Annotated in this window: 39 protein-coding genes and 1 pseudogene; 13 read left to right on the top strand and 27 right to left on the bottom strand. The window is 67.4% G+C overall.

Annotation, left to right across the window (positions count from 1 at the left end; all coding sequences use genetic code 11):
• Positions 1 to 1,414, bottom strand: a 1,414-nt coding sequence (locus ABWP84_RS02700) for a sigma-70 family RNA polymerase sigma factor (protein WP_353210454.1), incomplete at its 3' end; no start/stop codon positions are given.
• A 233-nt stretch (positions 1,415 to 1,647) separates the two neighbouring features.
• A complete protein-coding gene (gene dnaG / locus ABWP84_RS02695; RefSeq protein WP_353210453.1) occupies positions 1,648 to 3,441 on the bottom strand; it encodes a DNA primase in 1,794 nt (597 codons plus the stop codon).
• Positions 3,442 to 3,555: 114 nt separating this feature from the next.
• Here dnaG and ABWP84_RS02690 point away from each other — a divergent pair, with 114 nt between their 5' ends.
• The gene (locus ABWP84_RS02690) at positions 3,556 to 3,765 is read left to right on the top strand and encodes a DUF3126 family protein (RefSeq protein WP_353210452.1); all 210 of its coding nucleotides are present in this window, start codon (positions 3,556 to 3,558) and stop codon (positions 3,763 to 3,765) included.
• Positions 3,766 to 3,802: 37 nt separating this feature from the next.
• Here ABWP84_RS02690 and ABWP84_RS02685 read toward each other — a convergent pair whose 3' ends face one another.
• From ABWP84_RS02685 to ABWP84_RS02660, 6 genes are read right to left on the bottom strand one after another with little or no spacing between them, the layout of a single operon-like run.
• A complete protein-coding gene (locus ABWP84_RS02685) occupies positions 3,803 to 4,213 on the bottom strand; it encodes a hypothetical protein (protein WP_353210451.1) in 411 nt (136 codons plus the stop codon).
• Positions 4,206 to 5,156 (bottom strand): tripartite tricarboxylate transporter substrate-binding protein, encoded by a 951-nt coding sequence (locus ABWP84_RS02680; RefSeq protein WP_353210450.1) that lies wholly within the window; start codon positions 5,154 to 5,156, stop codon positions 4,206 to 4,208. The genes ABWP84_RS02685 and ABWP84_RS02680 overlap by 8 nt, the downstream gene beginning before the upstream one ends.
• A gap of 11 nt (positions 5,157 to 5,167) precedes the next feature.
• Entirely contained in the window at positions 5,168 to 7,075 is a 1,908-nt protein-coding gene (locus tag ABWP84_RS02675; protein WP_353210449.1) for a lysylphosphatidylglycerol synthase domain-containing protein, read from the bottom strand.
• 25 nt (positions 7,076 to 7,100) lie between these two features.
• Entirely contained in the window at positions 7,101 to 8,711 is a 1,611-nt protein-coding gene (locus tag ABWP84_RS02670) for a lysine--tRNA ligase (protein ID WP_353210448.1), read from the bottom strand.
• A gap of 52 nt (positions 8,712 to 8,763) precedes the next feature.
• Positions 8,764 to 9,066 (bottom strand): hypothetical protein, encoded by a 303-nt coding sequence (locus ABWP84_RS02665; protein WP_353210447.1) that lies wholly within the window; start codon positions 9,064 to 9,066, stop codon positions 8,764 to 8,766.
• A 53-nt stretch (positions 9,067 to 9,119) separates the two neighbouring features.
• Positions 9,120 to 10,292: a M20 aminoacylase family protein gene (locus tag ABWP84_RS02660; RefSeq protein WP_353210446.1), complete on the bottom strand. Its 1,173-nt coding sequence runs from the start codon at positions 10,290 to 10,292 to the stop codon at positions 9,120 to 9,122.
• Between the two features lie 67 nt (positions 10,293 to 10,359).
• Between ABWP84_RS02660 and glpK the strand changes: the two genes are divergently transcribed.
• Positions 10,360 to 11,799: a glycerol kinase GlpK gene (glpK, locus tag ABWP84_RS02655; RefSeq protein ID WP_353210445.1), complete on the top strand. Its 1,440-nt coding sequence runs from the start codon at positions 10,360 to 10,362 to the stop codon at positions 11,797 to 11,799.
• Positions 11,800 to 12,184: 385 nt separating this feature from the next.
• On the opposite strand, the gene hpnH is transcribed toward glpK, so the two are convergent.
• Positions 12,185 to 13,354 (bottom strand): adenosyl-hopene transferase HpnH, encoded by a 1,170-nt coding sequence (gene hpnH / locus ABWP84_RS02650; protein WP_353210444.1) that lies wholly within the window; start codon positions 13,352 to 13,354, stop codon positions 12,185 to 12,187.
• Between the two features lie 157 nt (positions 13,355 to 13,511).
• Here hpnH and ABWP84_RS02645 point away from each other — a divergent pair, with 157 nt between their 5' ends.
• From ABWP84_RS02645 to ABWP84_RS02635, 3 genes are read left to right on the top strand one after another with little or no spacing between them, the layout of a single operon-like run.
• Positions 13,512 to 13,901, top strand: coding sequence for a copper resistance CopC family protein (locus ABWP84_RS02645; RefSeq protein WP_353210443.1), 390 nt, complete (start codon positions 13,512 to 13,514; stop codon positions 13,899 to 13,901).
• Positions 13,902 to 13,904: 3 nt separating this feature from the next.
• Entirely contained in the window at positions 13,905 to 15,551 is a 1,647-nt protein-coding gene (locus ABWP84_RS02640) for a CopD family protein (protein WP_353210442.1), read from the top strand.
• Positions 15,541 to 18,132 (top strand): MMPL family transporter, encoded by a 2,592-nt coding sequence (locus ABWP84_RS02635; RefSeq protein ID WP_353210441.1) that lies wholly within the window; start codon positions 15,541 to 15,543, stop codon positions 18,130 to 18,132. Before ABWP84_RS02640 ends, ABWP84_RS02635 begins: the two co-directional genes overlap by 11 nt.
• Before the next feature lie 34 nt (positions 18,133 to 18,166).
• Here ABWP84_RS02635 and metC read toward each other — a convergent pair whose 3' ends face one another.
• The 4 genes from metC to ABWP84_RS02615 are packed head-to-tail and all read right to left on the bottom strand — an operon-like array spanning position 18,167 to position 21,536.
• The gene (gene metC, locus ABWP84_RS02630) at positions 18,167 to 19,345 is read right to left on the bottom strand and encodes a cystathionine beta-lyase (protein ID WP_353210440.1); all 1,179 of its coding nucleotides are present in this window, start codon (positions 19,343 to 19,345) and stop codon (positions 18,167 to 18,169) included.
• A 1-nt stretch (position 19,346) separates the two neighbouring features.
• The gene (locus ABWP84_RS02625; RefSeq protein WP_353210439.1) at positions 19,347 to 20,186 is read right to left on the bottom strand and encodes a sulfurtransferase; all 840 of its coding nucleotides are present in this window, start codon (positions 20,184 to 20,186) and stop codon (positions 19,347 to 19,349) included.
• Positions 20,152 to 20,904 carry an alanyl-tRNA editing protein gene (locus ABWP84_RS02620; RefSeq protein ID WP_353210438.1) on the bottom strand — a complete coding sequence of 251 codons (753 nt, stop codon included), beginning with the start codon at positions 20,902 to 20,904 and terminating at the stop codon, positions 20,152 to 20,154. Before ABWP84_RS02620 ends, ABWP84_RS02625 begins: the two co-directional genes overlap by 35 nt.
• Positions 20,901 to 21,536 (bottom strand): NUDIX domain-containing protein, encoded by a 636-nt coding sequence (locus tag ABWP84_RS02615; protein ID WP_353210437.1) that lies wholly within the window; start codon positions 21,534 to 21,536, stop codon positions 20,901 to 20,903. Before ABWP84_RS02615 ends, ABWP84_RS02620 begins: the two co-directional genes overlap by 4 nt.
• 37 nt (positions 21,537 to 21,573) lie before the next feature.
• Between ABWP84_RS02615 and ABWP84_RS02610 the strand changes: the two genes are divergently transcribed.
• Positions 21,574 to 22,437 (top strand): DMT family transporter, encoded by an 864-nt coding sequence (locus tag ABWP84_RS02610; protein ID WP_353210436.1) that lies wholly within the window; start codon positions 21,574 to 21,576, stop codon positions 22,435 to 22,437.
• Here ABWP84_RS02610 and ABWP84_RS02605 read toward each other — a convergent pair.
• Both ABWP84_RS02605 and ABWP84_RS02600 read right to left on the bottom strand, forming a co-directional pair.
• Complete coding sequence (locus ABWP84_RS02605) at positions 22,427 to 23,428, bottom strand: dipeptidase (protein ID WP_353210435.1); 1,002 nt, start codon at positions 23,426 to 23,428, stop codon at positions 22,427 to 22,429. The genes ABWP84_RS02610 and ABWP84_RS02605 overlap by 11 nt on opposite strands.
• Positions 23,425 to 24,444, bottom strand: coding sequence for a histone deacetylase family protein (locus ABWP84_RS02600; protein ID WP_353210434.1), 1,020 nt, complete (start codon positions 24,442 to 24,444; stop codon positions 23,425 to 23,427). Before ABWP84_RS02600 ends, ABWP84_RS02605 begins: the two co-directional genes overlap by 4 nt.
• Before the next feature lie 45 nt (positions 24,445 to 24,489).
• Here ABWP84_RS02600 and ABWP84_RS02595 point away from each other — a divergent pair, with 45 nt between their 5' ends.
• The 3 genes from ABWP84_RS02595 to ABWP84_RS02585 are packed head-to-tail and all read left to right on the top strand — an operon-like array spanning position 24,490 to position 28,527.
• Positions 24,490 to 25,785, top strand: a complete 1,296-nt coding sequence (locus ABWP84_RS02595; RefSeq protein WP_353210433.1) for an ArgE/DapE family deacylase — start codon at positions 24,490 to 24,492, stop codon at positions 25,783 to 25,785.
• On the top strand, positions 25,785 to 27,035 hold the full coding sequence (locus tag ABWP84_RS02590; RefSeq protein WP_353210432.1) for a Zn-dependent hydrolase: 1,251 nt from the start codon (positions 25,785 to 25,787) through the stop codon (positions 27,033 to 27,035). The genes ABWP84_RS02595 and ABWP84_RS02590 overlap by 1 nt, the downstream gene beginning before the upstream one ends.
• 1 nt (position 27,036) lies before the next feature.
• Positions 27,037 to 28,527 carry a M81 family metallopeptidase gene (locus tag ABWP84_RS02585; protein WP_353210431.1) on the top strand — a complete coding sequence of 497 codons (1,491 nt, stop codon included), beginning with the start codon at positions 27,037 to 27,039 and terminating at the stop codon, positions 28,525 to 28,527.
• A gap of 18 nt (positions 28,528 to 28,545) precedes the next feature.
• On the opposite strand, the gene ABWP84_RS02580 is transcribed toward ABWP84_RS02585, so the two are convergent.
• Complete coding sequence (locus tag ABWP84_RS02580) at positions 28,546 to 29,100, bottom strand: hypothetical protein (RefSeq protein WP_353210430.1); 555 nt, start codon at positions 29,098 to 29,100, stop codon at positions 28,546 to 28,548.
• Positions 29,101 to 29,175: 75 nt separating this feature from the next.
• Here ABWP84_RS02580 and ABWP84_RS02575 point away from each other — a divergent pair, with 75 nt between their 5' ends.
• From ABWP84_RS02575 to ABWP84_RS02560, 4 genes are all read left to right on the top strand, one after another.
• Complete coding sequence (locus ABWP84_RS02575; protein WP_353210429.1) at positions 29,176 to 30,324, top strand: ATP phosphoribosyltransferase regulatory subunit; 1,149 nt, start codon at positions 29,176 to 29,178, stop codon at positions 30,322 to 30,324.
• Positions 30,324 to 31,613: an adenylosuccinate synthase gene (locus ABWP84_RS02570; RefSeq protein WP_353210428.1), complete on the top strand. Its 1,290-nt coding sequence runs from the start codon at positions 30,324 to 30,326 to the stop codon at positions 31,611 to 31,613. Before ABWP84_RS02575 ends, ABWP84_RS02570 begins: the two co-directional genes overlap by 1 nt.
• Before the next feature lie 101 nt (positions 31,614 to 31,714).
• Positions 31,715 to 32,017, top strand: coding sequence for a hypothetical protein (locus ABWP84_RS02565; protein ID WP_353210427.1), 303 nt, complete (start codon positions 31,715 to 31,717; stop codon positions 32,015 to 32,017).
• A complete protein-coding gene (locus ABWP84_RS02560) occupies positions 32,014 to 33,366 on the top strand; it encodes an LLM class flavin-dependent oxidoreductase (protein WP_353210426.1) in 1,353 nt (450 codons plus the stop codon). Before ABWP84_RS02565 ends, ABWP84_RS02560 begins: the two co-directional genes overlap by 4 nt.
• Here the strand turns inward: ABWP84_RS02560 and ABWP84_RS02555 are convergent.
• The 11 genes and pseudogenes from ABWP84_RS02555 to ABWP84_RS02505 all read right to left on the bottom strand — a co-directional run bounded on the left by ABWP84_RS02555 (position 33,318) and on the right by ABWP84_RS02505 (position 41,456).
• Positions 33,318 to 33,485 carry a DNA gyrase inhibitor YacG gene (locus tag ABWP84_RS02555; RefSeq protein ID WP_353210425.1) on the bottom strand — a complete coding sequence of 56 codons (168 nt, stop codon included), beginning with the start codon at positions 33,483 to 33,485 and terminating at the stop codon, positions 33,318 to 33,320. The two genes, ABWP84_RS02560 and ABWP84_RS02555, sit on opposite strands and share 49 nt — an antisense overlap.
• Complete coding sequence (locus ABWP84_RS02550; protein ID WP_353210424.1) at positions 33,475 to 34,590, bottom strand: ribonuclease E/G; 1,116 nt, start codon at positions 34,588 to 34,590, stop codon at positions 33,475 to 33,477. Before ABWP84_RS02550 ends, ABWP84_RS02555 begins: the two co-directional genes overlap by 11 nt.
• Positions 34,587 to 35,174, bottom strand: coding sequence for a Maf family protein (locus ABWP84_RS02545; RefSeq protein ID WP_353210457.1), 588 nt, complete (start codon positions 35,172 to 35,174; stop codon positions 34,587 to 34,589). The genes ABWP84_RS02550 and ABWP84_RS02545 overlap by 4 nt, the downstream gene beginning before the upstream one ends.
• A complete protein-coding gene (gene infA, locus ABWP84_RS02540; protein WP_353210423.1) occupies positions 35,159 to 35,377 on the bottom strand; it encodes a translation initiation factor IF-1 in 219 nt (72 codons plus the stop codon). Before infA ends, ABWP84_RS02545 begins: the two co-directional genes overlap by 16 nt.
• Positions 35,378 to 35,500: 123 nt before the next feature.
• Entirely contained in the window at positions 35,501 to 36,781 is a 1,281-nt protein-coding gene (gene hisD, locus ABWP84_RS02535) for a histidinol dehydrogenase (RefSeq protein WP_353210422.1), read from the bottom strand.
• A complete protein-coding gene (hisG, locus tag ABWP84_RS02530; RefSeq protein WP_353210421.1) occupies positions 36,778 to 37,461 on the bottom strand; it encodes an ATP phosphoribosyltransferase in 684 nt (227 codons plus the stop codon). Before hisG ends, hisD begins: the two co-directional genes overlap by 4 nt.
• A 39-nt stretch (positions 37,462 to 37,500) precedes the next feature.
• Positions 37,501 to 38,760 carry a UDP-N-acetylglucosamine 1-carboxyvinyltransferase gene (murA, locus tag ABWP84_RS02525; RefSeq protein ID WP_353210420.1) on the bottom strand — a complete coding sequence of 420 codons (1,260 nt, stop codon included), beginning with the start codon at positions 38,758 to 38,760 and terminating at the stop codon, positions 37,501 to 37,503.
• A gap of 69 nt (positions 38,761 to 38,829) precedes the next feature.
• Positions 38,830 to 39,384: a dCTP deaminase gene (dcd, locus tag ABWP84_RS02520; protein WP_353210419.1), complete on the bottom strand. Its 555-nt coding sequence runs from the start codon at positions 39,382 to 39,384 to the stop codon at positions 38,830 to 38,832.
• A 99-nt stretch (positions 39,385 to 39,483) separates the two neighbouring features.
• Positions 39,484 to 39,645: a hypothetical protein gene (locus ABWP84_RS02515; protein WP_353210418.1), complete on the bottom strand. Its 162-nt coding sequence runs from the start codon at positions 39,643 to 39,645 to the stop codon at positions 39,484 to 39,486.
• Positions 39,646 to 39,661: 16 nt separating this feature from the next.
• Positions 39,662 to 40,471, bottom strand: coding sequence for an undecaprenyl-diphosphate phosphatase (locus ABWP84_RS02510; protein WP_353210417.1), 810 nt, complete (start codon positions 40,469 to 40,471; stop codon positions 39,662 to 39,664).
• A gap of 43 nt (positions 40,472 to 40,514) precedes the next feature.
• A pseudogene (locus ABWP84_RS02505) lies at positions 40,515 to 41,456 on the bottom strand (TRAP transporter substrate-binding protein).
• Positions 41,457 to 41,575 lie beyond the last annotated feature (119 nt).

Genomic DNA, 41,575 nt, shown 5'->3' with positions numbered 1-41,575 from the left:
CCTGGTCGGCGATGGAGCGGGTGATGGCCTGGCGGATCCACCAGGTGGCGTAGGTGCTGAATTTGTAGCCGCGGCGGTATTCGAACTTATCCACCGCCTTCATCAGGCCGATATTGCCCTCCTGGATCAGGTCGAGGAATTGCAGGCCGCGATTGGTGTATTTCTTGGCGATGGAGATCACGAGGCGAAGGTTGGCCTCGATCATCTCTTTCTTGGCGACCGTCATGTCGCGCTCGCCGCGGCTGACGGTGGCATAGACGCGGCGGAATTCGGCCACCGGCAGGCCGGTTTCGGCGGCGACGGCGCCGATATGGGCGCGCACCTTTTCCACATCATCCTGTGATTTGGCGGCGAAGGCCTGCCAGTATTTCGACTTCAGCTTGGAGACGCGCTCGAACCATGTCGGGTCAAGCTCATGCCCGCGCCACTCGGCGAGGAAATCCTCGCGCTTGACCTTGTGGGATTCGGCCAGCCGCAGCACCTGGCCATCCATCGCCACCAGGCGCTTGTTGAGCAGCTTGAGCTGTTCGACCAGTTCCTCGATGCGGTTGTTGTGGAGGTGGACCTTCTGCACCAGGGCCACCAGCTCGGTGCGGCTCTTCTCATAGCTCTTCTCCGAGCGGCCGGCCAATTCGCCGCCGCCGGTATAGACATCCATGCGCTTGGCCGAGAGCTTGCCGAGCTTGCTGTAGATGGCCTCAATGCCCTCGAAGGCGGCCAGCGCCTCGGGCTTGAGTTTTTCTTCCAAGGCGGAGAGGGAAAGGCCGATCGAGCCTTCCTCGTCGCCCTCCTCGAATTCCTCGGGCTCGGCGCTGGCACCCTCGGGCATATCGGCCTGATTGGTGGCTTCGAGGTCGATCACGTCGCGCAGCAGCATGCGGCCATCGCGCACCGCCTCATGCCAGGCGATGATGGCCTTGAAGGTGAGCGGGCTTTCGCACAAGCCGCCGATCATCATGTCGCGCCCGGCCTCGATCCGCTTGGCGATGGCGATTTCGCCCTCGCGGCTGAGCAGTTCGACGGAGCCCATCTCGCGCAGATACATCCGCACCGGGTCATCGGTGCGCCCGATCGTGTCCTCATCGACGTTGCCGCCGCTCTCCTCCTCTTCCTTGTCCTCGCCATCCTCGGATTTGGCGGTGGCGGGCTTGGGGCTGTCGCCATCCTCGCCCTCTTCGGCCTCGACGACGGTGATGCCGGATTCGCTGAGCATGGCCAGCGTGTCCTCGATCATCTCGGAGGAGACCTGCTCGGAGGGCAGGACGGCATTGACCTCGTCCACGGTGACGAAGCCGCGCTCCTTGCCGCGCGCGATCAGCTTTTTTACCGCGGCAGACTGGATGTCGAGCATCACGCCCTCGACCGCTTCATCGCGTGCATCCGTGGTTTCAGTGCTGCCGGGCTTGGTGGCCATTCATATCGCTCCATTGATTCGCAGCACGTAAACCGGGCGCTTCGCCCATGCGGTCTCTCCATATGGAATGCCGTGGGGCAGGTTCACCACCCCAGCCGCAGAAACCGAGCATTTTTCGCCACGGCATGTGGCTTTTGCAATTCTAGAGCATGATGCGTTGAGGCGGAATCGCCGAAAGCGCTGCATCATTCTCTCAACAAGGACGAGACCAAGCAGCGTGAATGCTGCGTCGTCTAGACTGCTTCAACCCCAGTCGGGTCGCCACGTCCATAGGCATCGAGCGCCTCTTTGAGCAGCGTCACCCGGCGCAGGGCTTCGGCGGTGGGGGCTTGCTCGGCCTCGCGCCTTGCGGCCGAGAGATCCGCCTGCAAGGCCTCACTGCCCTTGAGGCGGGAGAAGAAATGCCAAAAACATTCCGAAATTTCCGCAGGTTGAGCGCCATTTCTGGCGCCGGCCGGCAACGCTGGGGCGGCCAAGGCCCAGGCCAGTTCACGCCCCAGCCCGGCGCTGCCCAGCTGCGCATGCAGCGCTTCCGCCGCCAGCGCGCTATCATGGCCGGGCATATGCAAAATATGATCGCGCAGGGCGGAAGCGGGGCCGGGGGGCAATTCGAGCAGGCCCAGCGCCTCCTCCACCTCCTGAATGAACCAGGGGTGGCGCAGCAGGCAGGCCAGCATGGCGCGGGCCTGATCGCTGCGGGCATTGGCACCGGGCACTGGCCGGGCGATGGGGCCAGCCCGAGGGGAGGTGCCAGGCGTGGCGCGGCCATTGCGGGGCCTGCCCTCGGCGAAGAAGCGGTCGAGCAAGGCACGGCGATATTCCGCGCCCAGCGCCTTGTCCTCGATTCTGGCCGCGGCCTCGGAGAGGCGTTTGCGAAAACCGGCCCGCTCCTCGGGCGAGGTGAGCCGGCGGCCTTCGGCGAGCAGGGTGTAGAGCGCCTCGGCGAGGGGTTTGGCGGCGCCCAGCACCGCCTCGAAGGCGCCCTGGCCCTGCTTGCCGATGAGGGTGTCGGGGTCCTCGCCTGCTGGTAGGGTGGCCAGGCGCAGGGTGCGCTCGGGGGTGAGCATGGGCAGCGCCACCTCGGCCGCGCGGGCGGCGGCGCGGGCGCCGGCGGCGTCGCCATCGAAGCACAGCACGGGCTCGGGGCTGACCGCCCAGAGGGCTTCCAATTGCTCGGTGGTCAGCGCCGTGCCGAGCGGCGCCACCGCGCCGGTGAAGCCGGCCTGATGCAGGGCGATGACATCCATGTAACCTTCCACTGCCACCAGCCTGGCACCACGGAACACGCCCTCGCGCGCCAGATGCAGGCCATAAAGCTGGCGCCGCTTGGAAAACAGCGCCGTTTCCGGGCCATTGACGTATTTCGGCTGGCCATCGCCCAGGATGCGGCCGCCAAAGCTGATCCCGCGCCCGCGGCGGTCATGGATGGGGAACATCACCCGGTTGAAGAAGAGATCGACCAGCCCCTTCTCGCGCTCCTGCATCAGCCCGGCTTCGAGCAACTGGGCGGGCTCGATGCCCAATTCGCGCAGATCGGCCGCCAGTGCGCCGCGGCCGGCGCCGGACCAGCCCAGGCCGAAACCGGCGATGGTGTCGGGGGTGAGGCCGCGCCTGAGCAGATAATCCAGCGCTTGCCGGCCCTCGGGCAGATGCAGGCGGCGGGTGAAGGCGGCCTGGGCGGCATCGAGCACGCCATGCAGGTCGCGCGCTCGGGCTTCTCGCGCGGCCACCTCCGGGGTGGGTTTGGGCACGCTGAGCCCGGCCTCGCCGGCCAGGCGCTCCACCGCCTCGATGAAGCTTGCGCCATCGGCGCGCATCACAAAGCTGATGGCATCGCCATGCGCGCCGCAGCCGAAGCAGTGGAAGCCGTCATCATAGACATAGAAGCTGGGCGTCTTCTCGCCATGGAATGGGCAGCAGCCCTTCCATTGCCGGCCGGATTTCAGCAGCCGGACCTTGCGCGCCACCAGCGCCTGCATGGAGGTGCGGGCGCGCAGATCGTCGAGAAATTGCGGGGGCAGCGCCATGTCATTCAGGTAGTCCCGGGGGAGAGCGGGCGGAAGGGGCCTGGGCCTGTGTGACCTGGGGATGATGCAGCCCGGGGGTTTACCCCAGCCGCCAAGCCCCGCTATGCAGCGGGGATGAAACCCGCAGAAATTCAGGCTGTGCAGGCCCAACTCCGCGCCATGACCGGCAGCCCCAAGCTCACCATCCGTGCCGCGCAAACCCGCAACGGCCCGGTGGAGTTGCTGGCGGATGGCGAAGTGATCGGCACCGTCGATCGTGATGCCGAGGATGGCGAGGTGGCCTATCACGTCACCATCACCATTCTGTCGGAAGATCTGGCCTAGGCCCTTTGGGGGGCGGTGGTGCAGCCTTGCGCTGCCCTCACGCGCCCCAGCGCAGCTGGGCCTCCAATTCCGGATTGAACCCGCGCAGTGGCAGGCGCAGCGCCTGTGGCCAGGGTGCCCAGCGTGGTGGGATGAAGAGGCTGGGGCGGCCATCCTCCCATAGCATCAGCGCCAGTTGTTCGGCGCTTGGCTCATAGGCCAGGAAGACGCGCGCCTCTGCCGTGCCGGCCCAGCCATGCAGCCAGCCCTCATGCCAACCCAGAGCCGGGCCGCGGCCGCGCAGCCCATCGCTCACCACCCGCTGCCGGCCGGCGGACATCACACGTAGGCGCGGAAACACTGCCGGGTGCACCGCCAGCGCCAGCACCGGCTGGCCGATCAGCCCGGAGAATTCCTCGGGCGGCAGCGCGGTGCCGGCCATGGCCAGCAGGAAATCGCGTCTAATCAAGGCGAATATTCGCTTCGCGCACCACCCGGCCCATTTCGGCCCGGCCATCGGTCACAAATTTCGCAAATACCTCCGGGCTGCTGCCCACCGGTTCGGCGCCCAGATTGGCCAGGCGCTCGCGCAGCTCCGCCAGGGCCAGGGCCTCGCGCAGGGCGGCGTAGAGGGTTTGCTGTATCTCGGCCGGGGTGCCGGCCGGGGCGAAGAGGCTGGCCCATTCCGATATCGCCACGCCGGGCAGCCCGGCCTCGGCAAAGGTGGGGAGTTGGGGGCGCAGGGCGCTGCGCTGGGTATTGGCCACCGCCAGAAAGCGCGCCCGGCCGCTATCCACGATCGGCCGGGCCGAAAGCATGGTGATGAACACCGCATCCAGGGCCCCCGCCGCGAGGTCCCGCGCCGCATCGGCGCCACCGCGATAGGGGGCGTGGGTCACCTCGATGCCGGCGGCCTGACAGAATTGCACCAGGCCCATATGCCCCGCCGTGGCATTGCCCTGGGTGCCGACCGAAAGCTGCCCCGGCCGCGCCTTGGCCAAGGCAATGAAGGCCGCCAGCGTGGGCGCGGGCAGGTCATTCTTCACCGCCAGAACCTGGGGAAAGGTCACCACCTGGGAGATCGGCGCGAAGGCGGTGGCGTAGTCAAAGGGCAGGTTGCGGATGAGATGGGGGTTCACCAGGTGCGAACTGGCATCGAAGAGCAGGGTATGGCCATCGGCGGCGGCCCGCGCCACCTCATAGCCGCCAAGCGAACCGCCGGCGCCGGTGCGGTTTTCCACCACGACCGGCTGGCCCAGGCGCTCGGCGATGCGCGGGAAGATGGTGCGGGCGGCGCTATCGGCCGCGCCGCCCGCGGCAAAGGGAACCACCACGCGAAGGCTGCGGCTGGGGAAGCTTTGCGCCAGCGCCGGCATGGCCATCGGCAGGGCGAGAAGGATGCGACGTTTCATGGCCGCAGCTTCTACGCCTTTGCGAGCAGCCGGTCCAAATCCTGTTCCGCGCGGCAGGCGATGAAGCGGTCCGGCCGGCCGGGCATGGGCACCGCGGTCAGGCCGATATCGGCATAGATGCGCAGCCATTCTGGCCCCACATCCCAAAAGGCGGGGCGCACCCCGGCCCGCTCGCAGGCATCGCGGAAACGCCAGATGGCGCTGACGCCATCGGCCGGATCGCCCGAAGGGTCGCCATAAGCCAGCCAGAGCGGGGGTTGGCGGGAAAATGCCATGCCGGCGCGCCTGGCCTCGCCCAGCAGCACGCCATCGGCGGCGGGTGGCGTCGTGCCCTGCCAGGAGGCGAGCATGGCGCGGCTGGCTTCATCATAGGCCAGCGGGCGGATACGGGCGGGGCGCAGCAGCCGGGCAAGGCCGACCAGCAGCAGCACGGCCGTCAGCCCCACGGTGAAGCGCAGCGCGTTGGGCGCCTCATCGGCGAAGACCACCTCCCACCAGGAGCTGTCCTGCACCTCCACCCGGTGGCCGACCAGCGCCAGGGTGATGCCGCAAAAGGCTGCGGCGGCCAGTGGCACCAGCGCCTCGGGGCTCAACGGCTCGGCCCAGAGGCGGGAGCGGCGGTAGAAGCGCGGCCGCATGGTGAGCAGCAGCGTGGCCACGGCTGGGAAGGGTAGCCAGGCGAACCAGGCCTCGCCGCGCAGCCAGACGGTGAGCCCGCCCAGCAGCAGCAGCGCCACCGCCAGCGCCCAGCCAATGGCCAGCCGCCGCGCCAGCCCATAGGCCAGCACCAGCAGCGCCGAGCCCAGCACCGAGGCGGCGAATTGCGATGCGGCGGCCAGCGAATAGCTGCCCCAGATCGTCATCAACCCGCCCGAGGCGGGCAGCGCGCCGATGAAGATCAAGAGCGCCCCGCTGATCGCCACCAGCCCGGCCATGGCGGGGGCCTCCAGCGCCTCCGACCCTTGGGTGACGGCGGTGAAGCGGGCCAGCACGGCGCCGCGCTGGCTGAGTTCAAAGCCGGCAAACAGCGCCCCGGCGATGAAGAGCGGCACGATGTAGTAATACAGCCGGAAGACCAGCAGCGCGCCGATCACCTCGGCCGCACCCATATAGGGTGAGAGGCCGATCAGGATCGCGCTGTCGAACACCCCAAGCCCGCCGGGGACGGAGGCGAAGATGCCCAGGCTATAGGCGACGAGGTAGATCCCCACGAAGCGCACAAAGGTCAGCCCCTCGGCCGGCGGCAGCAGGATATAGAAGATGGCCGCGGTGACGGCGACATCGACGGTGGCCAGCACGGTCTGCGCCAGGGCCATCTTCAGGCCGGGCAGTTCGATCTCGTGACGGAATACGGTGATGGTGCGGAAGAAGCGGCTGAGCACGACATAGGCCGCGACAACGCCCCAAAGCGGCACCGCCAGCCCCTGCAAGGCCCAGCGCGGCAGATTCGTACCGAGCCAGGGCACAACCTCCGGCTCGACCACCAGCACAAGCCCGGCCAGCGCCATGCCGCCGAGGCCGAAAGTGAGGGAGGTGAAGCCGATCACCTTGGCGATCTGCACCGCCGAATAGCCCCAGGCGGAGTAGAAGCGAAACCGCACCGCGGCCCCCGAGACGGCGGCGAAGCCCAGATTATGGGCCAGCGAATAGCCGCAGAAACTCGCCATCAGCGAGCGCGCCCAACTCGCGGGTTTGCCGGCATAGAGTGAGCCAAGCCGGTCATAAATCGCCAGCACCGCATAGGCGAGCAGGGTGCAGCCCGCCGCCAGCCACAGCGCATGGCGGGAGATGGCGGCCATTGCATCATGCACCTGAGCCACGGAGAGGCCGCGGAACTCGCGCTGGACGACATAGATGGCGCCCGCCAGAAGGACCACGCCGAAGATGGTCGCGCCATAGCGTTTGAGGAAGGCGATCATGCCTGAGGCTGGCCCCTGCGCGTCATCACCGGGCCAGCGCTGCCTGGATGACGTTGATGCTGCGGGCGATGCCGTAGGCGGCGATCACCGAGCCGAAGCGCGGCCCCTCATCGGCGCCGAGCAGCACCTGGTAGAGCGCGTTGAACCAGCCGCGGCCCACGCCCATGGAGCCATCCTTATTGGGCGTGGTGAAGGGTTCGCGCCTTCCGGCATCATAGATGATGTCCTGAATGGCTTTTGCCCGCTCGGCGCCGGGGGGCATGGCGTCGATGGCGGCGGCGTTGTTTTGCAGGCGGGTGATGAGGTCCTCCAGCCCCGCCCTTTCCTCGGCCGTGGCGATGCGCGGCTTGAGGTGGGGGCGGACGAAATCCTCGCAATAGGCGACGGCGCGGGCCACCAGCACATTGAGGAAGGGATGGGTGCCCGGCGCGGTATCCGGGGCGTAGTTGCGCACGAAGGCCCAGAGATCGTCAGGCGTCTCGGCGGCTGAGACGGCGGCGAGGTTCAGCAGCGTCTGAAACGATAGCGGGCTATGCGCCGATTGCGGGATATCGCCGGCATGGATGTGCCAGGCCGGGTTGGCCGCGAGCTCGGGCATGGCGGTGGCCATGCCGCGCTCGGCGTTTTGCAGGTATTCATCCACGGCGCGGGGGATGACATCGAAATACAGCCGCTTGGCCCGGGTGGGCTGGTTGTACATGAATTGGCCCAGGCTCTCCGGCGGGGCGTAGCGCAGCCATTCATCAATGGTCAGGCCATTGCCCTTGGATTTGCTGATTTTTTGGCCGGTTTCGTCGAGGAAAAGCTCATAGGTGAGGTTTACCGGTGGCTCGGCCCCCAGCGCGCGGCAAATGGCCGAGGAAAGGCGGACGCTGTCGATCAAATCCTTGCCCGACATTTCGTAATCCACCCCCAGCGCATACCAGCGCAGCGCCCAATCGGCCTTCCATTGCGCCTTGCAATGCCCGGCGGTGACGGGGGTTTCAAAGCGTTGGCCTTCCTCATCTCGCCAGACCAGGGTGCCATCGGCGCGCACCTCCTCCATTGGCACCTGCATGACCACGCCGGTGATGGGGTGGATGGGCAGGAAGGGGGAATAGGTGGCCCGGCGGTCCGGCCCCAGCGTGGGCAGGATGATGGCGCGGATTTCCTCATGCTTTTCCGCCATGCGCAGCAGCGCCTGGTCGAAGCGGCCCTGGCTGTAATAATCGGTGCTGGAGGCGAATTCATAGTCGAAGCCGAAAGCGTCGAGGAAGGCGCGCAGACGGGCGTTATTATGGGCGCCGAAGCTAGAATGGGTGCCAAAGGGGTCCGGGATCTTGGTGAGTGGCTTGCCGAGATTGGCGAGCAGCAATTCCCGGTTGGGCACATTGTCAGGCGCTTTGCGCAGCCCGTCCATGTCATCGCTGAAGGCGAGCAGGCGCGAGGGCAGGCCGGTGATTTGCGAAAAAGCGTGGCGGACCCAGGAGGTGCGGGCCACCTCGCCAAAAGTGCCGATATGCGGCAGGCCGGAGGGGCCATAGCCGGTTTGGAACAGCGCATGCGTCTTGCCCTGTTTGGCGAGACGATCGGCCAGTTTGCCGGCCTCTTCGATGGGCCAAGCTTTTTGGGTGCGGAGCATGGGGTCGGCTGTCATGCCAGGGGCATGGCGCATGGGGGGGGCTTGGTCAACGCGGCAGCGCGGCCCTTCAGCGAAACACCATGGCGTCCCGATTATCCTGCATCAGCCGCCCCAGGCTGGGGATGCGCTCAAGCCCGAGGCCCAGGAGAAGGCCGCCCTCCTCGCCGGCGGTGATGGAGGGGTAATTCGCGGTGGAGATTTTTTCCCATTTGCCCGAGGGTTTGCGCACCTCGACCTGCACCACGGTGGCCTTGAGGTTGAGGCGGATGATGGCGTCATCCAGCTTTTGCGGCTTGGACAGGCTGGGATGGCCGCCGACGATGCGCCAACCTGCAGAGAGCGCCCAGGCGGTGATGTCGTCCTTGGTCATGCGACCTCCTTGCGGGTTGGATGGGCGGCGCTGGGTCGCGCCGCCCATACGACCTAGCGCGGCAGTTCCTGCTCCACCAGTGCAGCGAAGAAGGCCACGCCATAGGGGGCGGCCTCGTCATTGAAATCATATTTCGGGTGGTGCACTGGCACGCCGCCCTTGCCGTCGGGCCCCTTCTGGCCAAGTCTCACGAAGGCGCCGGGGCGCTTTTCCAGCATGTAGGAGAAATCCTCAGCACCCATGATCGGTGGGCGCTTGCGGATGATGCCGCCCTCGGCAAAGACTTTGGCGGCGGCCTGCGCCGCCAGTTCGGTTTCCGCCGCGTGGTTGACGGTGACCGGGTAGCCGGCCTTCCACACCACCTCGATCTCAGCCGCGAAGGCATCGGCGATGGAGGCGGCGATGCGCTTGATATGGCGCTCCATCGCCGCCCGGGTCTCGGCCTTCAGGGTGCGCAGGGTGCCTTTGATTTCCGCCGTTTCGGGGATGACGTTGCTGGCCGAGCCGGCATGGAACATGCAAAGCGAGAGCACCGCGCTGTCCAGCGGGTCCACCCGGCGCGAGACCAGGTGCTGCAGCGCCACGACGAGGTTGGAGCCCACCACAACCGGGTCAATCGCCTGATGCGGCCGCGCCGCGTGGCCGCCCAGGCCGCGGATATTGAAGGTCATGGTATCGGCCGCGGCCAGGATGGGGCCGGCGACGATGGAAATCTCGCCCACCGCCAGGGATGGGTCATTGTGGATGCCATAGACGCTGTCGGTGGGGAAACGGTCGAAGACGCCTTCTTCCATCATCACCCGGCCGCCGCCGCCGCCCTCTTCCGCCGGCTGGAAGAGAAAATTCACCGTGCCGTCGAAATTGCGGGTCTCGGCGAGGTATTTCGCCGCGCCGAGCAGCATGGCGGTGTGGCCGTCATGGCCGCAGGCATGCATCTTGCCCGGTGTTTTGGAGGCATGCGGCAGGCCGGTCTCCTCGGTCATCGGCAGGCAATCCATATCGGCGCGCAGCGCGATGGAGCGGCTGGAACTGCCGTTGCGCAGCACGCCCACCACGCCGGTGCCGGCGATGTTGCGATGCACCTCAATGCCCCAGGCGGCGAGTTTCTCGGCCACCAGCGCGCTGGTGGCGTGCTCCTCAAACCCCATTTCCGGATTGGCATGGATGGTCTGGCGCCATTCGGCGATTTCAGGGCCGAGGCCGGCGATGCGATTGTTCAGGGGCATGGTTTTCTCCGATCAGGCGGCCAGCCTATAGTGAGCGGGACATGCTGCAAGAAGGGGGGCCAAGACGATGCTGCTCGCGCTCGACCAGGGCACCACATCGACCCGCGCCATACGCTTCGATGCCGCACTCCGCCCCCAGGCCACCGCCCAGCGGGAACTCACCCAGCATTTCCCCAGCCCCGGCTGGGTGGAGCATGAGCCGGAGGATCTGATCGCCGACAGCATCGCCATGCTGCGCGAGGCGGCGGGGGATGAGCGCATCACCGCCATCGGCATCACCAATCAGCGCGAGACCACGCTGCTGTGGCGGCGCGATACCGGCCGGGCCATCCATCGCGCCATTGTCTGGCAAGACCGCCGCACCGCGGAATTCTGCGCGGGGCTGCCGGAGGCGCTTATCACCGAGCGTACCGGCCTGCTGCCCGACCCCTATTTCAGCGCCAGCAAGCTGGCCTGGCTGCTGGAGCATGTGCCCGGCGCGCGGCGCGATGCCGAGGCCGGGCGTTTGTGCTTCGGCACGGTGGATAGTTTTCTGCTGTTTCGCCTGACCGGCATGCACGCGACGGATGCGACCAATGCCAGCCGCACCATGTTGTGGAACATCCACACTGGCGAATGGGATGAGGAATTGCTGCTTCTGTTCAATATTCCGCGCGCGGTGCTGCCGGAGGTGATGGACAGTGCCGCCGAATTTGGTGTGACCCAGGTGCTGGGCCGCCCGGTGCCGATCCGCGGCATGGCTGGTGACCAGCAGGCGGCGACCATTGGCCAAGCCTGCTTTTCGCCCGGCATGCTGAAATCCACCTATGGCACCGGCTGCTTCGCCATGCTGGTGACCGGCGCGGCCGTTACCTCCCGCCACCGGCTATTGACGACGCTGGCCTGGCAACTCGGCGGCCGGCGGAGCTACGCGCTGGAGGGGGCGATCTTCAATGCCGGCAGCACGGTGCAATGGCTGCGTGATGGGCTGGGCATCATCGCCTCGGCCGCCGAGGCCACGGCATTGGCGCCCCAGGCGGACCCCGCCTCCCGCGTGCATCTGGTGCCCGCCTTTACCGGCCTGGGCGCGCCCTGGTGGGACAGCACGGCCCGGGCGGCGCTGAGCGGCCTGACCCGCGGCACCGGCCGGGCTGAGATTGCCGCCGCCGCGCTGGAGGCCGTGGCCTTCCAGACCCAGGACTTGCTGGACGCCATGGCGCTGGATATGGGCGGGCGAACCAGTACCATCCGGGTGGATGGCGGCATGGCCCGCAGCGATTGGACGATGCAGCGCCTGGCGGATATTTCTGGATGCGTGGTGGACCGCCCGGAGGTGACGGAAACCACCGCCCTGGGCGCCGCCTGGCTGGCCGGGCACCAATCGGGCCTGCTGCCAGGGCCGGGAGAGGCGGCGCCGCATTGGCGGCTGGAGCGGCGTTTTATGCCGCAGATGTCGCGCCCGGAGGCGAAGGCCCGGCATGGGGAATGGCTGGGGGCGGTGCGCGGCGTGTTGGGTAGCGCTGGGTGAGGGCTTTGCCCTCCCCCAGACCCCCACCCACCAGGGGCCAACGGGCCGCTGGACCGCGGGGTAGAAAGCGAGGCCGAGGGTATGTTCTATTAAATTATTGATTTATAATAATTTCCAAAGGCCTTTCGGCCTTTGGTGGGAGGGGTCCGGGGAGGGCAAAGCCCTCCCTGGGGGGCGCGATGCCCTGGACGGGTAGCGCCGGGTGAGGGCTTTGCCCTTCCCCAGACCCCCACCCACCAGGGGCCAACGGGCCGCTGGACCGCGGGGTGGAAAGCGAGGCCGAGGGTATGGTCTATTAAATTATTAATTTATAATGGTTTCCAAAGGCCTTTCGGCCTTTGGTGGGAGGGGTCCGGGGAGGGCAAAGCCCTCCCTGGGGGGCGCCTTACTCCGCCGCGGCCGGCGGTGCCGTCCCGCCATGCTTCGCGCCACGCGCCGGTGTTTCATGGGCCATGTCGTTCATCGCCTGTTGGACATGGGCTGAGAAGACGTATTCGGCCGGGCGTTGTTGGCTGAGGTCGATTTCGGGTGCCATGGATCCTGTGGTGCGCGGGCCGCGGATTTGGGCTGCCACTGCTTTCCAGGGTCGTTTCAGCGCATCGAGTGCTGCTGTGGCTTCGAAGCCGGAATGGACCATGCAATCGGCGCATTTTTCATAATTGCCGACGCCGTATTTGTCCCATTCCGTGGTTTCCATCAGTTCGGTGAAGGATTTGGCGTAGCCTTCGCCGAGCAGGTAGCAGGGGCGCTGCCAGCCGAAGACATTGCGGGTGGGGTTGCCCCAGGGGGTGCAGCCATAGGTTTGGTTGCCGGCCAGGAAGTCGAGGAAGAGGGGGCTATTGCCCATCCGCCATTTCGCATCGCCTTTGTTGCGGGCGAAGATGTCGCGGAAGAGGTCCTTGGTCTTCTGGCGGTTGAGGAAGTGCTTTTGGTCCGGGGCGCGCTCATAGGCGTAGCCGGGGCTGAGCATGATGTTGTCCACGCCCATGGCGGTGACGTCATCGAAGAATTTCGCGGTGCGCTCTGGGTCGGCATTGTTGAACAGGGTGCAGTTGATGGCGGTGCGGAAGCCGGCCGCGCGCACCTTCTTCAACGCATCCACCGCACGGTCATAGACGCCATCCTGGCTCACCGCCCAGTCATGCTGCGCCTGGTCGCCATCCAGATGGATGTCCCAGATGAAGCGGGGATGGGGCTTGTAGGCGTCCATGCGCTTTTCCAGCAGCAGCGCATTGGTGCAGAGGATGACGATGCGGCCCTGGGCGAGAAGCCCCTCGACGATGGCGGGCATTTCCTTGTGCAGCAGGGGCTCGCCGCCGGCGATGGCCACCACCGGCGCGCCGCATTCCGCCGATGCCTCCAGGCATTCCGCCACCGAAAGCCGCTTGTTCAGGATGGCGTCGGGGTAGTCGATCTTGCCGCAGCCGGCGCAGGCGAGGTTGCAGCGGAACAGCGGCTCCAGCATCAGCACCAATGGAAAGCGCTTGCGGCCCATCAGTTGCTGTTTCAGCACATAGGCGGCAACCTTGGCCTGCTGCGCGAGGGGAATACCCATTCGGATACGGCTCCTGGAATCGCCGCGCCATGCTGCGCCGCGGGAGGCGGTGCTTAGCATGGCATTCACGGAAAAGCCCATACTGAACCACAGCGGTACAATTTGGGGCATTTGCGACCGGTTGCCTCGGGGGGCGGGCTTCCATAGTTTACCGTCCATGTCCGATTATGTCCGCGCCATGCCGCGCCGGTGCCTGCTGGCTGCGCCCATGATGTTGCTGGCGCCGGCCGCACAGGCGCATGCCATCATCCGCCATGCCGAGCCTGCGGCGGGGGCGCGGGTTTCGCCTGGTCCGGTGCGGTTGCGGTTGGTGTTCAATTCGCGTCTCGACCATGGGCGCAGTGCGCTCTTCGTGGCGCCCGTCCGGCTGGGTGGTGGTGGCACGGCCGATGAGGTGCGGGTGGAGCTGGCCGCTGATTGCCCGGCGGCGGAGTTGATTGGCACCACTGATGCCTTGGCCCCGGGAAATTGGCGGATTCGCTGGCAGGTGCTGGCGCTGGATGGCCATATCACCCGGGGCGACATTCCCTTCACGGTTGCGGCCTGACGCGTGGAATTGTTTCTCGATCTTTATGGTTTTCTCTCGGTGGTGCTGCATGCGGCCGAGTTGATGGCGCGCAGCGTATTGCTGGGCTCCATTGCGTTTTTGGCGTTTCTGGCGGCGCCGCTGGCGGGGCGGCTGCCGGCGGGTGAGGGGGCGATGCTGCTGGCCACCGCGCGCCGGGCCATCCTCTGGGGGGGGTGGCTGACACTGGGGGCGGTGTTGTGCTCCTCCGGGCTGGGCGCGCTGGCGCTGATTGGCACGCTTGGCCTGGGCGCTTGGCAGGCGGCGGGGGCGGGTTTTGTGCTCAGCGCGCTGGGGGTGATGGCCTGCGCTGTGGCGGCGCTGGTGCTGGCCCGGGGGGGGGCGCGGCCATGGCCGCTGTTGGTTATGGGCCTGCTGCTGCTCGTCGCGGCGGTGGCGGGCAGCCATGCCATGGCCCGCACCGAGGACCGCCTGCCCATGCTGGCCGCCACCTTCATTCATCAGGCGGGTGCGGCGTTGTGGCTGGGTGGCTTGCCGGCTTTTCTCATGGCGTTGCGGCTGCCCTGGCCGCCATCGGCGGCGCAGGCGGTGGGGGCGCGGTATTCCGGCCTTGCCGTGGCTGGCGTGCTGGGCATCGTGGCTGGGGTGGTGGGGTATTACCTCGGTTATGTGGGCTCGCCCGAGGCGATTTACGGCACCGCTTATGGCGCCATGTCGGCGACGAAATCAGTGCTGTTTGCCGTGTTGCTGCTGCTGGGGTTGGCGAATTTCCTGCTGTTGCATCGCTTCGCCGGCGATGGCGCTTTCCTGCCCCGGCTCAGGCGCTTTGTGGAATGCGAGTTGATTGTGGGCATTTGCGTCTTTGGCATTGCGGCCTCTCTCACCTCCGTGCCGCCGGGCGCCGATTTGCCCGATGACAGGGTTAGCTGGGCCGAGATTGCGGAGCGTGCGGTGCCGCGCATGCCGCGCTTCACTTCGCCCAGCCATGCTGATCTCGGCATTCCCGCCTTGCAGGCGCAACTCGATGCCCAGGCGCGCGAAAACGCTGAACGCCCGCAGGCCTTCATTCCCGGCGAGGGTTTTCTGCCGCCGCGCAACGCCTTTGACATCGCCTGGAGCGAGTATAACCACCATATGTCGGGCTTTGTGGTGCTGGCGGTGGGCCTGGCGGCGCTGGCGGATGCCACACGCCGCGTGGCCTTGGCCCGGCATTGGCCGCTGCTGTTCATGGGGCTGGCCGCCTTTCTTTTTGCCCGCTCGGACCCCGAGGCTTGGCCGATGGGCGATATCGGCTTCTTTGACAGTCTGCGCGACCCGGAGGTGCTGCAGCACAAGTTGCTCTCGCTGCTGGTGGTGGTCTTTGCCGTCTCGGAATGGCTGGTGCGGCTGCGCGGCAAGCGCTCGGCGGCGGCCTATGTCTTTCCCATTGCCATGGCGCTGGGTGGCTTTCTGCTGTTGGCGCATACCCATGCCATTGCCAATGTAAAGGAGGCCTTGCTGGTTGAGCTCTCCCACTTGCCGCTTGGTGCGGCCGCGGTGGTGGCCAGTTGTGCCCGCTGGCTGGAGCTGCGCGCCGGGCCTGGCGCTGCCGAGGCGCGCATCGCCCGCTGGGTCTGGCCGCTCTGCCTGGTTTTCATCTCGGCGCTGCTGATTTTCTACCGTGAGGCTTGATGATCTCGTCGCCCGCGCCGTGGCGGGGCTGGTGGCTGCCAGCCTGCGGCATGCCCGGCTGGTGGTGGCGCTGTTTGCCGCGCTGACCATTGCCGCCGGCTGGGTTACCGCCACCCGCTTTGAACTCAATTCGGATGTGACGCAGCTTTTTCCGCAGGACCTGCCCTGGCGGCTGAATGAGCGTGCCATGGATGTGGCCTTTCCGGACCGGATTGACGTCATCGCTGTGGTGATCGATGCGCCCACCGGCGCTGCCGCGAGCCGCACCGCCGAGGCGCTGGCGCTGGCGCTGCGCGCCCAGCCGCAGCTTTTCCGCAATGTGCGCCGGCCTGATGCCGGGGAATTTTTCGAGCGTCATGCGGCGCTGTTTCTCTCGCTCGATGAGGTGCGCGACCTGACCGAGCGGCTGATCGAGGCGCAGCCGCTGCTGGGTAGCCTGGCCGCCGACCCCAGCCTGCGCGGCGTGGCCGATTTGCTGCGCAGCGCCATGGAGGGCGTGGCGCGTGGCGAGGCCAGTTTGAGCCAATTGGCCAGCCCGTTGGTGGCCTTCAGCGCGGCGGCCGAGGCTGCCCTGGCCGGCCGGGTGGCCGAGCCTGATTGGAACCTGATGATGACCGGGCGCGCCGCCAGCGCGCTGGAGACCCGCCGCTTCGTCTTGGTCCAACCCGTGCTGGATTTTTCCGAACTGGCCGCCGGCCATTCCGCCACCGAGGCTATCCGTGCTGCCGCTGCCGGCCTGGCCCGGCCGGGCATCACCATTCGTATCACCGGCAATATCCCGATGGCGGATGAGGAATTCGCTACCCTCGCTGAGGGGGCGGTGGAGAATATCTTGCTCTCCCTGGGCCTCACCGTGCTGTTGCTGTGGATGGCGCTGCGCAGTTGGCGGCTGATTTGGCCGCTGATGGTGCTGGTGGTGGCGGGGCTGGCCTGGACGGCGGCTTTTGGCGTGCTGGTGGTGGGGCATTTCAACCCGCTCTCCATAGCCTTTGCCGTGTTGTTCATTGGCCTGGGGGTGGATTTCGGCATTCAGTATTCGGTGCAGTACCGCGCCGAACGCCAGGCTGCGGGCACCCTGGCCCCGGCGCTTTTGGCCGCGGCGCGGGTGGCGGGGCCTGGCATGGCGCTGGCCGCCATGGCCTGCACGCTCAGCTTCTTTGCCTTCATCCCCACCGATTACCTGGGCCTGCGCGAATTGGGGCTGATTGCCGGTGTGGGCATGCTGATTGGCTGGCTGATGGCGATGACGCTGCTGCCGGCGCTGATGCTGATGGCCAATCCGCAGGCCGAGGCGCGTGAGGTGGGCTACCCGGCCCTGGCACCTTTCGACATTTGGCTGCTGCGGCGCGCGCGCTGGGTGGTGGTGGGGGCGGGGCTGCTGGCGCTGGCCAGCCTCGCGCTGCTGCCCAGGCTGGCTTTCGACACCGACCCGCTGAACCTGCGCGACCCGACGAAGGAATCCGTCAGCACCTATCGCGAATTGATGCGCAGTGCTGAGACCAATCCCAATACGCTCGATATTCTGGTGCCGGATCTGGCGGCGGCGCAGGCCCTGGCCAGCCGGCTGGAGGCGCTGCCCGAGGTGGGGCGCGCGCTGAGCCTGGCCAGCTTCGTGCCTGAGGGCCAGCCTGAGAAATTGGCTCTGTTGGAGGATGCCGCCGGGTTGCTGCTGCCCACCCTGGCCATTGCGGCCAGCATGGCGCCCAGCGAGGCCGCGGTGAGCAGCGCCTTGGCTCTGGCGGGGCTGGCGCTGCGCACCGCCCCCGGCGAGGACGCAACCGCGCGCGATGCCCGCCGGCTGGGTGCCGCCTTCATCGCCCTGGCCAGTGCTACCCCGGCCACCCGCGCCATTCTGGCCGAGGCGCTGCTGCCCGGCCTGCGGGCCACCTTGGCCCAGGTGGCCGCGCTGCTGCAGGCCGCCGAGGTGACGCTGGAAAGCCTGCCCGATGATCTGCGCGCCGACTGGATTGGCCGCAATGGCATGGCCCGGGTTGAGGTGGCGCCACTTGCGTTGGGCCAGGATGTTCCGGCGCTGCGCGGCTTTGCCCAGGCGGTGCAGGCGGCGGCGCCCAATGCCACGGGGGCGGGCATTTCTGCCGCCGCCTCGTCGGCCACGGTGCAGCGGGCCTTTATTGTCGCCGGGGTGATTGCGGTGGCGCTGGTGCTGGGTCTGCTGCTGGTGAATTTACGCAGCCTCAGGCTGTCACTGCTGGCGCTGGCGCCGCTGGCGCTGGCGGGGCTGCTGACGCTGGCGCATTGCACGCTGTTTGGCCCGCCGCTGAATTTGGCCAATATCATTGCCCTGCCGCTGCTGTTTGGCATGGGTGTCGCCTATGACATTTATTACGTCGCGGCCTGGGCGCGGGGCGAGCGTGGGTTGCTGGCGAGCCCTTTGAACCGGGCGGTGATTTATTCGGCTGTGACCAATGCCTCGGCCTTTGGCGCGCTGGCGATCAGCCCCCATCCCGGCACCGCCAGCATGGGCGTGGTGCTGGGGGTGTCGCTGGTTTACTCGCTGCTGTGTGTGATGCTGGTGTTGCCGCCGCTGTTGCGGGTGTTTGCGCCGGCCGAACGGGAGTAGGGCGGCCCGGGTTGTGACAACCCGGGCCTGCATTTTAGCCCATCTTCGTGAGGCCCTGCGCCAGATCGGCGCAGAGATCGCCCACATCCTCCAGGCCGATATGGATGCGCGCCATCGGCCCACCGAAATCGCCGGTGCCGGCGGTGCGGGTCACGAAGCCCGTGGTGGGCAGGGCGAGGGATTCATAGCCGCCCCAGCTGGCGCCGATGCCGAAGAACTCCAGCGCATTGATGAATTTGAACACATCCTCGATCGAATAGCGCGGCTGGAACACCACGCCGAAGAGCGAGCAGCCGCCGGTGAAATCGCGCGCGAAGAGCGCATGTTGCGGGTGGCTGGGCAGGCCGGGATGCAGCACCCGCAACACTTGCGGCTGGGCCTCGAACCAGCGCGCCACCTCCAGCGAGGAGGCGAATTGATGCTTCAGGCGAAGCGGCATCGTCCGCACGCCACGCAGCGCCAGATACACATCATCGGGCGAGGCAAACTGGCCGAGCAGCGAGGCGGTGCTGCGCACGATCTGCCAATCCTCCTCGGAATTCACGCAGACCGAGCCGAGCAGGATATCGGAATGGCCGGAGACGTATTTGGTCAGCGCCTGGATCGAAACATCCACCCCGTGCTGGAAGGGCATGAAGGTGTGAATGCCCCAGGTATTGTCCATCAGCACCTTAGCGCCGCGGGCATGGGCGGCGCGGGCGATGGCGGGGATATCCTGCAATTCGAAAGTGTGGCTGCCGGGGCTTTCGGTATAGACCACCTTGGTATTGGGCTTGATCAGCGCGGCCATGCCGGCCTCGTCGATCGCCGGGTCGTAGAATTCGGTCTCGATCCCCCAGCCCTTCATCAGCGTATTGGCCAGGTTGCGCGCCGGGCCATAGACGCTGTCGGGCATGAGGCAATGATCGCCCGATTTCAGATAGGCCAGCAGCGGCACCATCACGGCGGCGAGGCCGGTGCCCACGATGGTGGCGCGGGTGCCACCCTCGATCTCGGCAATCACATCTTCCAGCGCGTAATGGGTGGGGCCACCCTGCGTGCCATAGGTCATGAACTGCTCGTAGCGCTTGGCAGCGCCGTCGCGCCTTGCCTCGCAATTTTCGAACAGCACGGTGGAGCCGCGATGCACCGCGGGGTTCACGAAGCCATGGGCATGGGTGCCGGCGCGGCCGGCATGGCTCATGCGGGTTTCAAAGGCGTGTTTCTTTGACATGTCAGCGCGTCACTTTCTCGGTTTCCGGGCGGAGCGCCCATTCAGTCCAGGAGCCGTCATAGATGGCGGGTTCGGGGAAGCCGGCCTCGACCAGCCCCAGCGCCAGCACACAGGCGGTGACGCCCGAGCCGCAGGAGGTGACGACAGGCCGAACCCCATCCACCCCCACGGCGGCGAAGAGCGCCCGCAGCGCATCGGGCGATTTGATCAGCCCATCAGGCCCTGCGATCTCGCTGACCGGGACATTGGCCGCGCCGGGCATATGGCCTGAGGGCAGGCCGGCGCGCGGCTCTGGCGCTGTGCCATCGAAGCGGCCTTTTGCCCGGGCATCGATGATGAGCGGGCCGCCCTGGGCGACGATGCGTTTGATATCGCCAATGCCGCGCAGCTTTTCAGCCCGGAAATCGGCCACGAAGGTGGTGGGGGTGGGGGCCGGGGCCTCGCCGGTTTCCACCGGCCTGCCCTCGCGCTTCCAGGCCGGCAGGCCGCCATCGAGCACCGCCACCTGGTCATGGCCGAAAAGCCGCATCATCCACCAGCCGCGCGGGCTCGCGCGCAGGCCATGCTGGTCATAGAAGACGATGCGCGAGGCGTTGGAGATACCCAGGGCGCCCACCAGCTTCGCAAAGCGGCCGGCGGTGGGGACCATATGAGGCAGCTCGGTCTCGGTATCGGCGATGACGTCGATATCGAAGAGCCGCGCACCGGGGATGTGGCCGGCGCGGAAACCGTCCTTTTTGTTGCCCGGCTCATTGGGCAGATAGGTCGAGCAATCGAAGATGAGCAGGTCCGGCTTGCCCATCTCGTCAGCCAGCCATTCCGTGGAAACGACGTTGTGCATCTCGGTCCTCCAGTACCAGGTAGACGCGGCGGTTCTGCTTGCCCTTGTTTTCGAGCTTGGTGACCACGACGCGGCCGATCTCGGCGGTGCTGGCCACATGGGTGCCGCCGCAGGGCTGCAAATCCACTGGGGTTTCCCCGGTGCCGATTCGCACCAGGCGGATTTTGCCTCCCGTGCGGGGGGGCTGCACGGAGAGGGTGCGCACGAGGCTGGGATTGGCGTCCAGCTCCTCGGTGGTGATCCAGCTTGTGGTGATGGGATGGTCGGCCGCGATGAGCGCGTTCAGACCTTCGGTGAGGAATTCCTTGGTGGGCGGCTCGGCCAGGTCGAAATCCAGCCGCGAGCGCTCGCCACCGATCTGCCCGCCGGTGACGCCGGCGCCGGTGATCAGGCTGCAGAGCAGATGCATGGCGGTGTGCATGCGCATATGGCGGTGGCGGCGTGGCCAATCGAGCCGGCCGGTGAGGCTGGCGCCAATCGGCGGCAGGGCCGCGCCCTCGGCGGGCAGGTGCAGGATGGTCTCGCCCTCACCCTTGATGGTGTTGGCCACTGCCATCTCGCCGCCATCCCAGGCCAGCCAGCCGGTATCGCCGGGCTGGCCGCCGGCCTGGGCGTAGAAGATGGTGGCGTCCAGCACCACGCCTTCGGGCCCGCTTGCCAGCACCTGGGCTGGCGCCTCGCGCAGGGCCGCATCCTCGCGGAACAGGGTGCGGGTCATGCCCATTCCCGGCGCAGCCGCTCCCGGTGGTGGCGCAGCCACAGCAGCGCCAGGGCGCCGGTGGCATTCTCCATGCTGTTATTGTCCACGAGCGCAAAACCCTCCTCGGCCGACATCACGCGCAGGCGAATATCCTCGCCCTCCGCGAGCAGGCCAAAATGTCCTTCCGGGCTGGCATCCAGCCTCACCCGGCCGCACCACATGTGCACATTCTCATCGCAGCCGCCCTGCATCAGCATGAAGCGGCCGATCTTTTCCATCCGGTCGGGGATGAGGCCGGTTTCCTCGCGCAGCTCGCGCTCGGCGGCGGGGAGCGGTTCCTCGCCGGGTTCGAGCAGGCCGGCGGCGCATTCCAGCACCACCGGTGTCATGCCGGCGGCGAGAGCGGGGAGGCGGAATTGCTCGATCAGCGCCAGCCGGTCTGTCCATGGGTCATAGGGCAGCACCACCACCGCCTGGCCGCGGCGCCACAGCTCCCATGTCAGCTCGGGTGAGCGGGTGCCATCGAAGCGTTCATGGCTGAAGCGCACCTTTTGCAGGGTGAAGCGGCCGGTCCAGGCGATGCTGTCCTCATGCACTCCGAGCCCGGGATGGGGCGGCACCGGCGGCGCTTTGGGAGGTCTGGCATTCATGCGGCGCTGACCGTAACCTCCGCCGCATCGCCCGTCCATGAGCACCCAGAGCCAAGCCCGCCGCGCCATCCTGCTCGTCATGGGGGCTGCCATGCTGTTTGCCTGCGCTGCGGCCTGTGTGAAGGCGCTGCAGGGTGGCATTCCGCTGGCCCAGGTGGTGCTGGCGCGCAGCGTCTTTGCGCTGCCGGTGATGCTGCCGCTGGTCTGGCGGGCGGGGGGCTGGCAGGCGCTGCGCACCAACAACCCGATGGGCCATGGCGGGCGGATTCTCTGGGGGCTGATTGGCATGGCCGGCGCCTTCCATGGCTATGCCACGCTGCCGCTGGCCTCGGTCACCGCCTTGGGCTTTGCCATGCCGCTGTTTCTGACCCTGCTGGCGGTGCCGCTTTTGGGCGAGAGCATTGACCGCCGGCGGCTGGGTGCTGTGCTGGTGGGGTTTTTGGGCGTGCTGGTGATGTTGCGGCCGAGTGGCGGTGGGCCCGGGCAATGGCTGGATTATGCCGCGGTGCTGGTCGCGACGCTGGCCTGGGCGCTGGCGATGATCTCCATCCGCCGGATGGGCGAGGCGGGCGAATCGGGGGTGACCATTGTGGCCTGGTTCGCCATTGGCTGCTCGGCGATTTCGGCGGTGTTTGCCTGGCCGGTCTGGGTCTGGCCGGGGGCGGAGCAATGGGCGCTGCTGGCCGGGGTGGGGCTGATTTCGGCGGTAGCGCAATTGCTGATGACCGAGGCCTATCGGCGGGGCGACACCACCCTGGTGGCACCCTTTGAATATTCCGGCATTGTGTGGACGACGCTCTTGGGCATGCTGGTTTGGGCCGAGGCGCCGGATGGCTATGACGCGCTGGGCATCGCCATCCTGGTGGGCTGCGGGCTGTATATCTGGCGGATCAAGCCGTGAAGCGCAGCACCTGGCGCCAGACGCGCAGGAAATTGCCGCTCCACAAAAGGCCGATCTCCCGCGCGCTATAGCCGCGCTTGAGCAATTCCAGGGTGATCGCCTCGCATTGCGCCGCATTGGCCCAGCCGGCGACCGCGCCGCCGCCATCGAAATCGCTGCTGATGCCAACATGGTCGAGGCCGATGCGGGCCACGGCGTGATCAATATGATCGACCAGATCGGCCACATCGGCCTGCGCCGGCGCATTGGGTGGCGGTGATTTCAGGAAGGCTGGCACGGCGGTGATCTGTGCGAGGCCGCCGCAGGCGCGCAGCGCATCCAACTGCTCGTCATCGAGGCCGCGCGGATGCGGGCAGAGCGCGACACAGGCGGTGTGGGTGGCCACCACCGGCGTGCGGGAGATTTGCGCCGCCCGCAGCATGCCCGATTTGGCGACATGGCTGACATCGACCATCAGGCCCTGGCGGTTCATCTCCGCCACCGCCGTCTCGCCAAAGGCGGAAAGCCCGCCATGCTCGCTGGGGGCATCGCCCAGATTGGCCTTGGGCCGGGCGCTATCCGAAATCTCGTTATGGCCGTCATGGGTCAGCGTCAGATACACCGCGCCCAGCGCCCGCCAGGCGGCGATGCGGCTGAGGTCGTGGCCCATGGCATAGCCATTCTCCACCGCACTCAGCACCGCCGTATCGCCGGCGGCGAAGCAGGCCTCCAGCGCATCGGGGGTGGCGCAGAAGCGGGTGCCAGGGGCGGTGGCGCGATTGCGGATATGCTGCAGCATGGCCTCGGCCCGGGCTGTCGCCTGGGCATGGCCTGAGGCGTCGCGCCGGCCCTGGGGCACATAGGCGATGAAGATGGCGGCGCTCATCTGGCCCTGGCGCATTTTTGGCAGGTCCACCAATTGGCGGGTTTCCTGCGTCCAATCCGGGGTTTCCGGCCAGCGGATGTCGATATGGGTGTCGAGCACCAGTGTCTTTGCGTGAATCGCGTTCATCCGCCCCAGCCCTTCATGAAACGCTCCAGCAGCGCACCCAGATGATCCACCGCATAGCCCCCCTCTTGACAAATGGCGGCGGGCAGGCCGAGGCCGGCGATGGCGGCGCCGGCGCGGGCAAAACCCTCGGCGGTGACGCGCAGCGAGGCCAGCGGCTCATGCTCGGAGGCGTCAAAGCCCAGCGCCACCACCAGCGCATCGGGGCGGAAGGCCCGAAGCCGGGCCAGCGCGGTGTCGAGGGCTTCGAGCCAGACCGCATCGCCGCTGCCCATGGTGAGCGGCAGGTTCAGGTTTTCGCCACAGCCAACCTCGCCGGCAAAACCGACATGCCAGGGGTAGTAGAAATGCGGGTCGCCATGGATCGAGATGGTCAGCACATCCGCCCGGTCCCAGAATATTCCCTGGGTGCCATTGCCGTGATGGCTGTCGATATCGAGCACGGCGACGCGCGCCGCGCCGGCATCGCGCAGCGCCTGGGCCGCCAGGGCCGAATTATTGATATAGCAATGCCCGCCGGCACGCGCCGCATAGGCATGATGCCCGGGCGGGCGGCAGAGCGCATAGGCTGAGCGGCCGGCGGCAGCCTCGGCCGCGGCGGCGAGCGCGCAGCCCAGGGCGGAGAGCGAGGCGGCCCATGTCTGCGGCCCGATGGGGCAGGCGGCATCGGCGGAATAGCGCCCGGCCTGGGCGATGATATGGCTCACCTGGGTGGTGGATTGCGCCAGCATCTCCGGCGTGGGGTGCATATTGGCCACCACCTCGGGGCCGGAATCGGCCAGGGCGGACCATTGCGCCGAGGCGGTTTGCAGGAATTCCAGGTAATCCCTGCTGTGCAGGCGGGCGGCATCGGCCAAGCTGGCAGGGGTTGGGATATCGGGGGTGATGCCCAGCGCGGCCAGGCCTGCGCGCAGGCTGGCCGCGCGGGCGGGGATTTCGAAATTCGACCGCACCACCCCCTTTGTCAGGAAGAATTGCGGGTCGTGAAGGGCTTCGTCGGGGTGGGCAAAGGCGCGCATGGCGGGAGGCTAGCACCGGCGCGGCCTTGCGCCATACTCCGCGCCATGATTCCGCTCGACCCCGGCGCCCGGCGCGCCATCCTCCAGGCCTGTGATGGGCTGCGTGATGCCACTTTGGACAGTCTGTACCGCTTGGTGCGCTGCCCCAGCACCTTGGGCAATGAGGCCTCCGCCCTCGATGAAATGGCCCGACAATATGAGGCGCTGGGCCTCATGCCGCGCCGCATTCCGACGGTGCCGAACGGGGATGCGATCTTCTCGCCGCCGCTGATTCCCTATGAGGGGCGCGACAATGTGGTGGCAGTGCATCACCCGCGCGTGGCGCGGGGCCGGTCCCTGGTGTTGCAGGGCCATGTCGATGTGGTGCCCGAGGGGGCGGCGGATATGTGGGCCAGCCCGCCCTATGCGCCGGAGATTCGCGGCGGGCGGATTTATGGCCGTGGTGCGGGGGATATGAAGGGCGGTATCGCCGCCTATCTCATGGCCTTTGCGGCGCTGCGCCAGGCCGGGCTGCAACCCGCGGCCGAGGTGCAGATGCATGCGGTGATCGAGGAGGAATGCACCGGCAATGGCGCCGCCGCCTGCCTGCTCGCCTTGCCGAAATGCGATGCGGTGATCATCCCTGAGCCCGGCCCGGGGGTGGAGGCTCTCTACACCTGCGAGGTTGGTGTCGTCTGGGCCTGGGTGACGGTGAGTGGCCGGCCGGCCCATGTGCGCGACATGCAGGCTGGGCTGAATGCCATTGAGGCCGCCAATATCATCGCCGGCGCCTTCAAGGATTACGAGAATGAGCGCAACCGGGCGGAGAATATTCATCCGGTGTTTCATGGCGTGAACCATCCGGTGAATATAAATCTGGGCACCATCGAGGGCGGCGAGTGGAATTCCTCCGTCGCCACGCGCTGCCGGATTGGCCTGCGGGTGGGGGTGATGCTGGGCTATTCGGCGGCGCAGACCCGGGCCGATATCGAGGCGCTGGTGGCCCGGGCGGGGCAGCATGAGCGGCTGCGCGGCGCCACCATCAAGCTGGAATTCAAGGGTTTCATGGCTGAGGCCTGCGCCTTCGACACCGAGGCTGATATCGTCAAGCTAGTGCGGCGCAGCTATGCCGAGGCCACGGGTGGGCAATTGCGCGACTATCCCGCCACCGGCCTGACCGATGGCCGGCATTTCGTGCTCAATCAGGGCACGCCGGCGGCGGTGTTCGGCCCCGATGCGCAGGATATTCACGGCATTGATGAGAGCGTCGGGGTGGAGAGCATTCATGGCTGCACCCGGGCCATTGCCCTGGCCATGGCGGAATGGTGTGGGGTGGAGACATTGGCGGGGAGCCCAGAATAATGACCAATATCCCGCTCAGCGGCGCCCGCCTCTGGGATAGCCTGATGCAGATGGCGCAGATCGGCGGCACGCCCAAGGGCGGCTGCAACCGTCAGACGCTGACCGAACTGGATGGCCAGGGCCGCCATTTGCTGGCGCGCTGGGCCGCCGAGGTGGGCTGCAGCCTGACCGTGGACCGACTTGGCAATATGGCGCTGCGGCGCGAGGGCAGCGAGCCCGGCCGCAAGCCAGTGGCCTTTGGCAGCCATCTCGATACCCAGCCCACCGGCGGCAAATTTGATGGTATTCTGGGCGTGCTGGCCGGGCTTGAGATCATGCGCGCCTTGCATGAGGCCGGCGCCACCACCCGCGCCCCCCTGCTGCTGATCAATTGGACCAATGAGGAGGGGGCGCGCTTCTCGCCGCCGATGATGGGCAGCGGCGGCGCCATGGGTATTTTTCCGGAAGCGGAGGTGCTGGCCAAGACCGATACCGATGGCGTGGTGTTCGGCCAGGCGCTCTCGGCCATTGGCTGGGCCGGCACGGCGGAGCCCTCAGCCCTGGCCGATTGCGCCGCCTATCTCGAATTGCATATCGAGCAGGGCAAGCTGCTGGAGGATGGCGGCCATGATATTGGCGTGGTCACCCATGCGCTGGCCCAGCGCTGGTATGAGGTGACGGTAACGGGTGAGGAAGCCCATGGCGGCAGCCCCATGGCCAGTCGGCGCGATGCGCTGATGGGTGCGGCGGGGCTGATTGCGGCGGTGGAGGAGGTGGCGCTCGCCACCATCGCCCCCAGCGGTGAGCCGGGGCGGGGCACGGTGGGGCAGGTCACGATTTATCCCTCCTCGCGCAATATCACCCCCAGCCGGGTGTGGTTCTCCATCGATACCCGCCATGGCGACCCTGATTGCCTCGATGCCATGGGGGCGGCGCTGCGGGCGCGGGCGGCGGAGATTGCGGCTGCCCGGCATCTGACCATCACGGTGGAGGATTTCTGGTACAGCCCGCTCACGCCCTTTGATGCGCGCCTGGTGCAGCGCTGCCGCGATGCCGCCACCGCGCGCGGGTTGAACTGGCGCGATATCCCCACCGGTATCGGCCATGATGCGGTCTATGTCGCCCGCCGTGTGCCCACGGTGATGCTCTTCACCCCCTGCCATGGCGGGTTGAGCCATCATGAGGCGGAGAGCATTTCGCCCGAATGGGCAGAGGCGGGTTTGCGGGTTTTGGCCGATGCGGTGATCGCCACGGCGAATGAGGATATCTGAGATGCGCATAGCGATTGGCGGCTTCCTGCATGAAAGCCATTCCTTTGCCCCCCGGCCCACCGGCTGGCGGCAATTTTTTGAGGCTGGCGGCTTTCCCAATCTGCAATATGCCGCGGCGATGACCGACACGCTGCGCCCGCTTTCGGTGCCCGCGGGGGGCGCGATTGCGGTGGCTGAGGCGGCGGGGGCGGGGATCGTGCCCTTGGTGTGGTGCTTCGCCAATCCGGCCGGGCCGGTGACGCGGGAGGCGTTTGAGCGCATCGCCGGCATCATGCTGGCCGAACTCTCCCATGCGCTGGAGGCGGGCCCGCTGGATGGCGTTTATCTTGACCTGCATGGCGCCATGGTCAGTGATGATTTTCCCGATGCCGAGGGCGAATTGCTGCGCCGGGTGCGCGCGGTGGTCGGCCCCGATATCCCCATCACCGCCAGCCTCGACCCGCATGCCAATATGACGGCGCAGATGGTGGCGCTGAGCGATGCGCTGGTGCCCTTCCGCACCTATCCCCATGTGGATATGCGCGATGCCGGCGCCCAGGCGATGCGGCTGCTGCTGCGCCTGGTGGGCGGCGAGCCACGTTGGGCCAAGGCGTTTCGTGAGGTGGATTTCCTGGTGCCGCTCACCAGCCAATGCACGCTGGTGGAGCCGATGGCCGGGGTGATGGAGACCCGGGCGCGGCTGGGCGAGGGCGTGGTGGAACTCGCCTATTGCTTTGGCTTTCCCTATGCCGATTTCCCCGGCTGTTCCCAGGCCATCGCGGCTTATGGCGAGAATGCCGAGGCCGCGGCTGATGCCCTGCTGGCCGAGATCAATGCGCGTGAGGCGCAATTCATGGGCGGCGTCATGCCGGCGGCCGATGCGGTGCGCGAGGCCATGCGAATCGCCGCCACCGCCACCCGCCCGGTGGTGATTGCCGATACCCAGGACAATCCGGGCGGCGGCGGCCATGGTGATACTACCGGCCTGCTGGCCGAATTGATCGCCCAGAATGCGCAAGGCGCGGTGCTGGCGGTGATGAATGACGCCGAGAGTGCTGCCGCCTGCCACGCGGCCGGGCTGGGGGCCACGCTCAGCCTTTCATTGGGTGGCCGCAGTGACGGCGTGCCGCTGGCGGTGACCGGCGTGGTCGAGGTGCTGAGCGAGGGCAATTTCACCCTCTCTGGCCCGATGGGCGCAGGCAATCCGGCCGGGCTTGGCCCTTCAGCGCTGCTGCGGGTGGCGCCGGGCGTGCGGGTGGTGGTGGTCTCGCGCAAAATGCAGGCGCATGACCAGGAGGTGTTCCGCTTCCTGGGCGTGGAGCCGGCGGCGCAGAAGATCGTGGCGGTGAAGTCGAGCGTGCATTTCCGGGCGCATTTCCAGCCCATGGCCGAGACGGTGCTGGTGGCCGCAGCGCCCGGGCCGGTGGTGGCTGACCCGGCGACGCTGCCCTTTACCAATCTGCGCCCCGGCTTGCGGTTGCGGCCGGGGGATAATCGGCGTTTCGGCGGCTGAGCCGCCGGGGGTTTCGCCTCAGAGGCGGCCCTGATTGCCGCCGCGCGAGGAGCCGAATTCCACCACCGCAGCGCCGGAAGCGGCTTCCACTTCCCTGATCCGCGGCAGGCTGGTGAGCCGGCCGATCAGGTTGGGGCCATAGGCGGCCAGGGCGGCTTCGGCAGCGGCACGGTTACCGCTGCTCAACTCGCGCACCGCGATCCGCAGGTCATTCTCCAGCCGTCTGGAATCGGCCGAAGCCGGGATATTGGCGGCCTGGCGCAAAGCGCGCTGGCCCTCGCGCATGCTGTGGATGGTCTCGAAGCTTGCGGTGGTGGCGAAGCGCGGATTGGTGGTGAAATTGCGGTGGAGATACTCCAACTGCGCCGTGCCGAAGCAGGCGGCGATGGGGTTGTCATGCCACAGCGAGGTGTCACCAAAGGCCCGCTGGGCGCTAAAAGCCGCAGTTCGCACGCCATCGGCGGCGCCGCGCACAACGTCACCATCGGCGAGCATGAACTCATTATCGGTGACCGGATTCACCGCGCAGGCGGCGAGGGGAAGAAGGAGGAGGAGGCGTCGTGTGTTCAGCATGGGTTAAGCTTAGCAGCCAATGGCGCGTCTGTCTGTTTCCATATGCAACACGCTGTGCCACACCGCGCCCGCGCCATGACAGATGACACACCCAACCCCGCCCTGCTGCCCGCCGGCCTGATCGACGCGCTGCCCCCCGCCGCCGAGCGGGAGGCAGCACTTGTCGAAGCCCTGATGGCGGTCTTTGCCGGGCATGGCTATGAGCGGGTGAAGCCGCCGCTGCTGGAATTTGAGGATTCGCTGCTGGCCGGATCGGGCGCCGCCGTGGCCGAGCAGACCTTCCGGCTGATGGACCCGGTCAGCCAGCGCATGATGGGGCTGCGGGCCGATACCACGCCGCAGATCGCCCGCATTGCCGCAACCCGGCTGGGAGGGCAGGCCCGGCCGCTGCGGCTGTCCTATGCCGGCCAGGTGTTGCGGGTGCGTGGCACCGAGCTTTCGCCCGAGCGCCAGGTGGCCCAGGCGGGTATCGAGATCATTGGCGGCGCGGCGCCCCAGGCCGATGCCGAGGTGGCGTTGGTGGCGGTGGAGGCGCTGCTGGCGGTGGGCGTCAGTGGTCTCTCGCTCGATATCACCCTGCCCACCATGACCCCCCGCCTGCTGGAGGAGGCCGGCCTCAGCGGTGCCGCCGCCACCCGCCTTGCCCGCGCGCTTGACCGCAAGGATGCAGCCGCCGTCGCCACCCTGGCCGAAGGGGCGGGGCCGATCGCTGGGATGCTGCCGGCACTGCTCAATGCCGCCGGCCCTGCCATGGCGGCGCTTGCCGTGCTGCGGGATCTCGCCCTGCCGCCCGGTGCGCGGGCGATTGCCGATAATGCCGCCACCGTGGTGGCCGCCATTCGTGCCGCCGCGCCGGACCTCGCCATCACCCTCGACCCGGCGGAATATCGCGGCTTCCGCTACCATGTGGGCGTGGCCTTCACAATTTATGGCTCCGGCCGCACCGGGGAATTGGCGCGTGGCGGGCGTTACCTCTCGCATCATGATGAGCCGGCGACGGGCATGACGCTCTACCCCGATGCGGTGCGCCGCGCCGCGCAGCCCAGCGCCCATCGCCCACGGCTCTTTCTGCCTTTGGGCCATGATGTGGTGGCGGCGCGCGCATTTCGGGCGCAGGGTTACGCCACCGTGGCCGCGCTTTCGGCGGCCGACAGCGCCATCGCCTTGCGCTGCACCCATGAATTGCGCGGCAGCGAGGCCGCGGCGCTGGAGGAACAAGCATAATGGCCAATGTCGCAATCATCGGCGCGCAATGGGGCGACGAGGGCAAGGGCAAGGTGGTGGACTGGCTGGCCAGCCGGGCCGATATCGTCGTGCGCTTCCAGGGCGGCCATAATGCCGGCCATACGCTCGTGGTGGGTGACACCACCTATAAGCTCTCGCTGCTGCCTTCGGGCGTGGTGCGCGGCAAGCTCGGCATCATCGGCAATGGCGTGGTGCTGGACCCCGATGCGCTGTTTTCCGAGATCGACAAGGTGCGCGCCCAGGGGCTTGATGTCGGCCCGCATAATCTGCGCTTGGCCGAAAATACGCCGCTGATTTTGCCGCTTCACCCGGCACTCGACCGCGCGCGGGAAGCGGCGCGCGGCGAGGACAAGATCGGCACCACCGGCCGCGGCATCGGCCCCGCCTATGAGGATAAGGTGGGCCGGCGCTCCATTCGGGTGTGTGACCTGGCGGAGCCGGAGACGCTGAGCGCCAAGCTGGATGAATTGCTGCTGCACCATAATTCGCTGCTGCGCGGGCTGGGTTCGCCGGAATTCGAAAAGCAGCCGCTGCTCGATGCGCTGCTGGCCCTGGCGCCGCGCCTGCTGCCCTATGCCGAGGCGGTGTGGGAAACGCTGGACGCCGCGCGCATCGATGGCAAGCGCGTGCTATTCGAGGGTGCGCAGGCGGTGATGCTCGATGTCGATCACGGCACCTACCCCTATGTCACCAGCAGCAACACGGTGGCGGGCAATGCCGCGGCCGGTGCCGGGGTTGGGCCGAACGCCATCGGCACGGTGCTGGGCATTGCCAAGGCCTATGCCACCCGGGTGGGCAGCGGGCCTTTCCCGTCTGAACTGTTCGACGATACCGGCAAGCTGCTGGGCGAGCGCGGCCACGAATTCGGCACGGTGACCGGGCGGCCCCGGCGCTGCGGCTGGTTCGATGCCGCCATGGTGCGCCAGGCGGTGAAGATCGGCGGGGTGAACGGCCTGGTGCTGACCAAGCTGGATGTGCTCGATGGCCTGCCGGAATTGCAGATTTGCGTGGGCTACCGCGTGAATGGCGTGGCGATGAAGCGCCTGCCGGCCGGCATGCGGGCCCAGGCGGCGGCGGAGCCGATTTTTGAGGTGATGCAGGGCTGGGCCGGTTCCACCCGCGGTGCCCGCAGCTATGCCGAATTGCCGGCCGAGGCGGTGAAATATGTCCGCCGTATCGAGGAATTGGTGGAGGCGCCGGTGATGATGCTCAGCACCTCGCCTGACCGGGATGATACGATTGCCTTGCGGGACCCGTTTGCGGGATAGCACCCCGGTCGCAGCCTTGCGCCATGTTCATTGGGCAAGCCCCGGCTGCTCTGGTAGGAAGCAACGGGGGCGCCGCGACCCCCGGTATTCGAGGAACCGTCATGCGCCGCATCATCCTGCTCGCCAGCCTGCTCCCAGCCGTTGCCCTGGCGCAGTCCCCGCAATGCTGGATCACCTATCAGGGCTTCCATGACCACGTGCAGCACATCGACCTGGAGATGTGCCCGAACAACACGCCCGATGCCGAGCAGGGCTTCTGCCGCGCCGCCATCTCCGGCGACACGCTGACCATCTACACCTTCCGACACAACGCGGCCGCCGACACTGCCTGCCTGACCGGCGTGCTGCGCCAGGACCTCAACAGCTTCATGGCCACGCAGGGCGTGACCTTCATCAAGCCTTGAGGCCGATCGCCCTCAACGCCTTTGACATGGCCTGTGTGGGCCACATCCAGCACGGGATGTGGACCCACCCGCGTGACACCAGCGCGAATTATAACCAGCTCTCGCATTGGCTCGGCCTCGCCCGCCTGCTGGAGCGCGGGCTGTTTGATGGCCTGTTTCTGGCCGATGTGCTGGGGATTTATGACGTGCTGGATGGCAGCGCGGATGCCGCCCTGCGTCACGCCGTGCAGGTGCCATTGCTTGACCCGCCGATGATCGTGCCGGCCATGGCCGCCGTCACCACCCATCTGGGTTTCGGTATCACCGCCAATCTCTCCTATGAGGCGCCTTATCTCTTTGCCCGGCGGATGAGCACGCTGGACCATCTGACGAATGGCCGCATCGGCTGGAACATCGTCACCGGCTATCTGGACAGCGCGGCGCGGGCCATGGGGCTGGCAGCCCAACTCCAGCATGATGACCGCTACGATATGGCCGATGAATACATGGCGGTCGTGGGGAAACTCTGGGAGGAGTCCTGGGATGATGATGCGGTGCTGCGCGAGCGGGGCGGCGCCTTCACCGACCCCGCCCGGGTGCGGGCCATCCATCATCATGGGCGGCAATACCGCATCGATGCGCCGCATCTTTGCGAGCCCTCGCCGCAGCGCACGCCGGTGCTCTATCAGGCCGGCGCTTCGCCACGCGGGTTGGCCTTTGCGGCGCGGCACGCCGAATGCGTGTTTATGAATGGTGGGCCGCCGGCGGTGGTGGGGCAGGGCATTGCCCGGCTGCGGGGATTGGGCGGGCGGCCGAAGAAGGTGTTTGTCGGCGCCACCCTGGTGCTGGGCCGCACCGATGCTGAAGCCGCGGACAAGCTGGCGGAATACCGGGCGCATTCCTCGGTGGAGGGCGCGCTGGCCCATGCCGCGGCCTCGCTGGGGCTGGATTTCAACCGCTTTGGCCTTGATGAGCCGATCACCGCCCAGAGCAACGCGATCCAGTCCAATGTCACCGCCATGGCGCGGGCCATGGGCGGCACGCTCACCCGGCGGGGGCTGATCGACCAGTTCATCCTGGGCAGCCGGCAGAAGCCGATTGCGGGCAGTGCCGAGCGTGTGGCGGAGACGTTGATCGCCTATGCCGCCGAATCAGGTGCGGATGGGTTCAACCTCTCCCGCACCGTCTTCCCGGAATGTCTGGAGGATGTGGTGCAATTGCTCATTCCGGCGCTGCAGGAACGTGGCGCCTATAAGCGGGAATATGCTGCCGGGACTTATCGCGAAAAGCTGTTCGGGCCAGGGGCACGATATATCGCGCGCTACTCGACCTCGTCTTCCTCGCCCAATGGCTTGCCCGGCACCGCGTAGCTCTCGGTGAACCAGCGGCCGAGATCGACCTGGCGGCAGCGTTCCGAACAAAATGGCCGCAGCGGTGCGGGGGCGGCGGGCTTGCGGCAGATCGGGCAGGGTTTTTGGTCACGCGGCATCGGTGATCCCGCTTTCGCCAGGTGTCAGGGTCAGGGCATGACCGGCGGCGCGTTCATATTCCGCCAGTGCGTCCGGTAGCGCGCGCAGGGCGGCCAGCATGGCCGGAGGGGCATGCAGCGCCAGGCGGCGATGTGGCGCGTGGGCGGCCTCACGTCCCGCGATTCGCAGCAGGGCGAGGCCTGGGGTGAGGGGTCCGGCCAGGGTCTCGGAAAGCGGGGGATGGATGCGGGCGCGGCGCAGCTCAAACAGGCCCAGCGGCCCGGTGCCGAGGCATTCCGCCAGACGGTCGGGCGCCAGGGCCTCGCGCAGCGCGGGTTCGAGCGCCGCGCGGTCTCGCGCCGCCATGCCGGCAGCGTCGATAAGAATACCGCCGGCGCAATTGCGCAGCCTGATCTGCCGTGCCGCCTCGCGCAGGGCGGCGGCGTTCAGCGCCTGGGTGGCCGTGCGGTCGGCGCCGGCATGGCTGCCGGCATCGACATCGATGGCGGTGAGCGCATGGGTGGTCTGGATGATCAGCCGACCGCCGCCTTCCAGGGGAAGGCTGGGCGAGGCCAGGGCTTCGAATTCGGCCTCGATCTCGTCATCGAAGGCGCGGGCGACCAGGCGGGCGCCGAGCCGGGCGGCCTCGGTCGCGTCATCGGCGAGAATCTGTGCCTGGGGGTAGGCGGCGCGCAGCCGCATGGCCGCATCCGGCCCGCGCTCGATCAGCCCCGGCTGGGTGGCGGCCAGGGGCGGCGCACGCTTGACCGAGACCCGTGGGCCCTTCGCACCTTGCGCCGCGCGGGTGACGCGCACCACCAGCAGGCGGCCTTCTTGCACCACCTCGCGCAGCGGGCGGCGGGAGAGGCTGGCCTCGGATTCTGGCAGAAAGCCGGTCTGGCCGTCGGGCAGGGTGAGAAAGGCCCCGGCCATGGCGGGGGCGACAGCGGAGACATGCGCGGCCAGGACATCGCCCACGCCATCGGGCCGCGCCGGGCGCTCCACCCAGGCCTCGGTCACGACATCATCGAGGATGAGGGCCACGCGCCGCTCGCCCGGCGAACGGCTGACGCGGATGATCGCCTGGACCGGGCTTTCGGGCCGTGTATCGGCAGCGACGCTCATGGCCGCAGCCACCCCACCCCGCGTAGCAATTGCGCCGTTTCGAATAGCGGTAGGCCGACGATATTGGACCAGGAGCCGGACATGAAGCGCACCCAGGCCTCGGCACTGCCCTGGATGGCGTAGCCGCCGGCCTTGCCCTGCCATTCTGTACCGTCGAGATAGGCCTCGATCTGCGCTGTGGTCAGGCGCTGGAAGGCGACGACGGAGGTGACAAGGCGGGTGCGCAGCTTTTGCCCGGGAACCGCCAGGGCCACGCCGGTATGCACCCGGTGGCGCCGGCCTGAGAGCATGGTGAGGAAGGCGCGGGCCTCGGCCGCATCGGCGGGTTTGCCCAGGATACGGCGCCCCACGCCCACCACGGTATCAGCCGCCAGAACTAGGGCCTCGGGCGAGGCCATGGCCCCGGCCTTCAGGGCGCAAAGGCGCTCAGCCAGCTTATGCGGCAATTCGGCGGGCAATGGAGTCTCGTCCAAATCGGCCGGGCGGATCGCCTGGGGCACCACGCCAATCCTGGCCAAAAGCTCCAGGCGCCGCGGGCTGGCGGAGGCGAGGACGAGCGGTAGGCCGGTTACTTGAAGCGAAATGTGATGCGACCCTTGGTCAGGTCGTAGGGTGTCATCTCGACATTCACCCGGTCCCCCGCCAGCACGCGGATGCGGTTCTTGCGCATCTTGCCGGAGGTATGGGCGAGCACGAGGTGCTCATTGTCCAGCTTGACCCGGAACATGGCGTTGGGAAGCAACTCCATGACCTGACCGCTGAATTCGATCATGTCCTCTTTAGACATACGCGCTCATTGTCGAACAACCTTGCTGGATTTGGGCGAAAAGCGCCCGCGAATAAGGGATTGCGTCGCGCCCATCGGGGCCGCGTCGCCCGCAACATGGTTCTGTCGGCTCTCCAGGTCAAGTCAGGAGAGGCGCAGCGCCACGCTTTGGCCATGCGCGGTAAGGCCCTCGGCCTCGGCCAGGGCGACGGCGGCGGGGCCGATGGCCCGCAAACCTTCCTGCTCGGCCGCCACCCAGGTGGTGCGCTTGAGGAAGTCAAACACCGATAATCCCGAGGCGAAACGCGCAGAACGCCCGGTGGGCAGCACATGGTTGGGGCCAGCGACGTAATCGCCCAGCGCCTCGGGGCACCAGCGGCCCAGGAAGGCGGCCCCCGCATGGCGGATCTGGCCGAACAGCGCGGCGGGTTCCGCCGTCATGATCTGCAGATGTTCAGGGGCGAGGCGGTTGGTCAATGCCACCGCCTCATCCCAGTCGCGTACCAGCACAATTGCGCCATGCGCGGCCCAGCTGGCCGCGGCGATGGCCCGGCGCGGCAGGGTGAGAAGGGCTGCCTCGACAGCCGCGGCCACGGCAGCGGCAAAGCCTGCGTCATTGGTGATGAGGATGCTCTGCGCCGCCTCGTCATGCTCGGCCTGGGCGAGCAAATCCATCGCGACATGGGTGGGGTCATTATCGGCATCGGCCAGCACCACCACCTCAGAGGGGCCGGCGATGCTGTCGATGCCCACGCGGCCAAAGACCTGGCGCTTGGCCTCGGCCACATAGGCATTGCCTGGGCCGACGATGCGGTCCACCGCGGCGATGCTTTCGGTGCCCCAGGCCATGGCGGCCACAGCCTGGGCGCCGCCGACGCGGAACACCTCCGTCACACCCGCACGCCTGGCTGCCGCCAGCACCAGCGGGTTGAGCAGCCTGCCGGGGGTGGGCACGCACATGCACACCCGCCCCACCCCGGCCACGCGGGCGGGAATGGCGTTCATCAGCACCGAGGAGGGATAGGCCGCCTTGCCGCCGGGCACATAGAGCCCCACCGCATCCAACGCGCCCCAGCGCATGCCCAAGGTTAGCCCTGCCGGGTCGTTGATCGTGATATCGGCGGGGAGTTGGGCACGATGAAACGCCTCGATCCGCGCCGCCGCCATATCCAGCGCGGCCAGAAGGTCGGGCGCGATGGCGGCCTCAGCCTCGGCCAATTCATCGGCGGTGACGCGCAGCAGGCCGGGCTGCCAGCCATCGAAGCGGGCGGTGTAGTCCGCCAGCGCGGCATCGCCACGGGCGCGGATGGCAGCGATGATCTCTGCCACCGCGCCGCCCACGGCAGCGGTGGTCTCGCGCGCCTCATCCAGCAGGGCGGCGAAATCGGCCTCGAAGCCGGGGTCACGCGTGTTCAGATGCTTCACGCTATGGCATCCCGGAAGCGGGCCAGCAGGGCGCCGATTCGCTCGGGCATGGTCTTGAGCGCCGAGCGGTTGACGATGACGCGTGAGGTGATTTCGGCGATCACCTCGGTCTCATGCAGGCCATTGGCCTTGAGGGTGGCACCGGTGGCTACGAGGTCAACAATCACCTTGGACAGGCCGAGCGCCGGGGCCAATTCCATGGCGCCGTTGAGATGCACCACCTCGGCCTGTACCCCGCGCGCGGCGTAGTGTTTGCGGGCGATATTGGGGTATTTTGTGGCCACGGCGATCCGCGACCAGCGGGAGGGGTCATCGGCGGGCGCATCCACCGGCCCGGCCACCGAAACCCGGCAATAGCCGATGCCCAGATCCAGCGGTGCGTAGATTTCCTGATAGTCGAATTCCATCAGCACATCGCCGCCGCAGACGCCGATCTGCGCTGCGCCATGCGCCACGAAGGTTGCGACATCGAAGGGGCGGACGCGGATGACATCCACCGCCGCATCCTCGGTCTCGAAGCGCAGGCGGCGGCTGTCTTCATCGGCGCAATCGGCGGCCGGGGTGAGGCCGGCGCGTTTGAGCACCGGCATCAGCTCCTTCAGGATGCGGCCCTTGGGCAGGGCCAGCACCAGCGGCTGGGTGGTGGCCATGATGGTGGGGGAGGGGAGGGGCTGGTCCATGGTGGTGTTACCTGGGGGCCTGGGATGATAGGGCGATGCTCATGCCAGCCGCTCGATATCGGCGCCCACGGCGGCCAGTTTTTCCTCCAGCCGCTCATAGCCGCGGTCGAGGTGATAGACGCGGTTGACCACTGTCTCGCCCTGCGCGGCGAGGCCGGCCAGCACGAGGGAGACCGAGGCGCGCAAATCGGTGGCCATCACCGGCGCGCCTGAGAGTTTTTGCACGCCGCGCACAATGGCCGAGGCGCCATGCACATTGATGCGAGCACCCATCCGCGCCAGCTCGGGCACATGCATGAAGCGGTTTTCAAAAATGGTCTCGGTGACCATGGAGGCGCCCTGTGCCACGCACATCAGCGCCATGAACTGCGCCTGCATATCGGTGGCAAAACCGGGGAAGGGCTCGGTCACGACATCCACGCCATGCAGGCCGTTCATGCGCGCAATGCGCAGGCCCGCCGGTTCCTCATTCACGCCCACGCCGGCCTCGCGCAGCACCCGCGCCACGGCGCCCAGATGGTCCAGCCGGGCGCCCTGCAAGAATACCTCGCCACCGGTGATGGCAGCGGCGCAGGCATAGGTTCCGGCCTCGATGCGGTCCATCACCACCGGATGGGTGGCGCCGGTCAGCGCTGCCACGCCGGTGACCCGCAGCCTATCGGTGCCGATGCCCTCGATCCGCGCGCCCATGCGTATCAGGCAAAGGGCGAGATCCTCGATCTCCGGCTCGCGCGCGGCATTGACCAGCTCGGTCTCGCCATCGGCGAGGGTGGCGGCCATCAGCAGGTTCTCGGTGGCGCCCACGCTGACGACTGGGAAGATGATGCGCGCGCCCTTCAGGCCGCCGGCTGGGGCGCGGGCCTCGATATAGCCAGCCTCGACGGTGATGGTGGCGCCCATCGCCTCCAGGCCCTTCAGGTGAAGGTCCACCGGCCTGGTTCCGATGGCGCAGCCGCCGGGCAGCGAGACGCGGGCCACGCCGTGGCGGGCCACCAGCGGTCCCAGCACCAGCACCGATGCGCGCATTTTCCGCACAATATCGTAGGGCGCCTCATTGCCCGTGGCGGGCCCGGCCAGGGCCAGCGTGCGGGCCGCCTTGTCATGCACCACATCCATGCCGAGATGCTGCAGCAGCGCCGTCATCGTCGCCACATCGGCCAGGTTGGGCACATTCTGTAGATGAAGGGGGGAGCCGGCCAGCAGTGCCGAGGGCATCAGCGCCAGCACGGCATTCTTCGCGCCGGAGACGGAGATGCTGCCCGATAGCGGCTTGCCGCCGCGGATGCGAATGCGGTCCATGTCTCAGCCGAGCCCCATGATGGCGCGATGTGGGGGGGCGCACCGCTTGGTTGTTTGATAGGCCATGGCTCAGAGCCTCGGCAAGGCGACGCCGCGCTGGCCCATGTATTTTCCAGCGCGGTCGGCATAGCTCACCTCAGGGGCGCTTTCGCCCTTGAGGAAGAGGAACTGGCAAATGCCTTCATTGGCATAGACCCGGGCGGGCAGCGGCGTGGTGTTGCTGATCTCGATCGTCACCTGGCCCTCCCATTCCGGCTCGAGCGGCGTGACATTCACGATCAGACCGCAGCGGGCATAGGTGGATTTGCCGAGGCAGATCACCAGCACATCGCGCGGGATGCGGAAATACTCGATGGTCGAGGTCAGCACGAAGGAATTGGGCGGGATGATGCAAACCGGGCCGGTGCGGGTGACGAAACCCGTCTCCGAGAAGGCTTTGGGGTCCACCACCGCATTATCGACATTGGTGAAAACCTTGAATTCATCCGCCGCCCGGGCGTCATAGCCGAAGGAGGAGAGGCCGTAGCTGATCACGCCCTCGCGCTTTTGGTTCTCCACGAAGGGCTCGATCATGCCGTGATCGGTCGCCATGCGACGGATCCAGTGGTCGGGCATGATGGGCATGGGGCGGAATCCGGCCTTGGGCTAGGGTTGGGAGGCAGGGTCTAGACCAGCCGGGGGGTAGGGGCAACGGCGCCGCCATCGAGGCGGCCATGCGCGGGACTAGGTCTTGTCGGGGGCTTTTTCGCGCGGGGCGGGTTCGGGGCTGGGCGGGGGCGGCTCTTCCTCGCGGGCGCGGGCCTGTTGCTTGCGGCGCTTGAGATTGTCCCGCAGGGCCTGGGCCAGGCGGGCCTCGCGTTTTGGGTCGTGCGGATGGGCTGGCATGGGAGGCTGGCGGCCGTTAGCCCGCAATCGCCAGGGCAGCCAGCATCACAAGCCCAAGGCCGATGCGGTACCAGCCAAACGGCGTGAAGCCGATGCGCCCGATGATGGCGATGACCGCGCGCACCACCAGCAAGGCCACCACGAAGGCCGTGACGAATCCGATCACGATCTGCCCCAGCCCATCGAGCGAGAGTTCATGGCGGGCCTTCAGCAGCGAATAGGCCGAAGCGGCGAGCATGGTGGGAATGGCCAGCACGAAAGAGAATTCGGCCGCGGCCCGGCGATCCACCCCGCAGAGCAGGGCGGTGATGATGGTCGCCCCCGAGCGCGAGGTGCCCGGGATCATCGCCAAGGCCTGGCCGAAGCCCACCAGAAGCGCGGTCAGCGGCCCGATCTCGGCCACCGAATGGATGCTGGGGGTCAGCACCCGCCGCTCGATGAGAATAATGGCAATGCCGCCCAGGATGAGCGCCACGCTCACCACCCAGGGGTTGAACAGCAGGCTGGTGATGGTGGAATGCAGCGTCGCCCCCAGCACCATCGCCGGCAGGAAGGCGAGCAGGATATTGGTGGCATAGAAGCGTTCCGCCGTGCGCGGCCGCCACATGCCCAAACCCACCGCCAGCAGCCTTCGCCAATAGATCACCACCACGGCGAGGATGGCGCCGAGTTGGATGGCGATTTCGAAGACTTTGCCGGGCGGGCCCCTAAAGCCGATGGCATGGCCGAGCAGGATCAGGTGCCCGGTGGAGGAGATGGGGAGAAACTCGGTCAGCCCCTCGATGATACCCATGAGGAGCGCGGCAAGCAGGGGGTGCGATTCCATTCCTGCCTTCTAGGCCCGCGCCCCTCGCTTCGAAAGGGGCGGCTTACTGCTGCGCCGCCGCGGTGAAGGCGAAATTGTCGAAGCTGTTTTCGCTGACGCGGTGCCACTGGAACATCTCGCCGCGATAGGCCCTGTAGCTGTCCATGATGGTCTTGAACCGCGCATTGCGGCTGCCGAGGTCGCCGACCATCTCCTCATTGGCGCGCCAGGCGGCCTGGAGGATTTCGCGCGGCCAGAAGCGCAACTGCGCGCCAGCGGCGATGAGGCGGCGCAGCGCCTGGGGGTTCAGGTGGTCATAACGCGCCACCATGTCGCTATCAGCCTCGGCGCAGGCCAACTCGATGGCGTGCTTATAGAGGTCCGGCAGGGCATTATAGGCGCGGATATTGCTCATGAAATGCAGCCGGGCGCCGGGTTCCCAGAAGCCGGGTGCGTAGTAGAACCGTGCCACGCGCACGTAATTCGCGCGCTCATCATCATGCGGGCCGACGAATTCGGCGGCATCGATCACGCCGCGCTCCAGGCTGGGATAGATATCGGCCGGCGCGGTCAGCACCGGGGCGGCGCCCAGCCGGGTGAAGAGTTGGCCGGCGAGGCCGGTGATGCGGAATTTCAGGCCCTGAAGGTCCGTCAGGCTGCGGATCTCATTGCGGAACCAGCCGCCCATTTGCGCCCCGGTATCGCCCGCGGTATGGCCGATGATGTTGTATTCACGGAATAAATCCGCCGCCAACTGGTTGCCGCCGCCAAAGCGTGTTCAGGCCGTCATCTGCCGGGTGTTCAGGCCGAAGCTCATGGCAGTGAAGGGGGCGAAGGCGATGTCCTTGCCGATGTAATAATAAGCGGCGGTATGCCCGGCCTCGATCGTGCCGGCCTGGACCGCGTCGAGCACCTGCAAACCGCCGACGATTTCACCGGCTGGGAAGGTGGTGATGCGGAATTTATTGTCGGTGAGCTGGGCGACCCGGGCGGCGATACGCTCCATGGTGCCGTAGAGCACGTCGAAGACGCGCGGGAAGGAGCTGGCAGCCCGCCAGCGCACCTCTGGCGTGGCGCTCTGTGCCAGGGCGGGGGTGGCGAGGGCGGCGGCCGAGAGGGCGGCGG

Origin of the sequence: Rhodovarius sp., from assembly GCF_040399605.1 — a bacterium.
GTDB lineage: Bacteria > Pseudomonadota > Alphaproteobacteria > Acetobacterales > Acetobacteraceae > Rhodovarius > Rhodovarius crocodyli_A.
This window is presented reverse-complemented; position numbering and strand designations above follow the sequence as displayed.

Excerpts from the sequence above, each read along its gene's own strand:
- dcd (WP_353210419.1), bottom strand. The coding sequence starts at position 39,384 with ATGCCCATCATGCCCGACCACTGGATCCGTCGCATGGCGACCGATCAC.
- ABWP84_RS02600 (WP_353210434.1), bottom strand. The coding sequence starts at position 24,444 with ATGCGCGCCTTTGCCCACCCCGACGAAGCCCTTCACGACCCGCAATTC.
- ABWP84_RS02660 (WP_353210446.1), bottom strand. The coding sequence starts at position 10,292 with ATGCCCCTGAACAATCGCATCGCCGGCCTCGGCCCTGAAATCGCCGAA.
- ABWP84_RS02670 (WP_353210448.1), bottom strand. The coding sequence starts at position 8,711 with ATGACAGCCGACCCCATGCTCCGCACCCAAAAAGCTTGGCCCATCGAA.
- hisG (WP_353210421.1), bottom strand. The coding sequence starts at position 37,461 with ATGGACCAGCCCCTCCCCTCCCCCACCATCATGGCCACCACCCAGCCG.
- metC (WP_353210440.1), bottom strand. The coding sequence starts at position 19,345 with ATGTCAAAGAAACACGCCTTTGAAACCCGCATGAGCCATGCCGGCCGC.
- infA (WP_353210423.1), bottom strand. The coding sequence starts at position 35,377 with ATGTCTAAAGAGGACATGATCGAATTCAGCGGTCAGGTCATGGAGTTG.
- ABWP84_RS02565 (WP_353210427.1), top strand. The coding sequence starts at position 31,715 with ATGCGCCGCATCATCCTGCTCGCCAGCCTGCTCCCAGCCGTTGCCCTG.
- ABWP84_RS02585 (WP_353210431.1), top strand. The coding sequence starts at position 27,037 with ATGCGCATAGCGATTGGCGGCTTCCTGCATGAAAGCCATTCCTTTGCC.
- glpK (WP_353210445.1), top strand. The coding sequence starts at position 10,360 with ATGCTGCTCGCGCTCGACCAGGGCACCACATCGACCCGCGCCATACGC.
- ABWP84_RS02690 (WP_353210452.1), top strand. The coding sequence starts at position 3,556 with ATGAAACCCGCAGAAATTCAGGCTGTGCAGGCCCAACTCCGCGCCATG.
- dnaG (WP_353210453.1), bottom strand. The coding sequence starts at position 3,441 with ATGGCGCTGCCCCCGCAATTTCTCGACGATCTGCGCGCCCGCACCTCC.
- ABWP84_RS02605 (WP_353210435.1), bottom strand. The coding sequence starts at position 23,428 with ATGAACGCGATTCACGCAAAGACACTGGTGCTCGACACCCATATCGAC.
- ABWP84_RS02515 (WP_353210418.1), bottom strand. The coding sequence starts at position 39,645 with ATGCCAGCCCATCCGCACGACCCAAAACGCGAGGCCCGCCTGGCCCAG.
- ABWP84_RS02555 (WP_353210425.1), bottom strand. The coding sequence starts at position 33,485 with ATGCCGCGTGACCAAAAACCCTGCCCGATCTGCCGCAAGCCCGCCGCC.
- ABWP84_RS02625 (WP_353210439.1), bottom strand. The coding sequence starts at position 20,186 with ATGCACAACGTCGTTTCCACGGAATGGCTGGCTGACGAGATGGGCAAG.
- ABWP84_RS02620 (WP_353210438.1), bottom strand. The coding sequence starts at position 20,904 with ATGACCCGCACCCTGTTCCGCGAGGATGCGGCCCTGCGCGAGGCGCCA.
- ABWP84_RS02575 (WP_353210429.1), top strand. The coding sequence starts at position 29,176 with ATGACAGATGACACACCCAACCCCGCCCTGCTGCCCGCCGGCCTGATC.
- ABWP84_RS02680 (WP_353210450.1), bottom strand. The coding sequence starts at position 5,156 with ATGAAACGTCGCATCCTTCTCGCCCTGCCGATGGCCATGCCGGCGCTG.
- ABWP84_RS02550 (WP_353210424.1), bottom strand. The coding sequence starts at position 34,590 with ATGAGCGTCGCTGCCGATACACGGCCCGAAAGCCCGGTCCAGGCGATC.
- ABWP84_RS02645 (WP_353210443.1), top strand. The coding sequence starts at position 13,512 with ATGTCCGATTATGTCCGCGCCATGCCGCGCCGGTGCCTGCTGGCTGCG.
- ABWP84_RS02615 (WP_353210437.1), bottom strand. The coding sequence starts at position 21,536 with ATGAATGCCAGACCTCCCAAAGCGCCGCCGGTGCCGCCCCATCCCGGG.
- ABWP84_RS02675 (WP_353210449.1), bottom strand. The coding sequence starts at position 7,075 with ATGATCGCCTTCCTCAAACGCTATGGCGCGACCATCTTCGGCGTGGTC.
- ABWP84_RS02595 (WP_353210433.1), top strand. The coding sequence starts at position 24,490 with ATGATTCCGCTCGACCCCGGCGCCCGGCGCGCCATCCTCCAGGCCTGT.
- ABWP84_RS02570 (WP_353210428.1), top strand. The coding sequence starts at position 30,324 with ATGGCCAATGTCGCAATCATCGGCGCGCAATGGGGCGACGAGGGCAAG.
- ABWP84_RS02665 (WP_353210447.1), bottom strand. The coding sequence starts at position 9,066 with ATGACCAAGGACGACATCACCGCCTGGGCGCTCTCTGCAGGTTGGCGC.
- hpnH (WP_353210444.1), bottom strand. The coding sequence starts at position 13,354 with ATGGGTATTCCCCTCGCGCAGCAGGCCAAGGTTGCCGCCTATGTGCTG.
- ABWP84_RS02580 (WP_353210430.1), bottom strand. The coding sequence starts at position 29,100 with ATGCTGAACACACGACGCCTCCTCCTCCTTCTTCCCCTCGCCGCCTGC.
- ABWP84_RS02590 (WP_353210432.1), top strand. The coding sequence starts at position 25,785 with ATGACCAATATCCCGCTCAGCGGCGCCCGCCTCTGGGATAGCCTGATG.
- murA (WP_353210420.1), bottom strand. The coding sequence starts at position 38,760 with ATGGACCGCATTCGCATCCGCGGCGGCAAGCCGCTATCGGGCAGCATC.
- ABWP84_RS02610 (WP_353210436.1), top strand. The coding sequence starts at position 21,574 with ATGAGCACCCAGAGCCAAGCCCGCCGCGCCATCCTGCTCGTCATGGGG.
- ABWP84_RS02510 (WP_353210417.1), bottom strand. The coding sequence starts at position 40,471 with ATGGAATCGCACCCCCTGCTTGCCGCGCTCCTCATGGGTATCATCGAG.